At 56.2% G+C, this 56,487-nt stretch carries 59 protein-coding genes (1 of these 59 only partly in view); 52 read left to right on the top strand and 7 right to left on the bottom strand.

All coding sequences use genetic code 11. The annotated features are described in order from the left end of the window. The 5 genes in view from SMC3_RS02025 to SMC3_RS02010 are tightly spaced (at most 4 nt apart) and all read left to right on the top strand, a layout consistent with a single transcriptional unit that may run on beyond the window. Positions 1–482, top strand: the 3' portion of a protein-coding gene (locus SMC3_RS02025) for a potassium channel family protein (protein WP_165846508.1). The gene continues 175 nt to the left of window position 1, outside the view; the window shows 482 of its 657 coding nt (coding positions 176–657); its start codon lies beyond the left edge, outside the window; the stop codon is at positions 480–482. 4 nt (positions 483–486) lie between these two features. Next, complete coding sequence (locus SMC3_RS02020; RefSeq protein WP_165846507.1) at positions 487–1,182, top strand: potassium channel family protein; 696 nt, start codon at positions 487–489, stop codon at positions 1,180–1,182. Then, a complete protein-coding gene (locus tag SMC3_RS09340) occupies positions 1,152–1,289 on the top strand; it encodes a hypothetical protein (protein WP_165846506.1) in 138 nt (45 codons plus the stop codon). Before SMC3_RS02020 ends, SMC3_RS09340 begins: the two co-directional genes overlap by 31 nt. Positions 1,290–1,292: 3 nt before the next feature. After that, positions 1,293–2,816 carry a TrkH family potassium uptake protein gene (locus SMC3_RS02015; protein WP_119087026.1) on the top strand — a complete coding sequence of 508 codons (1,524 nt, stop codon included), beginning with the start codon at positions 1,293–1,295 and terminating at the stop codon, positions 2,814–2,816. After that, positions 2,813–3,331, top strand: coding sequence for a hypothetical protein (locus SMC3_RS02010; RefSeq protein ID WP_119087025.1), 519 nt, complete (start codon positions 2,813–2,815; stop codon positions 3,329–3,331). Before SMC3_RS02015 ends, SMC3_RS02010 begins: the two co-directional genes overlap by 4 nt. Positions 3,332–3,410: 79 nt before the next feature. Here the strand turns inward: SMC3_RS02010 and SMC3_RS02005 are convergent, their stop codons facing one another. Then, positions 3,411–5,003: an amidohydrolase gene (locus tag SMC3_RS02005; protein ID WP_119089762.1), complete on the bottom strand. Its 1,593-nt coding sequence runs from the start codon at positions 5,001–5,003 to the stop codon at positions 3,411–3,413. 113 nt (positions 5,004–5,116) lie between these two features. Beyond that, positions 5,117–5,770, bottom strand: coding sequence for an HAD family hydrolase (locus tag SMC3_RS02000; protein ID WP_165848922.1), 654 nt, complete (start codon positions 5,768–5,770; stop codon positions 5,117–5,119). 163 nt (positions 5,771–5,933) lie between these two features. On the opposite strand from SMC3_RS02000, the gene SMC3_RS01995 reads away from it, so the two are divergent. From SMC3_RS01995 to SMC3_RS01985, 3 genes are read left to right on the top strand one after another with little or no spacing between them, the layout of a single operon-like run. After that, positions 5,934–7,034 carry a GNAT family N-acetyltransferase gene (locus SMC3_RS01995; protein ID WP_165846505.1) on the top strand — a complete coding sequence of 367 codons (1,101 nt, stop codon included), beginning with the start codon at positions 5,934–5,936 and terminating at the stop codon, positions 7,032–7,034. Between the two features lies 1 nt (position 7,035). Then, positions 7,036–8,676 carry a putative manganese-dependent inorganic diphosphatase gene (locus SMC3_RS01990; RefSeq protein ID WP_119087021.1) on the top strand — a complete coding sequence of 547 codons (1,641 nt, stop codon included), beginning with the start codon at positions 7,036–7,038 and terminating at the stop codon, positions 8,674–8,676. A 51-nt stretch (positions 8,677–8,727) separates the two neighbouring features. After that, entirely contained in the window at positions 8,728–10,284 is a 1,557-nt protein-coding gene (locus tag SMC3_RS01985) for an FGGY-family carbohydrate kinase (RefSeq protein ID WP_119089761.1), read from the top strand. Positions 10,285–10,334: 50 nt separating this feature from the next. Here SMC3_RS01985 and guaA read toward each other — a convergent pair whose 3' ends face one another. From guaA to SMC3_RS01970, 3 genes are all read right to left on the bottom strand, one after another. Continuing rightward, positions 10,335–11,870 carry a glutamine-hydrolyzing GMP synthase gene (gene guaA, locus SMC3_RS01980; protein WP_243623345.1) on the bottom strand — a complete coding sequence of 512 codons (1,536 nt, stop codon included), beginning with the start codon at positions 11,868–11,870 and terminating at the stop codon, positions 10,335–10,337. Between the two features lie 5 nt (positions 11,871–11,875). Further along, positions 11,876–13,327 carry an IMP dehydrogenase gene (gene guaB, locus SMC3_RS01975; protein WP_119087018.1) on the bottom strand — a complete coding sequence of 484 codons (1,452 nt, stop codon included), beginning with the start codon at positions 13,325–13,327 and terminating at the stop codon, positions 11,876–11,878. A 123-nt stretch (positions 13,328–13,450) separates the two neighbouring features. Next, positions 13,451–13,894 carry a hypothetical protein gene (locus SMC3_RS01970; protein ID WP_119087017.1) on the bottom strand — a complete coding sequence of 148 codons (444 nt, stop codon included), beginning with the start codon at positions 13,892–13,894 and terminating at the stop codon, positions 13,451–13,453. A gap of 202 nt (positions 13,895–14,096) precedes the next feature. Between SMC3_RS01970 and SMC3_RS01965 the strand changes: the two genes are divergently transcribed. The 30 genes from SMC3_RS01965 to SMC3_RS01825 all read left to right on the top strand — a co-directional run bounded on the left by SMC3_RS01965 (position 14,097) and on the right by SMC3_RS01825 (position 42,809). After that, positions 14,097–14,693, top strand: a complete 597-nt coding sequence (locus SMC3_RS01965; protein ID WP_119087016.1) for a hypothetical protein — start codon at positions 14,097–14,099, stop codon at positions 14,691–14,693. After that, on the top strand, positions 14,693–16,813 hold the full coding sequence (locus tag SMC3_RS01960; protein WP_119087015.1) for an ATP-dependent helicase: 2,121 nt from the start codon (positions 14,693–14,695) through the stop codon (positions 16,811–16,813). The genes SMC3_RS01965 and SMC3_RS01960 overlap by 1 nt, the downstream gene beginning before the upstream one ends. A gap of 117 nt (positions 16,814–16,930) precedes the next feature. Continuing rightward, positions 16,931–17,359: an NfeD family protein gene (locus SMC3_RS01955; protein ID WP_119087014.1), complete on the top strand. Its 429-nt coding sequence runs from the start codon at positions 16,931–16,933 to the stop codon at positions 17,357–17,359. Between the two features lie 9 nt (positions 17,360–17,368). Then, positions 17,369–18,331 carry an SPFH domain-containing protein gene (locus SMC3_RS01950; protein ID WP_207799625.1) on the top strand — a complete coding sequence of 321 codons (963 nt, stop codon included), beginning with the start codon at positions 17,369–17,371 and terminating at the stop codon, positions 18,329–18,331. A 180-nt stretch (positions 18,332–18,511) separates the two neighbouring features. After that, positions 18,512–20,221, top strand: a complete 1,710-nt coding sequence (locus tag SMC3_RS01945) for a peptide ABC transporter substrate-binding protein (protein WP_119089759.1) — start codon at positions 18,512–18,514, stop codon at positions 20,219–20,221. Between the two features lie 110 nt (positions 20,222–20,331). Then, positions 20,332–21,264: an ABC transporter permease gene (locus tag SMC3_RS01940; protein ID WP_119089758.1), complete on the top strand. Its 933-nt coding sequence runs from the start codon at positions 20,332–20,334 to the stop codon at positions 21,262–21,264. Then, positions 21,264–22,226 (top strand): ABC transporter permease, encoded by a 963-nt coding sequence (locus SMC3_RS01935; RefSeq protein ID WP_119087091.1) that lies wholly within the window; start codon positions 21,264–21,266, stop codon positions 22,224–22,226. The genes SMC3_RS01940 and SMC3_RS01935 overlap by 1 nt, the downstream gene beginning before the upstream one ends. A 10-nt stretch (positions 22,227–22,236) precedes the next feature. After that, positions 22,237–23,307: an ABC transporter ATP-binding protein gene (locus tag SMC3_RS01930; protein WP_119087092.1), complete on the top strand. Its 1,071-nt coding sequence runs from the start codon at positions 22,237–22,239 to the stop codon at positions 23,305–23,307. A gap of 2 nt (positions 23,308–23,309) precedes the next feature. After that, the gene (locus SMC3_RS01925) at positions 23,310–24,284 is read left to right on the top strand and encodes an ABC transporter ATP-binding protein (RefSeq protein ID WP_119087093.1); all 975 of its coding nucleotides are present in this window, start codon (positions 23,310–23,312) and stop codon (positions 24,282–24,284) included. A 186-nt stretch (positions 24,285–24,470) separates the two neighbouring features. Next, the gene (locus SMC3_RS01920) at positions 24,471–25,736 is read left to right on the top strand and encodes an FAD-dependent oxidoreductase (RefSeq protein WP_165846504.1); all 1,266 of its coding nucleotides are present in this window, start codon (positions 24,471–24,473) and stop codon (positions 25,734–25,736) included. Then, positions 25,736–26,977: an NAD-dependent dihydropyrimidine dehydrogenase subunit PreA gene (gene preA, locus SMC3_RS01915; RefSeq protein ID WP_119087095.1), complete on the top strand. Its 1,242-nt coding sequence runs from the start codon at positions 25,736–25,738 to the stop codon at positions 26,975–26,977. Before SMC3_RS01920 ends, preA begins: the two co-directional genes overlap by 1 nt. Positions 26,978–27,123: 146 nt before the next feature. After that, a complete protein-coding gene (locus tag SMC3_RS01910; RefSeq protein WP_119087096.1) occupies positions 27,124–28,671 on the top strand; it encodes an acyl-CoA carboxylase subunit beta in 1,548 nt (515 codons plus the stop codon). 11 nt (positions 28,672–28,682) lie between these two features. Further along, the gene (locus SMC3_RS01905) at positions 28,683–28,952 is read left to right on the top strand and encodes a hypothetical protein (protein ID WP_119087097.1); all 270 of its coding nucleotides are present in this window, start codon (positions 28,683–28,685) and stop codon (positions 28,950–28,952) included. A gap of 14 nt (positions 28,953–28,966) precedes the next feature. Continuing rightward, positions 28,967–29,368 carry a biotin/lipoyl-containing protein gene (locus SMC3_RS01900; protein WP_119087098.1) on the top strand — a complete coding sequence of 134 codons (402 nt, stop codon included), beginning with the start codon at positions 28,967–28,969 and terminating at the stop codon, positions 29,366–29,368. Between the two features lie 135 nt (positions 29,369–29,503). Further along, entirely contained in the window at positions 29,504–30,628 is a 1,125-nt protein-coding gene (locus SMC3_RS01895) for a sodium ion-translocating decarboxylase subunit beta (RefSeq protein WP_119089757.1), read from the top strand. Positions 30,629–30,637: 9 nt separating this feature from the next. Beyond that, entirely contained in the window at positions 30,638–30,772 is a 135-nt protein-coding gene (locus SMC3_RS09790) for a hypothetical protein (RefSeq protein WP_279386282.1), read from the top strand. A gap of 48 nt (positions 30,773–30,820) precedes the next feature. Next, entirely contained in the window at positions 30,821–31,645 is an 825-nt protein-coding gene (locus SMC3_RS01890; protein WP_119087099.1) for a metal ABC transporter solute-binding protein, Zn/Mn family, read from the top strand. A 288-nt stretch (positions 31,646–31,933) separates the two neighbouring features. Next, entirely contained in the window at positions 31,934–32,500 is a 567-nt protein-coding gene (locus SMC3_RS01885) for a 2-oxoacid:acceptor oxidoreductase family protein (protein ID WP_119089756.1), read from the top strand. Next, the gene (locus SMC3_RS01880) at positions 32,497–32,847 is read left to right on the top strand and encodes a 4Fe-4S binding protein (protein ID WP_119087101.1); all 351 of its coding nucleotides are present in this window, start codon (positions 32,497–32,499) and stop codon (positions 32,845–32,847) included. The genes SMC3_RS01885 and SMC3_RS01880 overlap by 4 nt, the downstream gene beginning before the upstream one ends. Positions 32,848–32,861: 14 nt before the next feature. Then, on the top strand, positions 32,862–34,031 hold the full coding sequence (gene porA / locus SMC3_RS01875) for a pyruvate ferredoxin oxidoreductase (protein ID WP_119087102.1): 1,170 nt from the start codon (positions 32,862–32,864) through the stop codon (positions 34,029–34,031). Between the two features lie 5 nt (positions 34,032–34,036). Next, entirely contained in the window at positions 34,037–34,981 is a 945-nt protein-coding gene (locus SMC3_RS01870) for a thiamine pyrophosphate-dependent enzyme (protein ID WP_119087103.1), read from the top strand. 79 nt (positions 34,982–35,060) lie between these two features. Next, positions 35,061–35,999 (top strand): ferritin family protein, encoded by a 939-nt coding sequence (locus SMC3_RS01865; protein ID WP_119087104.1) that lies wholly within the window; start codon positions 35,061–35,063, stop codon positions 35,997–35,999. A gap of 112 nt (positions 36,000–36,111) precedes the next feature. Then, a complete protein-coding gene (locus SMC3_RS01860; protein WP_119089755.1) occupies positions 36,112–37,293 on the top strand; it encodes a cysteine desulfurase family protein in 1,182 nt (393 codons plus the stop codon). A gap of 9 nt (positions 37,294–37,302) precedes the next feature. Continuing rightward, on the top strand, positions 37,303–37,935 hold the full coding sequence (locus SMC3_RS01855) for an iron-sulfur cluster assembly scaffold protein (protein ID WP_119087106.1): 633 nt from the start codon (positions 37,303–37,305) through the stop codon (positions 37,933–37,935). Positions 37,936–37,980: 45 nt separating this feature from the next. Next, positions 37,981–39,009: a low-specificity L-threonine aldolase gene (gene ltaE, locus SMC3_RS01850; RefSeq protein ID WP_119087107.1), complete on the top strand. Its 1,029-nt coding sequence runs from the start codon at positions 37,981–37,983 to the stop codon at positions 39,007–39,009. A 27-nt stretch (positions 39,010–39,036) separates the two neighbouring features. Further along, a complete protein-coding gene (locus SMC3_RS01845) occupies positions 39,037–39,324 on the top strand; it encodes a glutaredoxin family protein (protein WP_207799624.1) in 288 nt (95 codons plus the stop codon). Next, entirely contained in the window at positions 39,321–39,821 is a 501-nt protein-coding gene (locus SMC3_RS01840) for a ferredoxin-thioredoxin reductase catalytic domain-containing protein (RefSeq protein WP_119087108.1), read from the top strand. Before SMC3_RS01845 ends, SMC3_RS01840 begins: the two co-directional genes overlap by 4 nt. Before the next feature lie 384 nt (positions 39,822–40,205). After that, the gene (locus SMC3_RS01835) at positions 40,206–41,210 is read left to right on the top strand and encodes an ABC transporter ATP-binding protein (protein ID WP_119087109.1); all 1,005 of its coding nucleotides are present in this window, start codon (positions 40,206–40,208) and stop codon (positions 41,208–41,210) included. After that, positions 41,182–41,997, top strand: coding sequence for an ABC transporter permease (locus tag SMC3_RS01830; protein WP_119087110.1), 816 nt, complete (start codon positions 41,182–41,184; stop codon positions 41,995–41,997). Before SMC3_RS01835 ends, SMC3_RS01830 begins: the two co-directional genes overlap by 29 nt. Beyond that, entirely contained in the window at positions 41,997–42,809 is an 813-nt protein-coding gene (locus SMC3_RS01825; protein ID WP_119087111.1) for an ABC transporter permease, read from the top strand. The genes SMC3_RS01830 and SMC3_RS01825 overlap by 1 nt, the downstream gene beginning before the upstream one ends. An 87-nt stretch (positions 42,810–42,896) precedes the next feature. Here the strand turns inward: SMC3_RS01825 and SMC3_RS01820 are convergent, their stop codons facing one another. Both SMC3_RS01820 and SMC3_RS01815 read right to left on the bottom strand, forming a co-directional pair. Further along, positions 42,897–43,733, bottom strand: coding sequence for a basic amino acid ABC transporter substrate-binding protein (locus tag SMC3_RS01820; protein ID WP_119089754.1), 837 nt, complete (start codon positions 43,731–43,733; stop codon positions 42,897–42,899). A gap of 191 nt (positions 43,734–43,924) precedes the next feature. Next, positions 43,925–44,458 carry a gamma carbonic anhydrase family protein gene (locus SMC3_RS01815; protein ID WP_119087113.1) on the bottom strand — a complete coding sequence of 178 codons (534 nt, stop codon included), beginning with the start codon at positions 44,456–44,458 and terminating at the stop codon, positions 43,925–43,927. Positions 44,459–44,807: 349 nt separating this feature from the next. On the opposite strand from SMC3_RS01815, the gene SMC3_RS01810 reads away from it, so the two are divergent. The 14 genes from SMC3_RS01810 (at position 44,808) to SMC3_RS01745 (ending at position 56,454) form a co-directional block, all read left to right on the top strand. Continuing rightward, on the top strand, positions 44,808–45,593 hold the full coding sequence (locus tag SMC3_RS01810; protein ID WP_119089753.1) for a basic amino acid ABC transporter substrate-binding protein: 786 nt from the start codon (positions 44,808–44,810) through the stop codon (positions 45,591–45,593). 24 nt (positions 45,594–45,617) lie between these two features. Continuing rightward, positions 45,618–46,262: an amino acid ABC transporter permease gene (locus tag SMC3_RS01805; protein ID WP_119089752.1), complete on the top strand. Its 645-nt coding sequence runs from the start codon at positions 45,618–45,620 to the stop codon at positions 46,260–46,262. Between the two features lie 34 nt (positions 46,263–46,296). Then, positions 46,297–47,025, top strand: a complete 729-nt coding sequence (locus SMC3_RS01800) for an amino acid ABC transporter ATP-binding protein (protein ID WP_119087119.1) — start codon at positions 46,297–46,299, stop codon at positions 47,023–47,025. 99 nt (positions 47,026–47,124) lie between these two features. Continuing rightward, positions 47,125–47,625, top strand: a complete 501-nt coding sequence (gene coaD, locus SMC3_RS01795) for a pantetheine-phosphate adenylyltransferase (protein WP_119087120.1) — start codon at positions 47,125–47,127, stop codon at positions 47,623–47,625. After that, a complete protein-coding gene (locus SMC3_RS01790) occupies positions 47,618–48,106 on the top strand; it encodes a hypothetical protein (RefSeq protein WP_119087116.1) in 489 nt (162 codons plus the stop codon). Before coaD ends, SMC3_RS01790 begins: the two co-directional genes overlap by 8 nt. Then, entirely contained in the window at positions 48,075–48,536 is a 462-nt protein-coding gene (locus SMC3_RS01785; RefSeq protein ID WP_119087117.1) for a YceD family protein, read from the top strand. The genes SMC3_RS01790 and SMC3_RS01785 overlap by 32 nt, the downstream gene beginning before the upstream one ends. A gap of 2 nt (positions 48,537–48,538) precedes the next feature. Further along, the gene (gene asnS / locus SMC3_RS01780) at positions 48,539–49,822 is read left to right on the top strand and encodes an asparagine--tRNA ligase (protein WP_119087118.1); all 1,284 of its coding nucleotides are present in this window, start codon (positions 48,539–48,541) and stop codon (positions 49,820–49,822) included. A gap of 10 nt (positions 49,823–49,832) precedes the next feature. Then, on the top strand, positions 49,833–50,858 hold the full coding sequence (gene holA, locus SMC3_RS01775; protein ID WP_119089751.1) for a DNA polymerase III subunit delta: 1,026 nt from the start codon (positions 49,833–49,835) through the stop codon (positions 50,856–50,858). Positions 50,859–51,252: 394 nt separating this feature from the next. Further along, positions 51,253–51,576: a formate/nitrite transporter family protein gene (locus SMC3_RS01770; protein WP_126850768.1), complete on the top strand. Its 324-nt coding sequence runs from the start codon at positions 51,253–51,255 to the stop codon at positions 51,574–51,576. A 46-nt stretch (positions 51,577–51,622) separates the two neighbouring features. After that, positions 51,623–52,117 carry an NADH-quinone oxidoreductase subunit NuoE gene (gene nuoE, locus SMC3_RS01765; RefSeq protein ID WP_119087639.1) on the top strand — a complete coding sequence of 165 codons (495 nt, stop codon included), beginning with the start codon at positions 51,623–51,625 and terminating at the stop codon, positions 52,115–52,117. A gap of 24 nt (positions 52,118–52,141) precedes the next feature. Beyond that, a complete protein-coding gene (locus SMC3_RS01760; protein ID WP_119087637.1) occupies positions 52,142–52,510 on the top strand; it encodes a (2Fe-2S) ferredoxin domain-containing protein in 369 nt (122 codons plus the stop codon). 24 nt (positions 52,511–52,534) lie between these two features. After that, complete coding sequence (locus tag SMC3_RS01755; protein ID WP_119089750.1) at positions 52,535–54,319, top strand: NADH-quinone oxidoreductase subunit NuoF; 1,785 nt, start codon at positions 52,535–52,537, stop codon at positions 54,317–54,319. 30 nt (positions 54,320–54,349) lie between these two features. Further along, on the top strand, positions 54,350–56,116 hold the full coding sequence (locus tag SMC3_RS01750) for an NADH-dependent [FeFe] hydrogenase, group A6 (RefSeq protein ID WP_243621707.1): 1,767 nt from the start codon (positions 54,350–54,352) through the stop codon (positions 56,114–56,116). 74 nt (positions 56,117–56,190) lie between these two features. Continuing rightward, positions 56,191–56,454 carry a TM1266 family iron-only hydrogenase system putative regulator gene (locus SMC3_RS01745; protein ID WP_119087634.1) on the top strand — a complete coding sequence of 88 codons (264 nt, stop codon included), beginning with the start codon at positions 56,191–56,193 and terminating at the stop codon, positions 56,452–56,454. Positions 56,455–56,487: the final 33 nt, after the last annotated feature.

The following is a 56,487-nucleotide window of genomic DNA, read 5'->3' as shown; positions in this document are numbered from 1 at the left end:
AGTCCGCAGGGATTGAGCATGCGGATGGTTTCGCTGCAGTGACTGACGGGGACAACATGAACATCATGGCCGCGCAGGTCGCCAAGACCATTTTCAAGGTTCCCATGGTGATTGCCCGTGTGTTCGATCCTGTCAAGGGGGAGACCTACAGGGCTCTCGGTCTCGAGACGGTTTGTCCAACAACGTCAGCTGCCAACATTATCTACAGCAAGTTCATGATCCGTAACGAGGAAAGTCACTTCATCCTGCCCGGTGGTGGTATTGAGCTGGTCGAAGTGCCCTTTCACCCCGGGATCCCGGCAACAACGATAGCTGAAATCGAGGCTCTGGACGACTTCAAGGTCATCTCGCTCACGCGTGATGGAACCACGACTTTTCCTAAAGGAACCGACGTTCTCGCCGATAATGATCAATTGCTGGTGGCGCTGCACGTATCGGACCTTCCAAGGGTCAGCGCGATCTTCCATCTGAATGAGAGGTAGAACCATGTATATTATTATTGCAGGCGGAGGAAAGGTCGGGTCCTATCTTGCTCATTTGCTTGTTGGTAAGGGGCATGACGTTGCTGTTATCGAGCACAATGCAGAAGCTTGTGAGGCATTGTCGGATTGGGGAAAGGCGCTTGTCATCAACGGCGACTGCTGCGACTTGGGCGCTCTCATCGACGCCGGTATCGAGAAGACCGACCGGTTTGCCGCGGTGACGGGGGATGATGCTGACAACCTGGTGGCGTGTCAGCTTGCCAAGGTGCGGTTCAATGTTCCGCTGACGACGGCTCGTATCAACGACCCCCGCAACGAGGACATCTTCCAGAAGTTCGGTGTAGACTTTGCCCTCAACTCGACAAACATCCTTGCTACGGTTATCGAAGAAGGCATCATTGTCAATGACATGATCCCCCTTGTGTCACTGGGCAAGGGTAAGGCGACTCTCGTCGAACTGAAGATCGCCGGTGAGTCTCCTGTGACAGGAAAGACCTTGAGGGAACTGACGTGGCCCACTGGGTGTGTCGTGGTGTCCATCATACATGAGGGTGAGGTGATCTTCCCGCGGGGAGCCAGCGTGTTGAATGCGGGTGACATCGTCGTCGGCCTCGTGGCTCCTGAGGCGGAAGAACAGTTCAGGCGAGTATTCGGGAAGGGACAAGTGTCATGGACGAACGAACTCGAACGAAGCGTATAACATCTCTCCGTCGTGGCCTCCTGGGGATGCTCACCGAGGTTGCGTTTGCAGGTGGCCTCATCGGGGTCGCGTTTCTCATCTCCTGGCTGTTCTTCGTGGGGCGCTAGACTATGATTCGCAGGGTCTGGAGAGAAGACTTTCGTATCATAGGATACTATACCGGTCTCGTCACCATCGGTGTCGGTCTGCTGATGGTCATTCCGACGGTGACCAGCCTTGTTTTTCGTGAATGGGCCTCCGCTCTGGATTTTGCCATTTCCGTTGCACTCACACTGCTCGTCGGATACGTCTTGGCACTCATCTCTCGTACGAAGAACATCCCGGGACTTACCCATGCGATGGTCATTGCTGCGGGATCGTGGTTGGTCGCGGTGATGCTCTCCGGCGTTCCCTACATGCTGAGCGGACACTCTAAGTCGTTCCTCGATGCATGTTTCGACACAATGAGCGGGTACACGACGACGGGCATGTTTCTCCTGCAGGACCTGGATCACATTTCCCAGGGACTGAACATGTGGCGCCATCTCCTGACGTACGTCGGCGGTCAAGGGATCGTCGTGCTGGCTCTGACGTTCCTGATTGGTTCCACGGGGGGTGCCTTCAAGATCATGGTCGGCGAAGGCAAGGAAGAGAAACTCGAGCCCAACGTCCGGCATATTGCAGTCCTCATCTGGCGCATTTCCCTTATCTATTTGGGCGTGGGCACTGTTGTCCTCGGACTCATCGCCATGGCGAATGGCATCAAGCCATATCTTGCATTCTTTCACGGCGCGTACATCTTCATGTCCGCCTGGAGTACCGGCGGCTTTGCCCCCTATAGTCAGAACATGCTGTATTACCACAGCAGTGCTATGGAAATCGCCAGCATGGTTTTTTTCATCCTGGGTTCATTCAACTTCGCCCTGCACTACGCCGTCTGGACTGGAAACCGCAGGGAGATCCTTCGCAACGTGGAGATTGTCTCGTTCACGATCACCGTGCTCACGACGTTTTCTCTCGTGTGTCTGGCACTCATGCAGCGAGGCGTGTATCCAAATGCCGTGGCATTGTTCCGGCGCGGATTCTTTCAGCTCATATCGGGCCATACGACGACTGGCCAGTCGAACATCTATGCGCGGACGTTTGTGCGCGAATGGGGCCCTCTAGGCATGCTTGCGACGACCATCGCCATGGCTATCGGCGCGAGCGCTGCTTCGACCGGTGGAGGGTTCAAGGGGCTGCGCATGGGCATCATCGTCAAGGGCATAGCAACCGATATCAGGAAGCTCCTGTCCCCCGAGCGTGCTGTCGTTACGGGTCATTATCATCATTTGCATGACAACACACTCACCGACAGCGTGGTCAAGGGCGCGGCAGTCATCGTCGTCCTGTATGTCCTCATCTACGTTGTTGGCGCCATCGTTGGCATGGCCTACGGATATCCCATGGTAGATGCGTTCTTCGAGTCCGTGTCGGCTGGCAGCAACACTGGATTATCGTGCGGAGTGACACAGGTTAGCATGCCCACGTTGCTGAAAATCGTGTACATGCTGGAAATGTGGATGGGACGTCTGGAGTTCCTGTCCGTGTTTACCCTGTTCGGGTTCATCGCCACGAGCTTCCGGAGTATGAGAGTCAGGAAGGCGGCCGTATGAAGAAACTCTGTGCTGTTCTGACAATCGTGGCGCTCGCGGTTCTGATTGTCGCCCCTGTTTCGGCAAGCGCCGTGCAGCCGCCCCTGCTGTCGACGAATGAACTTGTGGAAAACTCCTACAAGTGGGACGGGCAGACTGTATCGTTCAAGGGAGAGGTATTACAAGATCTGATGGTGCGCGAGGACGGCACGTGGATGAACCTGTCGGATGGCAACAACACCGCCATGGGCGTGTTTGTGCCAAAGGGCGTGGCCATGCCTGTTATCTCGCGTACGGAGGACTACCGTACGGTCGGAGACATCGTGCTCATCACCGGTGTCTTCCACCGTGTGTGTGCCCAGCACGAGGGAGAGACCGACATCCACGCCGTGAGCGTGACGGTTCTGACGCCTGGTTCGACCAAGGCAAACCCCATCCGCCTCGGCAGAGTCGTGTGGTTTGTTGTTCTTGCTGGGTTGCTGGGCCTGGTCATGTGGCTCTACTATCGCAAACCGGGTCGTGGAACCGAGCACTGAGTATCGCAATCGGAACGTTCGTGCAAAATAACGAGGCCCCGCGTGAGCGGGGCCTTCTGCTATGCAAGCTCTCCCGTGCTCAGGCTTTGAATGCGAGGTCGCCTGCCACGATCGTGGCGAGGACTTGAGTCGACCGGAGAGCCAGCGGTTCGTTGTCTCCCAGGATATCTCTCGACAGGACAACGATATCTGCGTCTTGCCTTTCTGCGAGATTGCCCCGCTGTCCGAAAAGGCCTACAGAGTTCTGAGGTGCTACGGTGTATGCAATAAGTGCGTCCTGCACGCTGACGCACTGCTCGCTCTGATATGGAAGTTCGCCTGCCCGTGTCCGGAATGCCGCGAACGCGATGCCCTTGAGTGCGTCCGGGTCTTCTACGGGTGCGTCGGATCCAAAGTCCAGTTCTACGCCGCTGTCGAGCAATGACCTGAAGGCATATGAACGAGGATGCGGCGTGGGGAAGACGGTCTTCAGCTTGCCGATATCGAGGTCGAGGTGCGAGGGCTGAACGGACGCTGCGATCCCAAGGTTGGCAAAGCGTTCCACGTCCTCGGCGTGCAGGAACTGGGCGTGTTCTATGCGGTGGTGGGCATGCCCCTTGGAGGCGGCGACGCCGGCTTGTTCGAACGCATCCAGTATCTCCTTGTTCGCCCTGTCGCCTATGGCGTGGACCCATACCCACAAGCCGTTCTCGTTTGCCTTGCGGAATCGATCGGCCAGCCAGTTCACGGATTCGTAGGTGTGGTAGCCATGGTTGCCGGGTGTTCCTGGCCACGGCTCTTCCATGTACGCAGTCCGGGAACCCAGTGAGCCGTCGGCGAAGGCCTTGATGCCGCCGATTCGGAGGAAGTCTGAGCCGAAACCAGACCGGAGCCCGAGCGAGACAGCCGCGTCGAGGTTGTCGAGGCCGACGGCCTGCCAAATCCGGATGCGAGGTTCGTCGCTCATGGCAGGGATCAGTGCCTGGAGTTCCGGAAAAATGTCATAATCCATGCTGCAGCATGAGGCAAATCCCATCGAGAGCAGTTTGCTGATGGCGCTGTGAAGTGCAGCGAACCGTTCGTCGAGCCGGGGGGCGGGAATGCGGGAAAAGGCCCAGTCCTGAGCGGCATCGCGGACGATGCCGGTAGGGCCGTCTGCGTCACAAGGAACGAGGTCAGAGCCAAACGGGCGGGAATTCCACAGGTCAACCGCCTTGAGAGCGGCCGTGTTGAGCCAGAGCGAGTGATAATCCTTACGGTTGAGGACTACCGGCGAATTTGGGTAGAGATCGTCCAGCTGGCGCCGATGTGGGCTGTCGGACCAGAGTTCGTCGTCCCAGCAATCGCCGCAGATCCAGGTACCGTTGTCCGGTCTCCCGGCCAACCGGATCCGTTCCAGGGCGCCGTCGAGTGAGGTCTCACCATTGAGGTTCACATGGAGGAGCGAGAAGCCGTACAGATCAAGATGCAGGTGAGAGTCCATGAATGCCGGATAGCATGTCGCTCCAGGTGTGCCGGAAAAGTCGAGGACCTGTGCACTCGTGCTGGAGGCCATTTCCCGGATGTCGGCAGTGTTTCCGATACGCTCGATGATCCCATTCCTCAAGTACAGGGCGTCGCCTGTCTGTTTCCACCATCCGTCCAGCGACGACATGACCCTGACATGGAGCAGTGCTGTGTCTTCATGCCGCATAATCGTATTCCTCCCGCCCGCGTGCGGACGCTCATCATAGCAAGAAACCCCGGAGTCCCGGGGCGGCACGTTCCAGAACTGACGGCATTATTGTAGTTCGGCAGGCGCAATCTTCAATTGGTTGAGTCTGCCAGTAGCAGAAGCCCAGGCCAGGTTTCGATAAGGTAGGTGGGATCGAGCTCAAGCAGTGCATCGCGTCCGATGTAGCCGAATGTGCAGCCGCACGAAGCCACACCGGCGTTGCGAGCTACAAGAATGTCGTTCCGGGAGTCCCCAACCATGAGCGTTCTGTCCTTGCTGGTGCCGATGTCACGTACCAGGGACACGAGATTGGACGGGTTTGGCTTGCGCAGGTCTGCGTCACTGGGACCGACGACACGGTCGAAGAACTGGAGGATCCCGAGGTGTCGCAGAATTTCCAGCGAGAGATCCTGTGGTTTGTTGGTCAATACTGACAGATGGGTTCCCCGTTCCTGGAGCGATGTGAGTGTCTCAGAGCAACCTTCATAGACGTACGAGAAGTCAGTACAGTGATCCATGTAGTAGGAGCGGAATTCGCCCACCAGCTCCCCCACGAACTCCCGTTCGTCAGTCTGGAAGGCTCGCATCATCATGTCGTCCAGTCCGTCCCCCACCCATGAGACGACTGTGGTGAGGTCGGCAACAGGACGGGCGTGCAGCTGAAGGACATGGTTGACAGCCTCGGCAATGTCGCGACGTGTGTCGACAAGCGTTCCATCAAGGTCGAACAGGTATAGGTCAAACACAGGCATTCCCCCTTGCAGTGGTGTGGCGCGCATGATTCTCATGTATACTGTACTGATACGTAGGCGCTAGTCTACCATGGTAACTGTGAACCCGCGCCATATCTGGCAGCAGCGTGACTGTTGCTCTGAGAATGACATGCCAGGACTGAGAGGAAGGACTTCTGTGGAAACGAGGCTCATCGAAGACAGCTCTGCGTTTGCTCTGCTGGAACCGTTCTGGAACCGGATAGTCGTGCAGAGTGCCGCTAATACATGTCATTCGACGTTCGAATGGCTGTTCACGTGGTGGAAGTACTTTGGTGCGGATAGGCGACTACTGCTCATTGCAGCATACGAAGACGGCGTGCCTGTTGGCCTTGCTCCGCTGTATGTTGGCAATGGGACCACGGAACCCAGGGACCTGCATTTCCTGGGACAGGGGCTGTCGGACTACGCGGACTTCATTACTCCCCGGGATCGTTCGGACGTGACTGAAGCCCTTGTCTCAGCCCTGCTGGACCTTCGTTTGTCATGGGACGGGATGGACCTCGAGGAGATCCGTGCGGAGTCCCCGAGTAGAGGCTTTCTGGATGGGGTTCGCGAGGAGGGCAGTGTCCCTGCAGTGTGGCAGACGACCGTGCAATGCCCGTACCTGCCCATCGAAGGCGGCTGGGAGGCATTTTATGCCACAATGGGCAAGGGATTTCGGCATGAGGTTCGGAACAAGCTGAACAGATGGAACAGTCGTAGCAATGGGCGTATAGAGGGATTGGAGCTGCGGTACGCCGATCGCAGAGAGGTCGACAACGCATTTGTGGACGAGGTTGTCGCATTGTCTGGTGAGCGCCAGTCGGCCGACGGCCATCGGAGCCCGTTCCTCAACCATCCAGACCAGGAGTTCCTTCGAGAAGTGCTTCCACTCATGGGCCGGCGAAACCAGCTGCGCGTAGGAGAGCTCAGGAGCGGGAACGCACTGCTCGCATTCATGCTCGGGTACCAGTGGCAGGGAGTTGTGTATACGTGGAATACTCAGTACGACCCTACGTACGCAGACTACTCGCTTGGGCGCATCGTGCTGGTATCGTTTGCAGAGCAGTCATTTCGCGAGGGATGCCACGAGCTCGATTTCATGCGAGGCGAAGAACCGTACAAGTTCCAGTGGACGACACTCTGCAGGACGAACCTGGCTCTCCGCTCGGAGCGGTCGGCCCAGACTGCCGGGGACATGCAGGCGTCTCCAGGGCCCGAAGCGGTCCAGGTCGTCCAGGGCGAAACGAGTAGCTGACATGCGACAGAGAGTCATTGTGACCGGACACAAGAATCCGGATACGGATTCCATCTGCTCTGCCCTTGGCTACGCGTTCTACAAGAATCGGACGGACCCTTCCCGCGTCTATACCGCTGTTCGTGGAGGAGACCTCAACGATGAGACCCGCTTTGTCCTGGAGCGCTTCGGGTTCCGCGTGCCGCCGCTGTTGAGATCACTGATGCCACAGGTTCAGGACATTCCCCGGAAGCGTCTTGTGACAGTTGCTCCCTCCACCCGCGTCGGGAAGGCCGCCATTCTCATGAAGGAGAACCATATCCATTCGCTCCCGGTCGTCGACGATGCACTGGTTGTACGAGGTGTCGTGGATGCCGTCGATATTGCCACCGCGTACGCCGACCAGCTTGAGCATGCCGACGTCCTTCCTTATGCGGTGGAACTCGACACCCTCGTGCGACAGCTGTCAGCCAGGATCGTCCTCCATACCAGCGAATCCGCGGAGCTGAAGGGGCAATTGCTTGTTGTCACCGGTTCGGTGGGGCGTCTTGCGCCGGGATCTGAGGATGTCACCATTATCATCTCTGACGGGATACCCTCCCAGGGCGTCCTGGCGGCGTGTTCGGCCGCTTCCACCCTGATTGTCACTGGCACCGCCGCTATGGCACAAACCGAGGCACAGTGGCCGTCCCACCTGAACCTTGTTCTCGAGACGGACATGACAGTGACACAGGCGCTGCGGGCTCTCTGGTCATCGATTCCGGTGTCTGCATTCATGGAAGGCACCGTCCCCTTGCTAAGTATGACAGATACGCTGGAGAGAGCAAAGAAGGCGGTGCTTGACTCGTCCGCCCGTTGTGCCGTGGTTCTTGATGCACTGCATCATCCGGTGAACATTGTGACCCGTTCCGACCTCATCCGGTTTTCGCGAAAAAAGGTTGTCCTCGTGGACCACAATGAGACATTGCAGGCTGTCGATGGCGTGGAGGAGGCCGATATCCTCGAGATCATCGATCATCACCGTGTTGGAGATATCTCCACCTTCCGCCCCATCTACTTCCACAACGAGCCGGTCGGGAGCACGTGCACGATTGTTGCTGAGCTGTGTACGGAGAACGGGGTGTTCATGCCGAAGTCGGTGGCCGGGCTCCTGATATCGGGCATTCTCTCGGACACGATGAACCTCAACCTCTCGACAACCACGCCAAAGGACGTCCGCGCCGTGCGGCGACTGGCGGCGACCATTGGCATCGACGCGGAAGCATATGGCCTCGAGCTGCTTCAGAACGGTTCCGTGATGTTCAAGGATCTTCCCGCGACAGAGGTTCTGATGCGGGACTTCAAGGAAGTTGACCTCTTTGACACGCGCATCGGCGTCTCTCAGGCTGTCGTGTTTTCCTTTGACCATATTCGGGAACGGGAGTCGGAATTCAAGCAGGCGATGCGGGATGTGCGGTCACGCATGGGACTCGCTATGGTGGCATTTCTGGCCACGGATCCTCTGAGCAGAAGATCATATCTGATCGTCGCCGGGCCTGTCGAGGCGTTTGAAGAAGCGTTTGACGTGCGTATGGAAAATGGCCATGCCGTCCTGGATGGAGTGCTTTCTCGCAAGAAGGACTTCATTCCGCCCGTGGCCGAGGTCTTGTCGCGGTACGCATAGTTTGCATAGTGGCTCCGGGTCCGCCGGACCCGGTTGGAAGGGAGGATTGCGATGGGAGACCGTCTCGTTTTGGCGATTGATTGTGGCACGCAAAGCGTCCGAGGTCTGCTGTTCGATGATGACGGACACCTGGTGGCTAAACACAAGGTGGAATTCGAGCCCTACTTGTCGCCGGCACCCGGATATGCTGAACACAAGGCCGAAGACTACTGGCGCGATACGTGCCTGGCAGTGCAGGGACTGCGGGAAGACGCGCCTGAACTGTGGAGTCGTATTGGAGCTGTCGCGCTGACCACGCAGCGTGACACCGTCGTTGCCGTGGACGCCGACGGCATCCCCGTGCGGCCCGCTATCACGTGGCTGGATCAGCGCATGGCTCGTTGCGACGACCCGATGCCTCTCGTGGATCGGCTGCAATTCAGAGTCACAGGTATGACACTTGCTGCAGAGATCACGCGACGTCAGGGCAAAGACAACTGGATGGTCGAGAACGAGCCCGAGGCATGGACCCGAACGAGCAAGTGGTTACTCCTTTCGGGGTATCTTTGCTATAGACTGACAGGACGCTACGTCGACTCGGTGGCCTCGCAGATAGGTCACATCCCGTTCGACTATCCCGCACGCAACTGGCCCCGCAGTGACAACAGCTGGCGGTGGCACATGTTCAGGGCACGTCGGGACCAGCTGCCCGAACTTGTGGATGCCGGTGGGCAGATGGGTACAGTGTCAGCGGACGCGGCGCATGACTCCGGCATCCCCGAGGGGACACCGATCATTGCGGCCGGTTCCGACAAAGGATGCGAGACGCTGGGCGTGGGCTGTGTCGACGAGACGAGCATCAGTCTGAGCTTTGGCACGACCGCGACTGCCCAAACGACGTCGCGCAGGTACTACGAGACGATCCCGTTCATGCCGCCGTATCCGGCCAGCGTCAAGGGCAGCTACAATCCTGAGATCGCGGTGTTTCGCGGCTACTGGATGGTGTCCTGGTTCAAGAAGGAGTTCGCGGAGCGTGAGGCCCTCGAAGCAAAGGAACGTGGCGTTCCTCCCGAAGTAGTGCTTGACGAGCATCTTGAGGACATACCCCCCGGATCTCAGGGACTCATGCTTCAACCGTACTGGGGTCCCGGCCTGAAGATGCCCGAGGCCAAAGGATCCATGATCGGGTTTGGCGACGTGCACACAAGGGCGCACATCTACCGAGCAATCATCGAGGGCATAGGCTATGCCCTGCTCGAAGGAGTCGAAAGCATTGAGCGCAAGAGCGGGCGGAAGGTGAACCGGGTCATGGTGTCAGGAGGGGGTTCGCAGAGTGACGCCATCTGCCAGATCACTGCAGACCTGTTCAACCGGCCGGTCGTGCGGAGCGAGACGTATGAGACATCGGGTCTGGGCGCTGCCATCAACGGTTTCGTTGGGATCGGCGTCTATGCTACCCATGAAGAGGCGGCAAAGCAGATGGTTCACTGGGACAGTACCTTTCTTCCACGTCCTGAAGCGGTCCGTGTTTACCACGAACTGTACACGCGCGTCTACAAGCGCATCTATCCCTCGCTACAGCCGCTGTATCGCGAAATTCAGCGGATAACCGGGTATCCCGACATCTGAAGAGGCGATATGATCGTCAAGCAGGCTGTAGTGCGATTGCTGCCCCGGCTCTACTCCCACTCGATCGTGGAGGGGGGTTTCGACGTGATATCGTAGACCACCCGGTTGACCTCAGGCAGTTCGCTGGTAATCGCGTGAGATATCTCCTCGAGTACATCCGCAGGAAGCCGTACCCAGTCGGCGGTCATGCCATCGCTGCTCTCGACAATGCGCAGGGCAACCGTATGGACATACGTCCGTTCGTCACCCTTGACGCCGACAGTTCGGATACCAGGAAGTACTGCGAATGACTGCCAGACCTTCATATACCATCCAGATGCTCTCATCACTCGTTCGACGACGGCATCCGCACGCTGCAGGATGTCGACGTTCTCTGGTGTCACCTCGCCAAGGATACGGATACCCAGGCCAGGACCCGGGAACGGTTGTCTGTCCACAAGTTCTTCTGGCAGTCCCAGAGCACGGCCGAGGTTGCGCACCTCATCCTTGAACAGCAGTCGGAGTGGTTCGATGAGCGAGAATGAGAGGTCCGCAGGAAGGCCGCCGACGTTGTGGTGGCTCTTGATGGTACTGGCGACGGAGCTTCCGGATTCGATGACGTCCGGGTATAGTGTTCCTTGGACGAGAAACGGGATGCCCTGCATGGCACGCGCCTGCTCGGCAAAGCAGTCGATGAAAGCCGCGCCTATCGCTTTGCGTTTCTTCTCGGGTTCCGTGACACCCTTCAGCGACGCAAAGAACCGTGTGGAGGCATCTATGCGCACAAGAGGTATATCGAAACGGCGATGGAACACTGATTCGACACGGTCGCCCTCCCCGGCCCTGAGCAGCCCTGTATCCACAAACACGCACGTGAGGCGATCGCCGATGGCGCGGTGCACCAGCGTCGCAGCGACCGAACTGTCGACACCGCCCGAGAGAGCGCAGAGCGCACGCTCATCGCCTATTCGCGAACGGATGTCCTGGATGGCATCATCCACGAAACCGGACATCGTCCAGTCGCCTGAGCATCCTGCCGCGTCGAAAAGGAAGTGTTGCAGGATGTCGCGACCGACGGGTGTGTGAACTACCTCGGGGTGAAACTGTATGCCGTATTGTCGCCGGTCTGGATTCTCCATGGCGGCAATAGGACATGCTGGGGTCGATGCAGTGGTCCGGAACCCCGGGGGAACCATCCCAATGCGGTCGGTATGGCTCATCCAGCAGGAGGTCTCGGTGGGAAGACCGCGAAACAGAGAGGAAATCTCGTCCAGTTTGACAATTGTCTTCCCATACTCGCCTGCTGGAGCGTGTTCAACGGACCCCCCAAGCAGCCTGGCCATCAACTGGGCTCCATAACAGATACCAAGGACTGGTACGCCGACTTCGAAAACGGCTGTATCGCAGACAGGGGCAGAGGCGGCGTAAACGCTGGCGGGACCGCCGGAGAGGATCATCGCCTTTGGGTTTCTCGCGGTCAGTGTCTCCAGTGGTGTGTCGAACGGGATGATCTCGCAAAAAACGTGAAATTCGCGAACTCGACGTGCGATGAGCTGCGTGTACTGACCGCCGAAGTCCAGGATGAGAACAAGCTCGTGCTTCGCCATGGAGTTCATTCTGCGTGGTAGTTGGGGCTCTCGTTCGTCATGTCGACGTCGTGGGGATGAGACTCGCGAAGTCCTGCCCCTGTGATTCGGACGAAGCGGGATTCACTTCGCAGAAGGTCAATTGTTGGTGTTCCGCAATAACCCATGCCAGCTCGCAGACCGCCCAGTAACTGATACAGGACGTCGTGGACCGATCCCTTCAGGGGAACGCGGCCCTCGATACCCTCAGGAACCAGCTTGAACCGGGTATCCTGAAAGTACCGGTCGCTGCTCCCCTGCTCCATCGCGCCAAGCGATCCCATGCCGCGATAGGTCTTGTACTGTCTGTTCCCTGCCGTGACAACGTCACCCGGACTTTCGACAGTGGCGGCGAGAAGACCGCCGAGCATGACCGTGTTGCCTCCGGCTGCAAGAGCTTTTGTTATGTCGCCAGAGTATCGGATGCCTCCGTCGGCGACAATGGGAACGTCATGACGCTGGGCCTCCTGGGCGCACTCGTAGATGGCGGTTATCTGGGGCATACCAACTCCTGCTATGACACGCGTCGTACAGATCGAGCCCGGACCTATGCCGACCTTCACTGCATCAGCTCCAGCGATGACCAGGTCGCGAACAGCTTCCGGTGTCGCCACGTTGCCCGCCAGTATGGGGACGCCGGGGAATGTCTGTTTGAGAAGCGCTACGGCTCTGACGATGCCAAGGGAATGACCGTGGGCACTGTCGAGCACTAGCAGATCTGTCCCTGCTTCGACAAGCGAGCGGGCTCGTGCGAGCAGGTCGGTTGCCACTCCGACTGCAGCTCCCACAAGCAGTCTGCCCTTGTTGTCTATCACGACCTCGGGAGATGCCAGCGTCCGGGTGATCTCGTCGATTGTTGCAAAACCGGCCAATTGGCCATCTGCATCGGCCAAGGCAAGTTCCCGTATGCCCCACTTTGCAAGATGTGTGGACAGGCCGGGCGCATCCAGGCCCGGCGGGATTGCGATCTTCGAGCTCGCGTGGAGGAGCTGCGAGAGAAGGGTCGATGGCTCTTCAAAGGCAAGGTCTGAGGGAGTGACGAGGCCGACCAGATGGCGCCCTTCCATGAGTGGCAGTGCGAAAACGTTGAACCGGTCCAGCAGATCGTGCGCTTCGAGAACAGTCTGCCGCGGATCGAGGTGAGCTATGGAAGAAGGTGTGTGAATGCAGATGGACTTGACCGTGGCGACTTCCGCAGCCTGGCGTTCGATGGACATGTTCTTGTGAATGAAGCCAATGCCGCCTTCCAGTGCCATTGCCACTGCCATCGTGGATTCGGTGACGGTGTCCATGGCAGCGCTGACGATCGGCATGTTCAGATGGATCGACCGCGTAAGCTGCGTCCCAAGATCGACATCGTGCGGCAGAACGTCCGATTTTCCGGGAATCAACAGAACATCATCGAAGGTCAGACCCTCTCGTGCAAACTTGTCATCCATCGTTCCTCCCAGTGGCAGACGGTCTTGCCGGCTCGGCTCCTGCAGTATGCGTATCTATCAATACAGCCTAGCGGGTGCCGGGCCGGTTGTCAACGAGGGACTGTGAGACAATCTCGGAGCCTCCTAGTGGTTTCCGGGCAGTAGATTGTGGAGCCAGCTTCCCAGATCTTGGACATTGATCGGAGGGAGTCTGGCAAACAGGGGTGTCATCAGGGGATAGATGCGGCTCTTGCTCACGAGACCAGCCGAGAGGGAAACGGGCAGAAGATGCGTCACCAATCCCAACAGAAGTCCTGCGATGGCGATCTTGATGATCGATGAGAGGATGACGGCGGGAACGGCAATCAGAACGTACAAGAGCAGATAGGTTACAATGTAATAGGCGACAGTAGCAAGGCCTTGATTCGGGAGCCTGATGAAGCTGATGTAATACGGCGTAAGCGAGGCTGTCAGGAGTGCAGACAAGCCGATTGCCAGAAGGGATATACCAATCTTTCCCTGCTTGGAAAACAGGTTCTGGGCGATAATGATCGCTGCTGATATGACGAGGATCGTGTCGAACAGCACTTGGCACCTCCGATGCGCCTGCTCGTCTTTTTAGTATGAGCCCAGCTTGCGGCGCGTCAACAAGGTGTGACGACCGGCAGTGGTGGTCACCGTTGGCTGGGGCCGGTTCCTCGGTATACTGAAATACACGCTCCGTGACAGGCACGTAGATGTCTGCCGGGTGTACCTTCTGATAGTTGCTGCACATGAAAAGGAGATAGACGTGGGATATTTCATCGATCTGCTGTTCCTGTTTGTGAGACGCCCCGCCGAGGGTATGCGCCGGATTCGTGAGCATCCGTCAGTACTCGCGGCCCTGATTGCCTTGCTGCTGACAGGCGTCATCGATGCGATGAGTTTCCGCCTCATGGATATCGTCGGCCTCCTGAAGTCCATTGGTCTCACAAGCCAGATGACAAACGCTGTTACCCAGGCACAACAAGCTCCAGGGACGTTCTGGACGTTTGTGACCGAGCCCTTCGTTCTGGTGATGTTGTCGGTCGTTGTCATTGACGCCGTGGCGCAACTTGTGTGGAAGCGCACTGCGGCTTCGCGCATGTATGTTGCTCTCAGTTTTTCCGGGCTGGTGGGAGCGGTTCTGCGTGTGATCGGGATACTCATGGTCGGTGTCGCAAGTGGTATCGTTCTCGACGTCTTTGCCTATGGAGCTATCCTGTATGTGTTCGTCATGGGAGTCCTGGCGGTCCGGTTCTTCTATGAGAAGAACACAGCGAAGGCACTGATTCTCTACCTCCTCCCGACGCTGCTCGGGCTTGGCGTCCTGGTGCTTTTGACGATGACTGTCGGCGGGGCCGCCTGATGCCTTTGGATTTCCAGGGAGACCTCAACCCACAGCAGCTCAGGGCTGTCGAGGAATGCAAGGGTCCCTGCCTCGTTCTTGCGGGAGCGGGCTCGGGCAAGACCAGAGTCATCACCTATAAGCTCGCATATCTCATCACCAAGCGTGGTATTGCCCCATCGCACATCATGGCCGTCACGTTTACCAACAAGGCAGCAGGCGAGATGCGCTCGCGCGTCGACGCGCTCATTGGCGCCGACCTCTCCCGCAAGGGACTTTGGATCGGCACGTTTCACTCACTCTGCGGCCGTATCCTGAGAGAGCAGATCGAGAAACTTGAGCTGGGCTACACGAACAGGTTCGTCATCATCGACGAAGACGACCGCACACGTCTTGTACGACAGGTCCTCAAAGAGTTGAACATGGACCCGAAGACCTACGAGCCTCAGAAGATCGTTTATCGCATTTCCGATGCGAAGTCGAATCTAGTTGGTCCCGAAGAGCTCTCTGATTATGGTTACAGCTACATCGAGAAGGCGGCGGCGACTGTTTATAAGCTCTATCAGAAGCGTCTCCAGCAAGGGAATCTGCTGGATTTCGACGATCTCATTGCGTTGGTCATCCGATTGTTCGACAAGTGTCCCGAGGTTGAGGAGTACTACAGCTCGAAGTTCGAGCATGTTCTGGTGGACGAGTACCAGGATGTGAACAAAATGCAGTACGAACTGGTCAAGCGGCTTTCGAAGATGCACGGTAACGTCACGGTTGTCGGTGACGACGATCAGAGTATTTATGCATTCCGTGGCGCTAACAGCAAGCTCATTCTTGGGTTCGCAAAGGACTATCCGGGCGCGACAGTCGTCAAGCTTGAGCAAAACTATCGGTCGACGCAGTCCATCCTCGACGCGGCGAATGCCCTGGTGGCACGCAATCGGACGCGTTTCGTGAAGAAGCTCTGGACGGACAACGGAGCAGGTACTCCTGTGCGTCTATTCGAAGCTCTGACACCGGAGGAAGAAGCTAGCTTCGTCGCCTCGAGCATCGATGCCCTGGTCCGGGGCGGTGCGGACCCTCGAGACATGGCGGTCATTTATCGGATGAACAGCCAGTCTCGTGTCATCGAGGAAGCCCTGCTTGCGTCGAATATCCCATATCAGATTGTCGGTGGATTGAAGTTCTATGAACGGCAGGAAGTGAAGGACGTTCTCGCATATCTCCGGCTTGGTTTCAACCCCAGCGACAACCTTGCGTTCGAGCGAGCAGTGAGCCGGCCTTCCCGGGGGTTCGGCGACAAGAGCCTCTCCGAACTGAAGCAGCTGGCGGTCGACCATGGCACGTCGTGGTTCACGGCATTGCCCGAATGGGTCGGACAGGCGAAGGCCGGCAAGACCAGGGACAAGCTGGAGGCATTTGTCGATCTCATCGTGCACATCGGCGCGGCGGGCGAGTCGGCGATCAGTGCGGCCAACCTCGTGTTTGCCTCATCGGGACTTCTTGAACAATACAGCGACGAAGGTGAGGAAGGCGACTTCGAACGGCAGTCGAGACGCGAAAATCTTGGGGAGTTCATGCGCACTGTCGATGAGTTCGACAGGATGAGTGAGGACTGCTCGCTGGGGGCCTATTTGTCGCAGGTGGCGCTCATACAGGACCAGGACAGCATGAAGCCAGGCACGGGAAAAGGGGTCTTGCTCATCACGGCGCACTCGGCCAAGGGTCTCGAGTTCAGCGACGTGTTCGTCATCGGTGCCGAGGAAGGAGTCTTTCCCCACCGCCGGGCATTGGACAGCAGCGCCGACATCGAAGAAGAGCGACGGCTGTTCTACGTGGCATGCACACGCGCGCGCAAGGAACTCGCAATAACGTACTGTACGCAGCGTACCAGCTACTACGGCTCGGGATTCCAGGAGCCATCGCGTTTCATCAAGGAGATGGAACTGACCAGGGAGAAGGTTGCCGGAGTATCGTCTCGCGAGCGGCCCGAACTCATCGAGGGCGACATGGTCATGCACAATATTTTCGGCACCGGGAAAGTTCTGGAGGTGTTCTATGACGGCAACGATCAGTTCACCGTCATTGATTTCAAGAAGGTTGGCATCAAGAAGCTGGCCGCGCAGTACGCCCAGCTGAAGAAACTGTAGCGGGCATTTGCGTTCGCTCACGCGAGTCGTTTGCCACCCTATTGAACTGCGCATGCATGGCACTAGAATGACAGCAGTACTACGCGACGAAGGAGTTTCCGTTACGGGGAGGTGTTCATGATTGGTTTCTGGATAACGATGGCAGTCGTCTGTGCCGTGGTAGACGCCTTCCTTCCGTACTACTTACTGGTTTGGTTTTCGGGTGGGGCCCTCGCTGCGCTCCTATTCTGCTGGGCCGGGTTCAACACGTCAGTGCAGTTCCTTATGTTCTTCCTGGTATCGTTTGCGCTCATGGCACTCGTTGGGCGCTACATCAATTCACGTTTGTTGAGGGGTGGTTCCAAGATGCGAACGAATACTGAAGAAATGCTAGGTAAGACGGCAAGCACTGTCATGGCTATCTCAGCTGGTGGTGCGGGACGCGTGGCGCTCAAAGGTACGACATGGAGAGCCATTCTTAATGACGAGGCAGCCGTGGCCGCTGTTGGTGACAAGGTTGTTGTCGTCTCGATCGAGGGTGTCACGTTGACTGTGAGAAAGGAATAGGAGGTATACATGCCATTAACGTTCAACTGGTCCATTGTCTGGTGGGTGGTTGGCATTGTCGTTGTTCTTATTTTCGCTCTGCGGTACATCATCATCGTGCGTCAGAGCACTGCTGTCATCGTCGAACGTCTCGGAAAATTCAGCCGGGAGCTGAAACCCGGCCTGCACTTCCTGATCCCGATCCTCGACAGTGTGAGAGCGGTCGTTGACTTACGGGAACAGGCATGGGACTATCCACCTCAGGCTGTCATCACAAAAGACAACGTACCTACGAGCATCGACATCGTTCTCTATTATTATCTTACTGATCCAGTGAAGTCAGTCTATGAGGTGCGCAATCTCAACGAAGCCATCCTCAAGCTGACGATGACGTCGATTCGCAACATCTCGGGCAGTCTGAATCTCGATGAGCTTCTGGTCTCGCGCGAGAATGTCAACAACGAGCTGACTCAGATTGTCGACGTCGCCACTGACCCATGGGGTGTTAAGGTCACGCGTGCGGAAATCAAGTCAGTGAACCCACCGGCCGAGATCCTCGAGGCCATGACGCGGCAGATGAAGGCGGAGCGTACCAAACGTGCCGTCATTCTCGAAGCTGAGGGACAAAAGGAAGCCGAGATCAACAAGGCAGAGGGAGAGAAGCAGGCTGCGATCCTTCGTGCCGAGGGCGATCGGCAGCAGAGGATCCTCAGTGCTGAGGGCGAGGGGCAAGCGTTGATCACTGTCGCCAATGCTCGCAAGGAAGCGACGATTGCGTATTTCCAGGGTATCCACGAGGGCGGTGCATCCCAGGATGTTCTGGCGCTGAAGTACATGGAGACGCTTGAAGCCATCAGCGCAAACCCAGCCAACAAGGTGTTCCTGCCATACGAGAGCAGTGCTCTCCTGGGGAGTCTTGGCACTATCAAGGAGCTCTTCAAGGATGTTTCTTCAGAGCCTGCTCCGCTGGTTTCAAAAGCGAAGGGCAAGTAGCTGGAATCAACTGTATACAGAAGCGCCGGTCACGACGACCGGCGCTTCTGTATGCAGTAGTGTTGACTGGGAAAGGTTTGGAGCGGTCGGTCTCACGCCCTTGTATTTTCCCCGCCATTTGATACCATTACAACGTGTCGCGCGAGCGACAAATCGTGTTGCAAAAAGGGAGGCTATTCAATGAGGAAAGCACTGTCACTTGTCTTGATAGCGGTATTCCTGGTCTCATTCTTTGGTGGAGTCTCTGTTGTACCGTCAGTAAAAGCAGCAGTTGCCCAAGAGGTAACGTACAACCTGGGGACTGAGCCCGCTACGATCGATCCAGCCGTTTCACAGGGCATTCCGGAAGCCAACGTCATGCTGCAGACCTTTGACGGGTTGACGCGCCTCGACAACAAGAATATGCCACAGCCGGCAATCGCGAAGAGCTGGACGATCTCCAAGGATCGGAAGACCTACATCTTCACACTTCGTGATGCGTTCTGGACGAACGGAACGCCTGTCACCGCGTATGACTTCGAGTATGCCTGGAAGCGTGCTCTCAGCCCGGAACTGGCTGCTGTGTACGCCTATCAGCTCTACTACATCTATGGTGGTGAAGCGTTCAATACCTCCATCAAGGTCGGCAGTAAGTACTATGTTCAGGCTGTCGATGCCAAAGGCAATCCTCTTACAAAGAAAGAGGGGGGCAAGGACGTCCCCGTTGCGGATCTGAAGAAAGAGATCGACCCCAGCAAGAACGTTGGCGTCAAGGCATTGACTGCCAAAACGCTCAAAGTTTACCTCCAGTCACCCACCGCCTACTTCCTCAACCTGACGGCGTTTCCTACCCTGATGCCGGTCTGCAAGGCCGTTGTCAGCACGAATGACAAGTGGGCCGCCGATCTGACGAACTACGTCACCAACGGACCGTTCAAGCTCACGCAATGGTCACACAACGACAAGATGACCTTTGTTAAGAACCCGACGTACTGGGACAAGAACGCTGTCAAGCTCACCAAGATCACGTACCTTATGGTCACGGATGAGTCGACGGCTCTGTCCATGTTCCAGAGCGGTCAGATGGATGTAGGGTCCACCGTACCCCTCTCTGAGTTGCCCAAGCTGGTCGCCTCAGGCGATGCACAAATCCTTCCGTACCTTGGAACTTACTACTATCAGATGAATGTCACCAAGAAGCCGTTTAACGACGTCCGCGTTCGCAAAGCCTTGAATCTGGCCATCGACCGCAAGGCCATCGTGACGTCCATCACAAAGGGTGGACAGGTTCCTGCGCTCGCGTATGTTCCCAATGGCATTGCAGACGCGGCTGCCGGCAGCGATTTCCGCACTGTTGGTGGTACATTCTACAAGGACGACGATATCGCGACTGCAAAGGCACTACTTGCTCAGGCTGGTTATCCTAATGGCAAGGGATTCCCTACCTTCACCCTGCTCTTCAACACCTCCAACGCACACCAATCCATCGCCGAGGCGATCCAGCAGATGTGGAAGAAGAACCTTGGTATCACGTGCACCCTCAAGGTCGAAGAGTGGGGCGTCTACCTGGATGACCGGAACAATCTCAACTACCAGGTTGCCCGTGCAGGCTGGATCGGTGACTACATGGACCCCAACACGTTCCTGGACATGTGGCTCACCAATGGTGGAAACAACGGCACTGGCTGGAGCAACAAGACGTATGATGCTCTCATCGCAAAGGCAAAGGCCACTGTTGACCCGAAGGCACGTATGGCGACGCTGCATGCTGCAGAGAAGATCCTCATGACAGAATACCCCATTATTCCAATCTACTTCTACACGAACCCTGTGCTCATTACCAAGCACGTCAAGAACTTCTACCAGTCGACGCTGGGATTTGTCGATTGGAAGAACGCTTATATGGGATAGCTGTCAGAAACCTCTTGACGACGGTACACACGATCTAGGCAAGAAAAGAAACGGGGCGGCTCTTCACCTTCGAGAGAAGAGCCGCCCCCAGTCTTATCTATGGAGGTCCTATGTTCAAGTTTATTCTGCAACGTGTGCTCTCGATGATTCTTGTCATCCTCATTGTTGCATCGGCTACCTTTTTCATGATGCGCCTGCTTCCATCGGGACCCTTCTCCCGCGAAAAGAAGCTGCCGGCTCAGATCATCAAGAACCTCGAGGCCCGCTACCACTTGGACGATCCGCTTTGGAAACAGTATGTGGACTACATGGGGAACCTTCTGCGGTTTAACCTCGGTCCCAGTTTCAAGTACACGGACCGTACCGTCAACAACATCATCAACGATGGATTTCCTGTGTCGGCCATCTTAGGAGTGGTGGCGGTGATTCTTGCTGTCGGCATCGGCATTCCTCTGGGCATCTGGGGTGCACTCAAACAGAATGGCTGGCAGGACAATCTCGTGATGTTTATTGCGCTCCTGGGCGTATCCGTCCCGAACTTCATCATGGCGGTATTGCTTATGTTCATTTTTGCCTTGGGACTGCACCTCGTACCTGCTGCTGGCTGGGGTTCCGTTAGACAGGTCATCCTTCCCGCCTTTACGCTGGCAGGCTATCCAATTGCTTTCATAGCACGTCTTGTGCGCTCGTCCATGCTTGAGGTCCTGCGCCAGGAGTACATCACGACGGCACGGGCAAAAGGACTCTCCGAGCGCCTTGTCATTTTCCGGCACGCACTTCGCAACATCCTCATCCCGGTCGTTACCGTGTTGGGACCGCTTATCGCGGCGGTGTTCACGGGAAGTTTTGTTGTCGAGAAGATCTTTGCGATCCCGGGTCTGGGCCGCTACTACGTCACCAGCATCAATGACCGCGACTACACGGTTATCCTTGGCGTGACCATTTTCTACAGCGCCCTGTTGGTGTTCATGAACTTCCTGGTAGACCTGACGTATGCCTGGCTCGATCCACGTATTCGCTACGTCGAAAGGAAGGTGTCGTGATGGCTGCACCGACTACATGGCAATTCAAGGAAGGCGTTACCCCTGATGCAGGTTCATTCGTACCTGCTCCCAAGAATTCTGGAGAGCTGGAACAGATTACTGGGCGGCCGACTACGTACTGGAGCGACGCCATACGCCGGATTCGCCGCAACAAGCTGGCCGTCGTAGGGTTCTGGATCATTATCGCCCTGTTCGTCATCGCCATCTTCGGACCGATGGTGTCACCATACAGCTACGAAGATCAGGACTTGGAGAATACGTTTCAGTCCCCCACATTGCAACATCCCTTCGGAACCGACCAGCTGGGACGCGATCAGATGACACGCGTCATGTACGGTTCGCGCATCTCGCTTGCCGTGGGTATTGTCTGCGCGGCTCTCAACTTTCTTATTGGTGTGACCTATGGCGGAATCTCCGCTTACTTTGGAGGGCGGGTCGACGACATCATGATGCGTATCGTCGATATCCTGTACGGTATACCTACGCTGATCATCGTTATCCTGCTGACGGTGCTGTTCAAGGATAAAGGCGTCAGTCCCCTGGTGAATGTGTTCATCGCCATCGGGCTCACCTACTGGTTACCCATGGCGCGCATTGTGCGGGGCGAGATTCTGTCGCTCAAGGAACGTGAGTTCGCGCTGGCTGCGAAGACCATCGGCGCCCCGAACAATCGTATCCTCTTCAAGCACCTGATCCCCAATGCCATGGGCCCCATTATTGTCACAGTGACGCTGGAGGTTCCATCTGCGATCTTCACCGAGGCTTTTCTCAGCTACATAGGACTGGGTGTCAGCGCGCCGGTGGCCAGCTGGGGTGTTCTTGCCTCAGATGGTACCGAAGCCATTCGTTCATTCCCCTACCTTGTGCTGTTTCCAGCACTCGCGATCTGTCTGACGATGTTTGCATTCAACTTTCTGGGCGACGGCCTGCGCGATGCGCTGGACCCACGCCTGAGGCAGTAGGGGGTGTGCAATGAATGAGAACAATGTTCTAATGCGCATCCAGGATCTTACGACCAATTTTCACACCTATGCCGGTGTTGTCCACGCGGTGGACAAGATGACTCTGACCGTTCCAAAGGACTCTGTCGTCGGCATCGTGGGCGAGTCCGGTTCCGGCAAGTCAGTGACGATGATGTCCGTCATGCGCCTCATCCCGAACCCTCCCGGTCGGATTGAGGGCGGGCATGTGTGGTTTGATGGTGCAGCGCTGGGAATGCCGGACCGGATGGAGAAAGACGGTCCCAACAAGGGGATGGTCGATCTACTGAGCCTTCCTGGCGATGCTATGATGAAAGTGCGAGGCCGTCATATTGGCATGATCTTCCAGGATCCGATGGTTTCTCTTAATCCAGTGCTGACCATTGGCTTGCAGATGACAGAGTCCATGGTGGCGCATGGTCTTGCGACAAACGAAGAGGCCTGGAAGAGGGCCGTCGAGATGCTTGCCCTGGTGGGCATCCCCAACCCTGAAGAACGCATGCGTGACTATCCCCACCAGTACTCGGGTGGCATGCGGCAGCGTGTCATGATTGCCATGGCGCTTTCGTGCAGTCCGGAGCTGGTCATTGCCGACGAACCAACAACCTCTCTGGATGTTACGGTTCAGGCGCAGATCCTGGAACTGATGAAGGAGTTGAAAGCGAAACTCAAATCCAGCATCATCATTATCAGTCATGACCTTTCCATCGTAGCCGGCATAGCCGACAAGGTGGTTGTCATGTACGCGGGACGAATACTCGAAGAAGCGGACGTCTACGATCTCTATGAAAAACCGGGGCATCCGTACACCATGGGACTCATGAAATCCGTTCCGCGCCTCGACGCTGAAAACCGGGAACGTCTGGTGCCTATCGAAGGAAGTCCTCCGGACCTGCTGGCGCCTCCTGTTGGCTGCAAATTCGCTCCACGCTGCAAGTACGCCATGAACATCTGCCGTGAGCAGGAACCGCCACTCGTCACAGTCGGAGAAGGGCACCGTGCTCGGTGTTTTCTCCATCATCCGACCGCGCCGGCAGTTCCTGGATTTGTAAAGGTGGGATAACGATGGAAACCATACTCAAGGTCGAACATCTCAAGAAGTATTTTGCGATCAATGTCGGCGGGCCGTTTGCGCGACACATGGCCAGTCTGAAGGCCGTCGACGATGTTTCGTTTGAGGTCGGTCGCGGCGAAACATTGGGACTGGTCGGTGAGACGGGTTGCGGTAAGACGACTGTCGGCAGGACCATCGTGGGTCTGTATGCACCGACGGCGGGCACCATTACCTATTGTGACGAAAACCTGTGTGCTCTGAGTCGGGAAGCTATGCGCAAGGTTCGCAGCAAACTACAGATGATCTTTCAGGACCCCTATGCGTCGCTCAATCCACGGATGACCGTAGGAAACATTATCGAAGAACCGATGGACATCTTTAATATTGGAACCATGGCCGAGCGCCGAGAGCGTGTTCAGGAATTGTTGCGCACGGTTGGACTCAATCCGGAACACACCAACCGGTTCCCGCACGAGTTTTCTGGGGGACAGCGTCAGCGCATCGGCATAGCTCGAGCTCTGGCCATGAATCCGGAGTTCATTGTTGCGGATGAACCCATTTCGGCTCTTGATGTCAGTATTCAGGCCCAGATTGTGAACATGCTCGAAGATCTGCAGCAGAACCTGGGACTCACATACCTGTTCATTGCCCATGACCTCGCAATGGTCAAGCATATCAGTGATCGTGTGCTCGTGGCGTACCTGGGCAAGATTGTCGAAGTGGATGAAAGCAACGATATTTACAAACATCCATTGCACCCGTATACGAAGGCTCTGCTGTCGGCAGTGCCCATCCCTGATCCACGGATTGAGATGCAACGCCAGCGTATTGTGCTCAAGGGAGACCTTCCCAGTCCAGTGAATCCGCCGAGTGGGTGCCACTTCCGAACGCGGTGTCCCATTGCACAACCGATCTGCGCTGAGCAGGAGCCCGAGCTGCGTGACATGGGTTCTGGTCACATGGTTTCCTGCCACTTTGTGAGTTAGGGATCTTTCTGGCAAGTCTCATGGGGCCGGCCGAAAGGCCGGCCCCTGTTTGTTCTGGATCTAACCATGTTCGGCGAGGTTGGAAAACCCGAGAATCAGCGTATAACTCAAGAGAAGTGGTTCCTGACAACCTGCAAGGCACCTGTACAGGTTGTTGACGGCAATCATGGAAAATCAGGAGGAACAATGGAAGAATTTGAGAAGACCCTGAGCCGGCAGCAAGCAGCTATCGAGGCGGAACGTTGTCTCTATTGCTACGATGCGCCATGCCAGGTGAAGTGCCCGGCTCACGTCCCGGTGCCCGAGTTTATACAGTCGATTCGCAGTGGGAACTTGCATGGTGCACGAACCATTCTGCAGAGTGCACATCCATTCATCGAGACGTGTGGCCGTATCTGCCCCGAGGAAGCGTTTTGCCAGTCCGTGTGCACGCGGTCGAAGATAGATGCCCCTCTGCGCATTCGGGAGCTGCATCGTTTCGTAACAGACTCGACTGATCCATCCGATCGTATGGAGCTGCCTGAACCAAGTCTGGGCAAGGTTGCCATCGTCGGTGGTGGTCCTGCGGGACTTGCCTGTGCCCGCGAGCTGAGGGTCCGGGGATTCTCGTGTGACGTGTTCGAGGCTCGGCAGGTGGGCGGCGTGCCCAGTCAGGAAGTATCCACACATCGGTATCCGCGTGAGGTCGAAGATCGGGAGGTCCGTTTCCTGACGTCTTCATTCGTTGCGAACGTCCGTAGTGAGCGTGTGACAGACGTGAAGCCTCTGGTTGGTGACTATGACGCGGTCTTTGTCGCGACGGGACTACCCTCTGAGAGCGACCTGAACGTCGAGGGTATTGGGTTGGTCGGTGTGTATCACGCCCGCGACCTCCTGCGCAAGATGAAATCCGGTACAATCAGCGGCGCAGGAAACCGTGTAGGGATTATCGGTGGTGGAAATGTCGCGATCGAAGTAGCCTCCATGCTCCGCGAGGAAGACCCGACACGAGATGTTACCGTGGTCTACCGTCGTGGCATCAAAGAGCTGAAGGCGTTCAAGAAGGAGATCGAAGAAGCTACGACACTCGGGGTGACCTATCAGTTCCTGGCAATTCCCGACAAGGTTGTTGGCAATGATCATGTGGAGGGGTTGGAGGTCACTCAGGCTCATCTGTGCGGAGAGGACGAATCCGGCCGATGCAGGTTTGAACCCCTGCCAGGGTCGAGCTTCATCATACCACTCGACACCGTGGTTGTGGCTATCGGGCAGCGCATCGACGAGGATGTGTTTCCTGGTCTTGTCCGCAGTGCCTCAGGATTTATCAGCGCAGCGGAGAACATGCAGACCAGCATGCCGGGCGTTTATGCCGGCGGCGACGCCGTTCATGGTGCTCAAACTGTTGTGGAGGCTGTGCGTGACGGCAAGAAAGCGGCGGAGCAGATTGCTGCGTTTGTGGCAGGAGGCAAGTGATGTATCGAGAACACGACCTTTCGTACGATTTTCTGGGCATACATCTTGAGAACCCTTTCATTCTGTCTGCGGCTCCGCCGACGGACGAGCTTGATATGGCGATTGACGGACTGAAGGCCGGGTGGGCCGGGGTCGTCCTCAAGACTACTTCTGTCGAGAGCAATCCCGTCAATCTGAAATACCCGATGATGTCGTCCTTTGGCACAGCTGCGCACAAACTGTGGGGGTTGGGCAATATCGACCTCATTTCGCAATATCACATCGACGAGGTCTGTGAGCGGGTTACAGCATTGAAGCGCATGTTCCCCACCAAGATGATTGCAGCTTCTATCATGGGGTCACAAAAAGAAGACTGGCAGTCTCTGGTGAAGCAGCTCAAGAAGGCCAGCGTCGACCTTGTCGAGTGCAGTTTCAGCTGTCCACAAGGAAGCATGGGTGAAGCCCCTGGCCGCATGCTTGCACAAAGCGTTGAGGCGACGGAAAAGGTTGCACGCTGGGTAAAAGAAGCTGCCGAAGAGACGCCCATTCTCATCAAGATTACGCCACAGGTCACAGACATCGTCGAAATTGCCAGGGCACTGAAGCGGGCCGGCGTCGACGGTGTCACGGCAAGCAACTCGGTACCCGCGTTGATTGGAGTTGATGTGGAGACACTTGAACCACGCCCCTCTCTCTTTGGCGAGGGGGCATATTCAGGCATGACAGGCATGGCGATCAAGCCCCTCACTCTCCGCACCATTGCAGAGATTGCTCGCAACGTAGACATCACTATCAGTGGAAACGGCGGCGCCTACTCGTGGAGTGACGCGGTGGAGCTGATGGCTGTTGGAGCTTCCAACGTGCAGTTCTGCACGCTCCCAATGCACCATGGGTTTGGCACGATAAGGGACCTCAAGAGCGGTCTTGCAGATTATCTGGACCGTAAGGGATGTGCATCGCCGCTGGATATTGTTGGCAAGGCGCTCAAGAACATCAAGGGGCAGGAAGAGCTGGTCGCGCCTTGCTCTCATTCGGACATCGACCTTGACAAGTGCATCGGTTGCGGCAACTGCTTCCGCGCCTGCAGCGATGGAGCTCATAGAGCGATTCTGTGGGATGCCGAGAAGAGGCAGCCCTCTGTGGATGCCGAGAAGTGTCCTGGATGCGGCCAATGCATGCAGGTCTGTCCGGTGAATGCTATCCGGATGAAGGAAGAACTGGACGGCAAGGTCCACTACTTCGAATTTAAGGGAACTCGCTAGGTCTGATTCAAGCCTCTCTGTCCCCTGTGGCGCTTACCGCAGGGGACATTTGCATGTGCCGTCGGTTGAGTGCTTTCATGAACACCGTATACTTACAAAGAGTGTTTGTCGCGTTCATTTACCAGCCGAAATCTTGAGGAGGTAGTATGAGCAATGATGAACGGTTCTCGACCTTGTGGTCGAAAAGAGAGCAGATCATCGCAGGCGGAGGTCCCGGTCGTGTCAAGAAACAGCACGAAGCCGGCAAGCTGACTGCACGCGAGCGCATCGAACTCCTGCTGGACCTGGGGTCATTCCAGGAAGAAAATGTCTTTGTGAGTCACCGGAATACTGGATTTGGTCTGGACAAGCAGGAATTGCCCGGCGATGGCGTGGTCACAGGTCACGGGTACGTCGATGGCCGCCTGGTCTTCGTCTATTCTCAGGATTTCACGGTCGCAGGGGGCTCACTCGGCGAGATGCACGCAGCCAAGATCGCTCATGTTCAGGACCTTGCCGTGAAATATGGAGCCCCTATTGTGAGTATCAGCGATTCCGGCGGAGCTCGCATCCAGGAGGGAATAGACTCGCTGAAGGGCTACGCCAGCATCTTCTACCGAAACACGATCAGTTCAGGAGTCATTCCCCAGATTTCCATGATAGCGGGTCCCTGTGCCGGTGGCGCAGTGTATTCACCGGGTATCATGGATTTTGTCGTCATGACCGAGCAAGCTCGCATGTTTATTACTGGTCCCAAGGTCATCCAGAGCGTAACGGGCGAAGAAGTCACAGACGAGGAACTTGGGGGTCTGACCGTGCATGCCGAGAAGAGCGGCAACGTTCACCTGGCGGCAGCCAATGATAAGGAGGCTATCCAGCTGATCCGCGAGCTCCTGTCCTATCTGCCTGCGAACAACAGTGAAGACGCTCCTGCGGCGCACAGCGATGACCCCATCGATCGAAGCACGGCGGAAATCGGGGACATCATCCCTGCGGAAGCGAACAAGCCGTACGACGTGCGCAAGGTCATAGGGAGTCTGGCGGATGAAGGCAAGTTCTTTGAGATAGCTGAGGGTTTCGCGAAGTCGATCTGCGTTGGCTTCGCGCACATGGGCGGACAAGTTGTCGGAGTGGTAGCCAATCAGTCCAGGTCGATGGCAGGAGTCCTGAACATCGACAGCTCAGACAAGGCCGCTCGCTTCGTTCGTTTCTGCGACGCGTTCAACATTCCACTGCTCACGCTGGTGGATGTCGGCGGATACCTTCCGGGCGTCGACCAGGAGTACGGGGGTATTATACGGCACGGAGCAAAGCTTCTCTACGCCTTCTCGGAGTGCACCGTGCCCAAGGTAACCGTTATCCTCCGCAAGGCATATGGCGGAGCATATATTGCGATGTCATCCCGGGACCTTGGCGCAGATTTCGTGTTTGCTCTTCCATCGGCCGAGATCGCTGTGATGGGGGCGGATGGCGCTGCCCAGATCATCTTCTCGAAGGAGATCCGCGAGGCTTCAGATTCGGAGGCCACGCGTCAGAAGCTCATTGCCGACTACAAGGACAAGCTCTACAATCCCTACGTGGCCGCAGAACGAGGTCTCGTTGATGACATCTTGGAGCCATCCCAGCTTAGAAGTCGCATCATTCGCTCCTTCAGAGCCGCCGCAAACAAGCGCGAGGACCGACCGACGCGCAAACACGGGAACATCCCGCTCTAGGAAGAGCTATCATGATTCGCATGGATTTGCACGGACAGGACGTGACCGACGAGGAGTTGGCTGTCGTTGCAGGAGCTGCATTGGCTGCGGCCGAAGAGAACGAGACCTCTGTTCTCATGTCCGATTTGTCGACTCTTGACGACGCTTCTGCAGCGGCAGTCCTGGGCGCGATGGCTGCTGCGGGACTGTCGTTCCAGCAGTTAGAACCGTCATTATCCCCTGCAAACGCGGCATGGAGACGACCACTGTATGAACAATCAGTCAGGCCGCGCTGGCGCTGACGGGAGGATAGACCATGAAAAAATACAGGATCACCGTTAATGGCAAGACGTTTGACGTTGACGTAGAAGAAGTAGGCGCGCAGAAATCCGGGCATTCGCCAGTATCAGCTCCGGCGGCCCCTGCTCCTGCACCCAGGGTAGTGTCGGCTCAGGCACCTGCTGCGAGCCCGGCGGCCCCAATACCCGTTGCTCCGGCAGGCGGTGCAACAGCCATGAAGTCGCCTCTGCCCGGCAAGATCCTGAAGGTCATGGCGACGCCCGGAAGCTCCTGGAAGAAGGGCGACACCCTGCTTATCATCGAGGCCATGAAGATGGAGAACGAGATTCTTGCTCCGCGTGATTGCACGGTCGAGGAAGTCGCCGTCGAGTCCAACCAGACTGTCAAGACTGGGGATCTTCTGCTCAAGCTTGCCTGAGAGGTAGTAGTCTGCTCGGTCGGAACACTCCTCGGAGGCATTGGCTCACGAGGAGTGTTCCGCATTCTTGGAGAACTCGTCTGGTTTGGTACAATGACTGCAGGAAGCACACTTCGAAAAAAAGTGGGGTAGCGTATGACAGACTTGCTGCGTGGTATTGTGGGTATGGCAGACTGGCGTGTATGGGCGATGTTCGGTGTCGGTCTGGCGCTTATTTGGCTCGCAGTGAAGAAGGAGTATGAGCCGAACCTCTTGTTGCCCATGGGATTTGGCTGCCTGCTGGCCAACATCCCGTTTTCGTCAGCGGTCGGTGGTGGCTTCTTGGACGTCTTGTTCAAGGGCGGTATCACGAATGAGCTTTTCCCCATCCTCATCTTCATCGGCGTGGGAGCAATGATCGATTTCGGTCCACTTCTGCAGGATCCCGAGATGTTGTTCTTTGGAGCAGCAGCGCAATTTGGAATCTTCTTTACGATGATGCTGGCTCTGCTGGTCGGGCGTATCCCCGGCGTTACGGGCATTCCAGGTCTCAGAGAAGCTGCTGCGATTGGAATCATCGGGGCAGCCGACGGACCGACGGCGATCTATGTCGCTACGCGGTTTGCTCCAGCATTGTTGGCCCCGATCACCGTGGCCGCCTATTCCTACATGTCGCTTGTCCCAATTATTCAACCACCGATCATTCGGGCGCTCACGACCCGCGAAGAGCGCATGATTCACATGGAGAACCCTGAACACGAGGTATCGAGGACGGTGAAAGTCATCTTTCCCATTGCTGTCACGCTTATCGCCGGTATCATAGCACCCATGTCCGTGGCTCTGATCGGCAGCCTCATGTTTGGCAACCTGCTGCGTGAGTCCGGGGTAACGGAGCGTCTCTCCAAGACTGCTCAAAATGAGCTTTCCAGCCTGGTGACCATCCTGTTGGGCATCACGATAGGGTCGTCTATGGGAGGAAAGCAATTCCTGAATCCGACGACGCTCCTCATCATCGCGATGGGTCTCATTGCCTTCGTGTTCGATACGGCGGGTGGAGTCCTCTTCGCGAAGTTGATCAACTTGTTCCGGAAACGAAAGATCAACCCGATGATCGGCGCGTGCGGCATATCGGCGTTTCCGATGTCTGCCCGCGTCATCCAGAAGATGGCGCAGCAGGAAGATGGCAGTAACTTCATCATCATGCATGCTGTTGGGGCAAACGTGGCAGGGCAGATCGCCTCCATCATTGCAGGAGGTTTGATCCTGGCCCTGGTACGATAGGAGGTAGCCATGGATACTGTTGTTGCTGAGGGTCTGCGCATCAGCGGGGTGAGCTATATCCTCATCTTTGCCGTGCTGGGAATCTTCTACGGTCTCATCAAGCTTTTGTTGAGGATGCTCCCTCCAAAGGACGATTCAGCGTAACCGGTAACACGAGTTTCCGCCAGTAGCGGACTCGTGAAGGAGGCTGGCGTGAACAAGCTTCGGATAATCCTTGCCTGCACCATGGTCGTGACGATGGCAGTGTCCGGTTGTGGCCCACGCAACGTTGTAGTGCCCACGATCATCTCGGGAACCATCAAGCCGGTTGCCCTGATCGCCCAGGCTATCGCTGGTACCGCGTTGCAGGTTCAGGTTCTTGCCGGGGACGACGGAGCACCTCTCCGGAATGCGCGAGAGCTTGTGTCCACGAGTGCTGTCGTTTTTCAGACCGGAACCTCTATTGATACATGGTCTAGCGAGATGGAGCAGGGAGGCGTGCGCTTCGTCAGTCTCTCTGCCGCCTTGGATAAGGACACGCTGGAAGGTTCATGGCTATCTTTTCGGGACGCCGCAGATATGGCTCGCCTGATGCGCGATACGCTGGATGTCCTGTACCCTGCGCTGAAGGAGCAGTTCGACTCGCGGTATGCAGTGTTCATGGACCAGTGTAGCCAGGCGGATGGTCGACTGAAACGGCTAGTCTGGAGTGCTGGTACCAGGGCATTCCTGGCAGAGGACACGACATGGTCAAGCGCAGCTGGGGACTTCGGGTTGCGGGTTGTGGTTCAGCCGGGACTGAAGGGTCTTGACCTCTCGGGGGCAGAGGCAGCCTCGAGAGTTGCTGACTGGGGGTCCGGAGAGAAGACCCAGGTCGTAGTCGTGAATGTTGCTCCTGGAGGCAGCACCGGAGTCAGTCGGCAGTCAAACGGCATCGTTGCCTGCAGCCTGGATGCTCTCGGCGCAACGGCTAAAGGTGCCTTTGTGCCTTGGCTCGAACAACAGTTGACACTGCTTGGGTCGGCGATCGGGAAGTAGGCACGCGCAGGCCGCGATACCGGAGTCCGACACCTCTCGAGAGGTCGGTGGTACTGTGTTCTGGACTGTGACGGTTTCTTGATATTCCATTGCTTTTTGCCCCCACGCATTCTATAATATTGATGCAGGAAGGGCTGGTAGGCGTCGTTTGACACAGTGTGCTTCTGGCTAGTTCTGTTTTGCATGGTTGGTTCCAGAAGTGGCTCTGTAAGCCTTGCAGGGCATTCTGCACGAACGTATGCCGTGGAACCACGAATCTGCGATCGAGCTCTGGAAAGAGGAGGAAACATGAAGGAAGTCTACGAAGTCAGAATGCATGGCAGAGCGGGCCAGGGAGCCAAGTCAGGATCCCAGTTGCTCGCCGAGGCAGCGTTCAGGGAGGGCAAGTACATTCAGTCTTTCCCCGAGTATGGGTCTGAGCGTCGAGGTGCTCCGACGGTCTCTTACACCAAAATCGCCGAGAAGGTGCTCAGGAGTCATGAGCCGATTGTCAACCCTGATGTCGTCCTGGTGCTCGATTTTGGCATCATGCGCTCCATTGCGGTTGCAGCGGGGTTGCCTGACACTGGCATCCTCATCGTTAACACCAAAGTATGCTCCGCTGAGATCAAGAAGCTGGCGCAGTTTAATGGAACCCTGTACGGTGTCGACGCTACCGGTATTTCACTGGAGTTGCTGGGCATGGACACGCCGAACGTGCCAATGCTCGGGGCACTCGTGAAGTTGACCGGCGTTGTCAAGATGGAGTCGCTGGAGATTGTCTTGCGCGAGCACTTCCTGCCAAAGATAGGCGAAGAGAAGGTACAGAAGAACATCAGCATGCTCCGAAAGGGCTATGAGGAGGTGTTCAAATGAGCGAAAGAAAGACATGGCAGGAGCTTGAACTGGGCGTGGAATTGCCGGCAGCTACATCGCTTGGCTATAAAACCGGTGGGTGGCGTGTTCTCCGTCCTGTCTGGAACGCTTCTGAATGTATTCATTGCATGATTTGTGTGAACTACTGCCCAGATATGGCTATTCCTGTCACCAAGAGCGAGGAAGGAGTCGCCGGCAAGGGCGGACGGTTATTCAAAGGAGTCGTACGATTGGAGACAAACCTCGACTACTGCAAGGGATGCGGTATCTGCGCCCATGAGTGTCCGACCAAGTGTCTCAGTATGATTCGCGAAGAAGAGGCAGAGCAGGCCTCTTGCAAGTTGTAGAGGAGGGAACAGATATGGGAGTCAGGAAAGCAATTACCGGTGCTGAGGCGGCTGCTGAGGCGATGCGGCAGATCAACCCCGACGTTGTCGTGGCTTATCCGATTACACCCCAGACACCAATCGTTGAACAGTTTGCAAAGTATGTTGCGGATGGAATTGTCGATACAGAGATGGTTCCTGTCGAGTCGGAACACTCTGCCATGTCGGCAACCGTTGGGGCAGAGGCAGCGGGAGCTCGAGCAATGTCAGCAACGTCGTCACAGGGGCTAGCACTCATGTGGGAGATCGTTGCTGCCACGCCGGGTCTGCGGTTGCCGATTGTCATGCCACTTGTCAACCGTACAATTTCAGCTCCTCTGAATATCCACTGTGATCATTCGGATGTCATGGGGGTTACGACTGTCGGCTGGATCCAGATTTTCAGTGAGAATGCCCAGGAAGTCTACGAGAACCTGCTGCTCGCCATCCGTGTCGCCGAAGACACGAGGGTGCAACTACCGGCCATGGTCAACCAGGACGGGTTCATCACCAGCCACGCTGTCGAGCCGGTCGAGATCTTCGATGATGCCGCTGTTCGAACGTTTGTGGGGGTCCGCCCTCTGGACAGGGGGCTGCTCGACTTGCAGCATGTCCGGACGATAGGCGCAATGGTTCTGCCCGACTACCTGCTTGAGGTGAAGCGGGCTCAGGAAGAAGCGATGATGCATGTCTTTGAGGTGTACGCCGAGGCAGGGAAGGAACTGTCTGCCATCACAGGGCACCAGTATCCGTTCTTCGAGACGTACAGGACCGAGGATGCAGACGCGGTCATTGTAGTCTTGAACTCGGCGGCCGGCACCGCAAAGGTCGCTGTTGACGCGATGCGCGCGCTTGGCAAGAAGGTGGGTCTGCTCAAACCGATCCTGTTCCGTCCGTTCCCGTATGCTGAGGTCCGTGACGCGTTAAAGGACGTTCCCGTCGTCGGTGTCCTCGATCGATCGATGGATTTTGGGGCTTATGCACCCGTGTATACTGAGATACGGAACGTACTGTTCGAACTGGACAGAAGGCCGACGACACAGAGCTATATCTATGGGTTGGGTGGCCGCGACATCATGGCCACCGAAATTGAATCTGTTTTCGAGGAACTGCTGTCCGGCAAACTCGATCCGGAGCATCAGCGGTACATCGGACTGAGGGGGTAGCAGACATGCCTACACTGCAGGAAATCGCTTTGAAGACTGATGGTGCTGATGCTCGAATTGTATCCGGCCATCGGATGTGTTCTGGTTGCGGCATTGGACCTCTCATCAAGACTGTTCTCGCGGCATCGGACAAGCCGGTCATCGTGCTCAATGCGACAGGGTGTCTGGAGGTGACGACGTCAGTCTATCCGTTCACCGCGTGGAACACTCCGTGGATGCATCTGACGTTCGAGAACGCTGCTGCGGTAGCAGCGGGGGTCGAGTCAGCGTACAGGTCGCTCAAGCGCCGTGGCAAGATCGACAGCGAGGTCAACATCCTTGCAGTCGGAGGTGACGGTGGCACGTATGACATCGGATTCCAGGCTCTCTCCGGGGCGCTCGAGCGCAAGCACAAGTTCATGTACCTTGTCTACGACAATGAGGGCTATATGAACACCGGAAACCAGCGCAGCGGTGCGACTCCGTTTGGAGCCAGTACAACGACGGTACCTGCCGGCAAAGTGAGCAATGGCAAGCCGCAGTGGAGAAAGAACCTCGTGGAGATTGTTGCGGCCCACCGTATTCCATATGTCGGCCAGGCAGCAGTTCACAACACGCTGGACCTGTACAAGAAGGCGCAGAAGGGTTTCAATGCTGATGGTCCGGCCGTTCTTGCGGTTCTGCAGCCTTGCACAACCAATTGGTCCTTTGATCCCGCACTTACCATGCAGTATTCCAAGTTGGCTGTCGAGACCAACTTCTGGCCACTGTACGAGATCGAGAACGGTGTCGTACATGTCAACACCAAGCCCTCCAACCGTAAACCGATTGAGGAGTTCCTCAAGGGTCAGACACGGTTCAGGCATTTGTTCAAGCCTGGGAACGAACATGTCATCGTCGAAATGCAAAAGATGATCGATGACGAGTGGGCCCGTCTGCTCAAGCTCGAGGAATCCGGCATCCAGTTCTAGATCGCCTGAGACTCGCGTTGTATTCGTCAGCCCACCGGCTACAATGGCGGTGGGCTGATTGCGTCAGAGGAGCAACTCAATGACAACGAAGACGGTGTTCTACTCTGTTATGGGACATTCTCGAATGGTAGCTGAAGGCATAGCGGCGGCACTGGATGCCCCGCTCTTTGGCCTGACCGATCGCTTCAGTACTCTACCTGCTGGATGGAAGCGTTCAGCGAGGCGGGCAGTCCGTGGCTTTGACCTGGGCGTACTGAGCACCCCCGGTGTATCGTTCGTCCGAGGGGACAGGCTTGTTCTCGTTTTTCCCTACTGGGATGGGGCCGTCGTGCCTGCGGTATCTGGATTTGTCCGCTCGGTCGATCTCGGAGGTGTCACCGTATTCCTGGTGATGACGCGTCGCTTGAGCGGTGGCGACGACCTGATCTCCCAGCTCGAGGATGACATTGTCAGACAGGGAGGAACGATTGGTGGGGTCTTCAGTCTTCGCACCCTGTGGCGGGCGCTGCAGTATCTTCGGTCGCTGGGAAGTCGTGTCGGACAACACATTGCGCGGGAAGCGCAAGGAGCACTGACAAGTCTCCAGGAGCTGCTGGAAGATGCAATCGAGAATGAGGTCGAAGTACGTACTCGCTACCTGCAGCTTGTCGAGATGACCCCCAACAGGCGCCTGAAGGCAACATTCAGCTTGCTCGCAGCCGGTGAAGCTGCCCATGCTCAGCTGTTGCAGCAGTTGCACCGTGCATATACGGGTGTTGTCTATGAGCCGCATAGGGAAGCCATCGCTTCTCTGAAGCCAGGACAGGTTCTTGACTACGGTGCTCTGCTCCAGGGACTCGGCGTTGTCGTGGAAGCCGAACGCAAGGCCTTCATGGGATACCGTGCAATTGCTGAGCGGTATCCCAGTCAGCCCGATGTTGTTCGCCAGATGCTGGTACTGTCCCGTTCTGATCTCCGGCACTACAGAGACATGAGAGGTACGTACAACATACTGAGCCACCACCACTCTGCACGTTGACGCGCATTCACCGCTTTTTCGTGTGTTGACTTTGCCCCGTTTGTGATAGGCTGAAAGAAGAAATCCTGCATTCGAGGCTGTTCTTGTCCACTGCAGGAAAAGGAGGTAGGCAATGATTTATCTTGACAACTTTCGCAGTACGATGGTCGCGCCTGAGGTCTGGGCAGCGATGCGCACTGCTGCTATTGATGAATACGCGGTACCGGCAGCATTCACGCAGTGCGGCACTGGTGCCGCGGAACTCGTAGAGAGAGCACAGAACCGGCTTGCAGCCGCCATTGGAGCGTCGCAGAATGAGGTCGTGTTCACGGGAAGTGGCACTGAAGCTATCAACATCGCCCTGTGGGGCTCGACGTGGGCGCAGGCAGTCGACAAACCGGAGATTGTGACCAGCGAGATCGAGTACCCTGCTACGCTCGCGGTGTACAAGGCACTGGAGAAGGAAGGCTACCGGGCTCACTACATCAAGGTCGATGGTGAGGGAAAGTATGATCTCGACCAGCTTTCCTCGGTCCTGAATGAGCACACGGCGATGGTCAGCCTGATGGGTGTCAACCACATGATCGGTACGATCGAACCTCTTGCCGAGGCAGGAACAATCATTGCCGAGGCGTCACAGCACGTGGGCCGCAGGATTCCATACCATGTGGATTTCGCCAGTGCACTACAGACGCAGCGACTGGATGTCGACGCGGTGAAGGCAGATCTGGTGAGTTTCTCCAGCAACAAGATCCATGGCCCCAAGGGTGTTGGCGCCCTCTACGTGCGAAAGGGCACGAAGATACGCCCTATCACTTTTGGTTCGGAGTCGTATTCTCCGCTTGTGCCGGGCACACCCAACACGATGGGCATTGCAGGATTCGACAAGGCCGTCGAGTTGCTGTACGCGACCTTCGACAAAGATGTTGAGCACATGCTTGGCCTCACGAACCGTCTTGCCACTGGCATTCGTGAGCACATTCCATATATTTTGCTCAATGGGCCGGATGGCGCCGGAAGGGCTGCGTCGCATCTGTGTTACAGTTTCCTGTTCATCGAGGGCGAGGCGATCATGATGTTCCTCGACATGGATCACATCGTGGTCGACACAGGTTCGGCCTGCGCGGCTGCGACATTGAAACCGAACTATATTCTCATGGCGATCGGGCGCAATCACGAAGAGGCGCATGGCTCGATTCGCTTCACGTTGTCTCGATACAGCACGGAGGCTGACGTCGATACTGCTCTGGCAAAGCTGGTTCCGATCGTGGAACGTTTGCGCGCTCAGAGCACGATCAGGCCGCCTGCGCAATAAGGAGGTACCATGGCAATCAAGTACACTACGAAAGTCATCGAACATTTCAAGAACCCACACAACATCGGCGTGATCGAGAATGCCGACGCCTGTGCCACTGAAGGGTCGCCCGCATGCGGAGACGAGATCACGGTTTACCTCAAGATCGACAAGGCGACCGACCGTATCGAGGATGTGAAATTCCAGTCCTACGGCTGTGCCTCCAATATAGCCACAGGTTCCATCATCACAGACTTGGCCAAGGGCAAGACGATCGATGAGGCTGAGGCGATCACGTGGAAACAGGCTGCCGACGAGCTGGGGGGTCTCCCTCCAGTCAAAATGCATTGCTCGGTTCTCGCTGTCGACGGACTCCGGTCTGCCATTCGCAAGTACAAGAAAGAAATGAAGGGCATCGACTATGATTCCACGCTTGACGTCAAGACCGTGACTGAGGAACTGAAGCATGTGTTGTGGCCGCCAGTCGGGGTCGATATCATCACGCTCAAGATGGTCAAGTACATCGGCATTGACCAGGGTGCGGTCAGGGTCGAAATCAGCGTTGGTTCTGACGACAAGTTCCTGGACCCGACGATTAACGAGATTGTCGAGCACGTCAGCAAAATTCGTGGGGTCAAGTCGGTTAACGTCGAGAATGTCTAATTATTCTATGCATCGCAGAGGACTCAATCCATCTGGAGGGGAACAATGATCGATTTTCGTTCTGATACTGTCACGAAGCCTACACAAGCCATGCGGGATGCCATGGCGACGGCTGAGGTCGGCGATGATGTCTATCGGGAGGACCCTACTGTCGTCAGACTGGAAGACCTGGGTGCGAAAATGCTGGGCAAGGAGGCTGGTCTGTTCGTGTGTTCGGGTACGATGGGAAATCAGGTCGCCATCATGACGCACACGCAGCGCGGGGACGAGCTTATTACGGAAGCCGAGAGCCACATCTTCTACTATGAGGTCGGTGACATTGCGATGCTGTCGGGCGTTCAGGCTCGGCAGATCCCAGGCAAGCGGGGCGTCATGGATCCTGATGACGTCAAGCATGCCATTCGTGACTCCAGCAATATTCACTTTCCCCGGACATCCCTTATTGCCATCGAGAACACGCATAATCGAGGTGGGGGCAAGGTATGGCCCATCGAGTATGTGCGTGAGATATCGGCAGAGGCGCGAGAGCGCGGCATTGCCGTGCACATGGATGGAGCGCGGATCTTCAATGCATCGATCGCTTCCGGTATCACACCGGATGTGTGGGCATCCTACGCCGATTCAGTCATGTTTTGTCTTTCCAAAGGCTTGTGTGCTCCTGTCGGATCATTGCTCGTGGGGTCCAGAGACTATATTGAACGGGCACGTAAGAACCGAAAGCGCCTGGGAGGCGGACTTCGTCAGGTCGGTATTCTGGCGGCTGCGGGTATTGTAGCGCTTGAGACGATGGTGGACAGACTGGCGGAGGACCATGCGAACGCAAAACTCCTCGCGAGCGAGCTCGCCGGGATCGGGTATGGAACTGACCCGTCTGAAACCGAAACCAACATGGCCATGGTCAACGTCAGCGCAAGTGGTCAGGATGCACCGTCGTTCGTAGCCGCGCTCCAGGAGAAAGGCGTTCTGTGCAATGCCGTCACGCCGACTACGGTCCGGCTGGTCACGCACCACGATGTGACGACCGATGAGTGTCACGAGACCGTCGAGATTTTCAGATCATTGTTGCACGCTTAGTCATTTATCTGCGTCAAGGAGGACACAGTGTTGGAACCCAAACATGTCGAAGGAATACACAACAAGCATAAGGTCTTCCTCTACACGCTGACGACCTGTGGCTGGTGTCGCAAGACGAAGGCACTGCTGCAGGAACTGGGCGTGGGCTATGACTACGTCGATGTCGACGACCAGGAGGGTGGAAACAAGGAACTGGCCAAGCAGGAGGTTCTGAAATGGAACCCAGCGTGCTCGTTTCCGACCATCGTCCTGGATGACAAGGATTGTGTCGTAGGTTTCCAGGAAGACAAGATTCGAGAACTCGCGGCTGAATGAGCAGAATACCGGACGAGCGTGTCGCCGAAGTCTGGGAGAGACTGGCCCTCGAAGCACGGGAGGCAGGATACTCTGTCAACCCTGACGACGCTTTTGCCAGGGATCTGGTCCGGGGCCTGCTGGAGAACGAGGCACGCTACGGATATCGCGCCTGTCCCTGCCGTCTGGCGTCAGGAGTGAGGGAACGGGATGTCGACCTCGTCTGTCCGTGTGACTACCGAGACACTGACCTCGACGAATACGGCGCCTGCTACTGCGCACTGTATGTCTCGCCCGAAATCAGTCGTGGTGAGAAGACCGCAACCTCCATTCCGGACCGGCGTCCGGTCGGCGGGCCAACTGCGCACCCGGGGGAGATGGAACAGGTGCATGTGGCCGGGCTCGCGTTTCCGGTCTGGCGATGCAGGGTTTGTGGATACCTGTGCGCAAGGCCGCAGCCTCCGCTGGTCTGTCCAGTCTGCAAGGCTGGCAAGGAGCGTTTCGAGCGTTTCATGTAGCCTGAAAATATTATTGTTGCCGAAAGCCGCCTTTTCCCGAGAAGGGACCGGGCGGCTTTCGGTGTCCCTGAGAACCGGATGGCTCGCTACTCATGCGAGATACAACCATTTGACAAAACAGATACGCTCTGGTATAGTCTCAAAATCAGGCTTTGAGGGCGCGTATAGACATTCGTGCATGTGGAGGCAGGACAATGACAGAGAACAGGATTTGCATCAACTGATGACAGGGGCGCCGTTGATTGGACAAGCTGCAGACAAGAGTTTGCCATAGTAAACGCAGGACCGTCAATTCCTCAGTCACTGACTCTCACAGAGTCCGTCAGTAATCTCCCCTGCCATACAGTTCGCTTTTCCCCACACTCGTTCTGGAGGTAGCACTGTATGCATACAGCTATTCAAGTAGAGAACCTCAGTCGTGTCTTCAACCGCAGGGGCACGGCACCTTTCCACGCGCTGCGGGGTGTCAGCTTCGACGTCTCATATGGCGAGATCTTCGGTCTTCTGGGCCCGAACGGCGCCGGCAAGACGACGACCATCAAGATCATGTCGACATTGCTGCTTCCTACGTCTGGGCGCGTTACTGTGGCCGGATTCGACGTCGAGAAGGACTATACTCATGTACGTCCGCTCATCAGCCTTATTTCCGGGGGCGAGACCTCGGGGTATGGCATTCTCACGGTTGAAGAGCAGCTCTGGATGTTCAGTCAGTTCTACGGCATGGAGACGCATGTGGCACGTGCCCGGATCGAGGAATACCTCAAGGTCGTCGGCATGTGGGACAGCAGGCGTCAGCAGATGAACCGCCTGTCCACCGGCATGCGTCAGAAGGTCAATCTGGTGCGTGGTCTCGTCACCGACCCCAAGGTTCTGTTCCTTGACGAGCCGACGCTTGGCGTCGATGTCGAGGCGAGTGTCATTATCCGCAACATCGTGCGTGATTGGGTTCGGGAGAAGCCGGAACGCTCGGTCATTCTGACAACACACTACATGGCAGAAGCCGATGAACTCTGTTCGCGCGTGGCTATCATCAACCACGGGCTCATTCTTGCGAACGCAGCTCCATCACAACTTAAGCAGGATCTGGACAGCAGGGCGCACTACGAGATTACGGTCGATCGGCTCGACGGGGACCAGCTTGACCATATCACTGCATCCATGGGGGAGGGGAACGATCTCGTGCTTGGTTCCGACAAGGTGACGCAGAGTCCAATGCTTGTCGCACATCTGATGCACGAGAGCGACATCGCCCGTCTCATCACGGCACTGGCAGGGCAGGGGGCAACCCTCGAGTACATGCGCAAACTCGAGCCCACTCTGGAAGACGCGTTTCTCAAGATGGTGGGCAAGAGGTTCGAAGATGAAGAAGAAGCTTCTCCTGTTTCTTAGGACGCTCAACGCGCGCGCCTACGTGCGCATTTTTGGACAGATGCGCGAGGCGACTTGGGTCGTGGCGAGTGTTCTGGGTGGTTTCTTCACGATGACGACTTACATTTACCTTTACCGGACGCTTGGCACCGGCTCTGAGTTCACCGGACTGGTAGTGCTGGGAGGATTCATGACTCCCTTTTTTATGAACGTTCTATGGGGTGTTGCGACGCAGTTGTACTGGGAGAAGGAAATGGGGAACCTTGAGCTGATGCTTGTGAGCCCCGCCCCACTGTCCGCCTTTCTCGTCGGTCTGTCCGTCGGCGGCGCCATGCATACGATGCTCCGTTCTCTGGCGGTGCTGTTTTTTGGCATCGCTGTGTTCAAAGTGCAGTTCACGGTTCTGCACCTGCCCCTGGCCTTGCTCGTTTTCCTTGTGACCCTGTTTTCCATGTATGGGCTGGGCATCGTGTTCTCGTCGCTGTTTCTCTACCATGGGCGCGACGCATGGCGCACTGCCGATCTCGTCATGGAACCGACGAACGTTCTCTCAGGATCCTACTTTCCCGCCCGATTCCTGGGATTGGGCCTGGTCGGGATCGCGGCACTCATCCCGACAACACTTGGACTTGACGCACTGAGACAGCTACTGGTGCCTTCGTTTACAGTGAAGGTGCTGGACTGGCGCTGGGAGTTGCTCATCCTCATCGGACTGGGTGTTGTGTTTGTATTCATCGCATCGTGGGCGCTGCGGGCTGTCGAGTACAAGGCCAGGCGCGATGCGCGCCTGACGCTCAGGTGGCAGTGATGAAGGGTTTCCTTGCTTCCATGTATATTGGCTTGCAGATCGAGAGCAACTGGACAAAGAAGTGGGTGTGGCTGCTCTATCTTGCGGCATATCCGATCGGCAGTTTTCTCGCGGTCATCATCCTGTATGGGGTCTTCGGCCAGAAGACGGGGCTGCTCCCATACGCACTCTACGGGACCATTTTCTACTACTCGCTGAGCATGGTGTTCTTCGATATGGCGTTTAGTGTCCACGATGACCGAGAACACTACCAGACGCTGAAGTACATCTTCCTGTCGAGCACCTCATACCGGACCTACTTGTGCGGCCGTGCCGCAACTCGGTATCTTATCGCACTCGCAGGAATCATCATCAATCTGTGCTGGCTTATCCCTGTACTGCGTCTGCCGTTCCACCCCAACTGGGGTTACCTCATAGCGGGCGCTATCCTCGGGTATCTTGTGGCTGCCGGCCTGGGGTTGGCCGTGGCTTCAGTGTTCCTCCTGACGATCAAACTGGATGTCGACGTCGTCGACGCACTCTTTGGGGGCTTGTTCGTACTGAGTGGGGCGCTGTTTCCTCCAACTGCTTTCCCAGCGGTGTTTGCAAAGATCGCGGAGTTCGTCCCAATGAGTCCGTTCATCGAACTCATGCGCCGGGCAATCTCGGGGAAGATCCTTACCAGTTTTCTCTCTGACATGTCGACGTTCCAGTTGTTGGGAAGAGTTGCCCTGTCGGCAGCGGTCCTGTTTGCGCTCGGGTGGGTTCTGGTCTTTTTCGGTAGTCGCCAGGCTCAGCGAAAGGGTTACATCGATGTGACTACTGCATTCTAGACCAGGAGGAAGCTTGGTAGTTCACGCCCCGCCGTACCCTGGATGAGTACGGCGGGGCGTGAACTCAGGGAAACTTCAGTCGAGATGTCAGGACTTCTGGTCTCCTGGATGGAAGTCGGGTGTTCCTCCGAACCATTTGGCGTAGATGGTGTCGTACGTGCCATCCTTGACAAGGTCTCGCAGGGCCTGGTCGACAGCGGCCTTCAGTTGCTTGTCTTCAAGGCGCATGGCTATGCCGTAGTACTGGGTGGGGAGGCCAAGGTTGTTCACCTTGAGCATACGAATGACTGTGAGCGTCGGCGAGTCCTTCGCATAGTAAGCGGAGACTGGATAGTCGTTCACTACAGCGTCGATCTTGCCATTCTCGAGGTCCAGGGTGGCAAGCTGGATGTCGGGGTAGGATTTGACCTTCACACCGGGGATCAACTTAGCATCAATCTCGCCTGTCGTGCCAATCTGAACGCCGACCGTCTTTCCCACAAGATCCTCGGGTTTGGTGATAGTGTTCTTGGCCGGGTTGTACATAATGCCCATGTCCGCCCGATAGTAGGGAATAGAGAAGCTGACCTCCTTCTCGCGGTCTGTGGTGATCGTCATGGACGAGATGACAATCTCAAACTTCTGTGTCTGGAGGGCAGGGATGATGCCGTCCCAGGCGGTGGTCACGATGTCCGCTTTCAGCCCAAGCTTCTGGGCGACGGCGTTAATGAGGTCGATGTCAAAACCTGTCGGCTTGTTTGTACTGTCGACAAACTCGAACGGAGCGAACGTTGTATCGTTGCCGACAGTCAGAATACCATCCTGCTTGACGCGCTTCAGGTCAGATAAGGTGGCTGCGGATCCACAGCCCGTGAGGACGAGAAGAGATGAAACGAGTGCAATAGTGAAGACTGCACCCCACCGTGATGTACGAGTTTTGCTCATGTCTGACTCTCCTTGTTACCAGGGTATGAAGATACGGCACGACATTCATCGGGTCGTTACCAGGGGGCTCTTCGGCTGATTGGCCGGTAGCATTGGTTGGGTGAAGTATAGGGACGAGTCAGAAAATGCAAGGAGAAATGTGCAGAGAAGATGAGGAGAATGAGGAGACCGGGGTGCCGGTCAGTCCGATGTCAGGGTCGTTTCTGTTCAGATTCTGTCCTGGCCATCACGCCTAATCTGATGTAGTCGTCGGCTCGACGATGGAGTTTCTGTATCTCCTCGTCAGCAAGTAATCGAACAACGCGTGCAGGAACACCCATTGAGAGTGACCGGGCAGGTACGACCCTGTTCTCAGGAACCAGGGCTGCTGCGGCTACCACTGCCTCGTCACCGACAGTGGCTCCCGTGAGCACGGTGGCATGCATGCCCACCATGGAGTGGTGGCCGATTGTACAGCCGTGCAAGACGGCGCTGTGGCCGACAGTGGCACCTTCGCCGACAATGAGAGGGACGTCGACATCTACATGCCCTACCACGTTGTCCTGGACGTTCGCATTTCGGTGCACGACGATGGGTGCAATGTCACCACGGAGGACTACCCCATACCAGATGCTGGCTCCCTCCTCAATGGTCACATCTCCTATCAGAACAGCCGTATCTGCGACAAATGCCGTGGAGGCTACGGTCGGAGTCGTTCCGTTGAACGTACGCAGAATCCCGGACATCAATGTCCCTCCTTGTGATGCGGTCGCTTTGCATGAGTCTCAGCAATATCCGCGATGAAGCTCAGACCAGCCAAGCCCAGGGTACTCATACCCCCAATAACCGCCAAAACTGACCAACCCACTGGTTTGCCAACGAGGTGCATGACAAAAGCTCCCATAAAGGCAGCGCAGACGACCAGGACGAGAACAATACCTGCTGCGCTCGCCAGATGAGCCGTCTCCCTTCCATGCTTTACTTTCTTTGGGGATTGCACAAAGTATAGGGTAGCACTGTTTTTCGCAGTGCAATATAGGGTGGCTCGCTCAGTGGACGGTTGCCAGAAATCTGAATCATGCAGGAGGAGAAAGGATGAAGAAGACAGCGTTTGCCCGTATTGTCGTCTTGATAGTAGTTGCTGCAGTGATTGTCACGGTGTCGACAGGGTGCAAGGCTAAGACCGGGACACTTAACTGGGGGACGGACCCGACGTATGCGCCATTCGAGTACGCCGATGCGAACAACAAGCCCACAGGGTTTGACGTCGAACTGATGGAAGCCATTGCAGTGAAGATGGGCAAGACCAGCAACCTGACTAGCGGGGCTTTTGATGGGCTTCTCCTTGCCCTGCAGGGAAAGAAGTTCGATGCAGTATGCGCCGCCATGACGATCACCGCCGACCGCGAGAAGGAGGTCCTCTTCTCCATTCCTTACTACAGGGCGGACATGGGCATCATGTACAACCCCGCCAAGAACACTATCACCAAACCCGAGGATCTTGTGGGAAAGACGGTCGGCGTTCAGACCGGTACGACAGGTGAGATTGATGCCAAGCTGATCACTGGGGTGAAGGTCAACTCCTACCCCGACATCCAGCTTGCTACCCTGGACCTCGAGAATGGCAAGATCGACGCTGTGGTGAACGACTATCCTGTGTGCACGACCTATGCCAGTGCCCATACTGAGTTGAAAGTTCTCGATACCACTTCAATGGCCGGTCAGGACCTGACACAGGTGTATGGCATCGCCGTGCGCAAAGATGACACCCAACTCAAGAGCGACATCGATGCGGCCCTCCGCAAAGCGGTTGCGGATGGAACGTACGCGAGTCTCTACCAAAAGTACTTCTTTGCCAGCCCGCCATACCTGCCCAAATAACAGTTGTGGTCGGGGTAACGGAAAATGTTTAAGTGGTCGATCATCTTCGAAAACTTGCCGTTCCTCCTGGCAGGTGCATGGACTACGCTTTCGCTCACGGTCGTCTCGATGATCTTTGCGACTGTCGCTGGGTTGCTGGTGGGATTGTTGAACATGTTTGGGGGAAGGGTCATCGGCGCCATTACGCGTGTCTACATCGAGGCCGTGCGCGGGACGCCGGCTTTGCTGCTGATTCTCATCGTGTACTATGCTCTCCCGAGGATAGGACTGAACCTGCCTCAGTTCCCCGCCGCCGCGGTTTCCCTTGCAGTGTGCTACGCTGCCTACATTGCCGAGGTATTCCGTTCCGCCGTCGAGTCGATCCCCAAGGGACAGTCTGAAGCTGCTTTCTCGCTGGGTATGAGTCAGGCGCAGACACTGCGCCACGTTATCCTCCCGCAGACGTTCCGGCGAGTTCTGCCGCCGCTTGCCAATGAGTTTGCGGCGTTGATCAAGGATACTTCCCTGGTCGCCTTCATCTCGATGGAGGATCTTCTCTTCAAGGCGAAGATTATCGGCGCCCGCACGTACAATGTCTTCTCGCCGTACATCGGTGCAGCAATCATCTACTTGATCATGACCACGCCGGTCATGCAGTGGTCCCGAAATCTCGAAAAGAAGGTAGAGTGAGATGACTGGCGACACGATGGTATCACAGGGGAAGCTGCTCGTCGTCGACGAGTTGCACAAGTCGTTCGGCTCTCTCGAAGTCATCAAGGGAGTCAGCTTCGACATGGATTTCAAGGAACGGCTTGTGTTGATGGGTCCCTCAGGTTCTGGCAAGAGTACACTGGTGAGGTGCATCAATTGGATAGAGCCCCCGTCTGCTGGCCGCATAACATTCGACGGCAAGCTCGTCGAGTCAGGCAAGTATGACATTCGCAGACTGAGAGAAGACATCGGCATGGTGTTTCAGCAGTTCAACGTGTTTCCTCACCTTACCGCTCTTCAGAACGTCGCTCTGGGGCCTATCGCTGTCAAGAAGGTGGCTCGAAAAACGGCTGAGACTGAGGCAATGGAACTTCTGGCGAAGGTCGGTCTGTCGCATCGTGCTGATCACAAGCCTGCTCAGATGAGTGGTGGTGAGCAACAACGGGTGGCCATAGCGCGTGCGCTTGCCATGCACCCGAAGCTCATGCTGTTCGATGAGCCGACGTCCTCCATTGACGTGGAGTTGATCCATGAGGTCCTCGACGTGATGGTCAAACTTGCAGACGAGGGCATGACAATGATTGTGGTCACACATGAGATTGGTTTTGCGAAGGAAGTTGCGGACCGTGTCATCTTTATGGATCAGGGACTCATCATTGAGTCCGGATCTCCTTCTGAGGTATTTGAGCATCCTCAGCAGGAGCGTACACAGAGTTTTCTGAGCAAGGTGCTCTTGGCCTGAATGTGCCAATATCATGAGGAGGGGCGCCGAAAGGCGCCCCTCTTTTTCTTTTCATCGGGCGCCTTTTGACTACACTTGAAGATGAGGTCTATGGGACATATGGATATAATCGTCTATCCGGGCACGTTTGACCCGGTCACCAGAGGACATGTCGACATCATTGAGCGTGGAGCGCGTTTGTGCGACCGGCTCGTTGTTGGCGTGGCCGGCATAGCGTATAAGGCTCCAATCTGGTCGCTCGACGAGCGCGTGGACATGGCCCGCAGCGCAACACGGCATATCTCGAATGTCGTAGTGGAAGGCTTCAATGATCTGGTTGTCCATTTCATGAAGCGCGTGGGCGCAAATATCATGCTGCGCGGGTTGCGGCCCGTGTCGGACTTTGATTATGAAGTACAGTTCGCCTGGGCGAACAAGCATCTCGACCCAAATGTAGATATCATCTATCTCATGAGCTCGCAAGAGCATTTCTTCGTTTCCTCTACACTCATCAAACAGATGTACGAAGGAGGCGGGGACATTCGTGACTTGGTGCCTGCGAGTGTTGCAGACAGGATTGTGCTCGGCCTGTCTCGGGCCAAGGGAGGAACGCATGATTGAGAAGCTTACGCTGCAGGATATCATCGACCGCATCGATCAGGTGAGGGAGCGGAGCCCGAGGTTGCTGGGGTATCGTCTCATCAAGGACGAGGAATTGGCAGATGCAGTTGCACATCTCCGTACGGCATTTCCGGAGCAAGTCCGCAATGCGTATGCCCTGCTGGAGCAGCGTGACGCCCTGATGGCTGATGCCAGGCGACAGTGCGGCCGAATGATAGAAGAGGGTCAACACTCGCACGACGACTTGGTTGCAGACAACGAAATCGTACGTTCCGCTGCCGCCGAGCGGGAGCGCATGATGACGGAGGTTGTGGCCGCGCGAAAAACCGCTGAACAGCAGGCTGACGACTACTCACTCAAGATGCTGGAACAGTTGGAGCAGATTTTGATGAAATTGGCTGAGACCGTTAAGGCGTCGGAGATGCAGTTTCACGTGGAGGAGAACAACGATGAGACTCGAACTCCAGAAACTGAACATTGAGCAAGGGAGCAGTCAATCGTTCGCGTTCGAGGAAACCTCGGTCGGAGATCTTCCTGGAGTTACGCTTCTTGAGCCAGTGACAGGACAGTTCGCCTTGAGCAATCTCGGAATCGGCTATCAGTTCTCCGGGGCGTTCAGTGCGAGGGTAAGTCAGCCCTGTGTAAGGTGTCTGGATCCGGTCGTGGAGGATGTCGAGTTCGACGTCAATGAAACATATCTTCTCAATGGGGAAGATGATCCTGATCAAGAAGACGTGTTTGCGCTTGAGTCGGACGTACTCGATGTTTCCGATGTGGTGCGCCAGCACCTGCTCATCGAAGTCACGGAGTTTCCACTGTGCAAAGAAGATTGCAAAGGGCTATGCCCCGAATGCGGGGTAAACCTGAACTCGATGGTGTGTCCGCATCAGAAATTGCTGGAGGAGAAATAACCATGTACATCGACAAGGCAGCAGACTACGTCGGGCAGGTCCAGACCATCAATGGTTGGGTCTACAACAGCCGCAGCAGCGGGAAAGTAGCATTTGTCCTCGTTCGGGACGGCAGCGGCATCATGCAGTGTGTCGTCGCCAAGAGTGACATCGACGAGTCGACATTTGAGGCGGTGCGCCACCTCACGCAGGAGAGCAGCATCAGTATCACCGGTGTGATCCATGCCGAAGAGCGGGCTCCAGGCGGTCACGAAATGCATGTTCAGAAGATCGAGGTCCATCAGACGGCTGTAGACTACCCGATTACGCCCAAGGAGCACGGCGTCGATTTCCTGATGAGTAACCGGCACCTCTGGCTTCGCTCGAAGCGCCAGTGGGCGATCATGCGCATACGCGCCACGATCGTCAAGAGTATCCGTGACTACCTTGATGACAACGGCTTCCTGCTCATGGATGCCCCCATCCTTTCCGCCAATGCCTGCGAAGGATCTTCGACCCTGTTCTCGACTGACTATTTCGGCGTACCCGCTTACTTGTCGCAGAGCGGCCAGTTGTACAACGAAGCGACGGCCATGGCTTTTGGAAGAGTCTACTGCTTTGGTCCCACGTTTCGCGCCGAGAAGTCCAAGACGCGCCGCCACCTGACCGAGTTCTGGATGGTCGAGCCCGAGATGGCGTACTGCAATTGGTCGCAGAATTGCGATGTTCAGGAGAAATTCGTCACGTACATTGTGCAGCAGGTCCTGGAGAAGCGTAAAGAGGAGCTTGCCATCATCGAGCGGGATCTTTCTCCGCTGGAAAAGATAGCTACACCGTTTCCACGCATTTCCTACGATGAGGCAGTGAAGCTCCTGCAGAAAGCCGGTTCGCCGATACAGTGGGGCGACGATTTCGGTGGGGACGAGGAAACGCTCATCTCGAACCAGTTCGAACGACCTGTTTTTGTGCACAGCTACCCGAAATCGTTCAAAGCATTCTACATGAAGACAAACCCTGCCAATCCGCAGACGGTACTGTGTGCTGACCTGCTGGCTCCAGAGGGATACGGCGAGATCATCGGAGGCGGGCAGCGCGAAGACGACTACGAGTTGCTTCTCGAACGGGTTCATGCCGAGGGGCTTGCTGAAGCAGACTATCAATGGTATCTGGATCTCCGCAAGTACGGATCGGTCCCGCACAGCGGGTTTGGTCTTGGTGTCGAGCGGACAGTAGCATGGATCTGCAAGCTGCCGCACGTGCGGGAAACAGTCCCGTTCCCTCGCTTGCTTGAGAAGATCTATCCATAGACCGGGAGCAATGGCTGCAGCCAAGGGATACACGTCAGGCTCCAACGAGATCTCAGTGACTGAGGGTCTCACAAGCCTCAGGGGTAAGAAGCCTGCGTCGCTCTATGTCTTCGCGCCCGGAGACGACTATTTCGTTCCACAGGCGAAAGAGGCAGCGCGTTCACTGGTAGCAGAAGCTTTCCGGGCCTTCGATTATGCCGAATTTGAGGGTAGCGACGACAACGTGGACGGTATCCGCGAGTTCCTCGGTAGCGAGAGTTTCGGGTCAGGGCGCAAGGTTCTCGTCATCAACGGTCTCGAAGACAAGGGGGCCAAACGTCTGGGTACTATGGCCCCCCTGTTTCTGTCTGGCAGTACCACCATTGTCATATTTGCGGACCCCGTCAAAGTTCCTTCAGAGCTGCTGAAAAAGGCGTATGTGATTACCAGCTACGCCGTGCCCCCGACTGCGGTGCGCTCTTGGGTCAAGAAGCGGTTCGACGGACGTGCAATAGAGGACCAGGCGGTCCACGAGCTCATGGAGCGGACGGCAAGCAGTTTCTTCCTTATGCGAAGCGAGATCGACAAACTTCTTGCGTATACCGGTGTAGCCGTCACGGTCGCAGATGTCCGTGAGGTCGTGCCCCGGTGCCATATTGCGGCGGCCGCTGATCTCGTCGAGGCAATCTCTCTCAGGAAGTACGACCGTGCGGCGACAGCACTCTATGACCTGTCAGCTTCCGGGGCGACGGATACAACCATTCTCTATGATGTGGAACTCGGGTTTGTACGGTTGCTGAACGCAAAGCTCGTGTCGAAGTCGAACCGGCCCAAGGCCGACCTCAGGGCCTGGTGCCTGCGCACCCAGCATCAATACCTCGACGATTATACGCTAAGTGCTCTTCTGACAGCGGCAAGTCATATCAAGCTGCGTGAACTCGAGGCGTTGCTGGAGCGTCTCGAGGAAATCGAGTATGAAACGAAAAAAGGGCTCACCAGCAGTGCGCTGGTAGCTCTTGAGCGGTTGCTTTCAGCAGTAGCTCTTACGAAGCAGTAGCCTTGGTCGCAACCTTGGCGTTATTGTCGGGACGCTGACGAAATTGCCTGTGGCTGCGGCAGCGTTCATCCGGTTCTTGTTCGGCTGGCCGCAGTTCGTAACAGCCGTAATAAGCGGAGCCCCATCCTCACTGATTGCGCGTCGTATCAAACCGATTTCCTGAACTGTTGTTCCAGGTCTACCACAGCTCCTGCCGATTTTCCCGAACGGTTGAATCCATGGCCAGCATAGTGTAGAGCAGTGTCTTGACTTCATCCTATCCTGTTATACAATTCACATGTTACCATGAAATTAGTGACGGAATCCGGGTATTCGTATCTGTGTTGGTAGGAATGTCCGTCAATACCTCATACGTGTATGGGGGAAAAAAGGAGGCACTGCGTTGGAGTGTCTTTTGCCTGCGAAAATCGCTGAACTGGCGATGACCAGCGGAGAGAGGAAGGTCGGACTCAGCTTCAGACGATTAGCTGTGCTCGCTGGAGCCGAGCTGTTTACGAGAAACAGTCTTATTGCCTTGTCCGCCTGCTGTCACCGATCTTCCTGGCGAGGAGTCCTGCGCAATTGTGTGCTAGTGTACTTCTTCAATATGGCTTGGCCAGTTCTTGTGGCACTCTTGATCTTTGGTGCTATCGACAGGCAGTTTGTCATGCGGTATGACAAAAAACTGATGTCTTTCTTCAATGTAAACACACCCGACGACCTCGTCATGGCAGTCTGATGATGCCCGTGAGTGAAAAGTCTCTACAGGAGGAACGTGTATGAGGATGAATCTGGAAGACCATCTGAAAGAGAACCCCGAGCTGAAGAAACAGTTTGATGCACTCGACGCGTACATCGGTGAGTTGGCAACTCCGGAAGGTAGCCTCATCAATGTCTTGCACTATGCCCAGGAGATCTTCGGGTATCTCCCCGATGAAGTGCTCGAGTTCGTCTCCAGCAGACTGAATGTACCGCGTTCCACGGTTTACGGTGTCGTCACCTTCTACCACTTCTTCTCGCGTGTTCCGAAGGGACGTCATACTGTCACTGTGTGCCTTGGCACGGCCTGCTATGTGCGAGGCGGGAATGCAGTCTATGAGAAGGTCATGAGGACCCTGGGCATCAAGGCCGGCGAGACCACTCAAGACGGTCGGTTCAGTCTGGATCTTGTTCGTTGTGTCGGGGCCTGTGGTCTTGCCCCAGTCGTCGTTATCGACAAGGACACGTACGGGCGTTCCACGCCCGAGAAGGTCGCCACGTTGCTCAATAAGTACGCTTAACCTCGGGAGAATCGGGAGGAAAGGATGAAATCACTAGAAGAGCTGAAACGCATCAAGGAACAGACTCTCAAGGAGATGGATCTTCGCCAGGCCAAGGAGAGAGGCAAGGTCATCGTTGCAATGGGAACATGCGGCATTGCAGCTGGGGCGAAGGACGCCCTCATGGCCATCATCGAAGAGCTCGAGAAGGCGGATATCCATGACGTCAAGGTTGTTCAGTCTGGTTGCATGGGACTCTGCGACAAGGAGCCAACAGTCGAAGTAGCCATGAAGGACCAGCCTGCAGTTATTTACGGCGACGTCAACGATGCGAACGCGCGCAGGATTGTCCGCGAGCACGTCCAGGGTGGCAATGTCGTGGCTGATCTGGTCATCAAGCGGGAGAACATCTAGCCCAAGGGGAGAAGGGAAAACGCAATGATACGAAATCAGCTGTTGGTCTGTGCAGGCGGCGCCTGCATCACGAGTGGCGAAAAGAGCGTCAAAGACGTTCTGGTCGATGAACTGAAGAAAAATGGTATCGAGGATGAGGTACAAGTCATCGAGACCGGGTGCATGGGAGCATGTGACCTGGGCCCGATCGTTGTCGTGTATCCCGAGGGGACGTTCTATCAGAAGGTCACGGTCGAGAACGCGGGCCTCATCGTAAATGAGCACCTTGTAAAGGGTCGTACTGTCAGCGAGTTGCTGTACAGTGAGCCGACCAGCGAGAAAAAGGCTCAGACCAGCGGTGATATTCCCTTCTACACGCGTCAGGTGAAGCGTGTCCTCCGCAACTGTGGTGTCATCGATCCTCTTTCTATCGAGGAGTACATCGCTCGGGACGGATACTTCGCCCTTGGCAAGGCACTTGAGATGACGCCCGACGATATTATCGGCGTTGTTCTCGACTCCGGCTTGCGTGGACGTGGTGGAGCTGGATTCCCGACCGGTCTCAAGTGGAAGGCTACGCGTGCAGCGCAGGGCTCACCCAAATATGTGGTCTGCAATGGGGACGAGGGTGACCCAGGCGCTTTCATGGATCGCAGCGTGCTCGAAGGAGACCCACACTCCATCATCGAGGCGATGGCGATCGCAGGATATGCAATCGGCGCAGAGCAGGGCTATATGTACGTCCGTGCGGAGTATCCGCTTGCCATCGAGCGATTTGAGTATGCGATCGGCAAGGCGCGCGAATACGGGTTCCTTGGACGGAATATCTTGGGCACATCGTTCAGCTTCGACATTGAGATCCGTATCGGAGCCGGGGCGTTCGTTTGTGGCGAGGAGACCGCTCTCCTGCGCTCCATTGAGGGCAAGCGTGGAACGCCGAGCATCAAGCCTCCGTTCCCTGCCCAGTCCGGGTTGTGGAACAAGCCAACACTGATCAATAACGTCGAGACGTATGCCAACATACCTCAGATCATCACAAATGGGGCGGAATGGTTCCGGAGTGTAGGTACTGCCAAGAGTCCGGGTACAAAGGTCTTTGCCTTGGCAGGCATGGTACAGAACACTGGTCTCGTCGAAGTGCCGATGGGTACGACACTGCGCGAGCTTGTTTTTGACATTGGCGGAGGCATCCCGGGCGGAAAGAAGTTCAAAGCTGCCCAGACTGGAGGTCCGTCGGGAGGAGTCATCACCCCGGATTATCTGGATATGCCGATCGACTATGACACCCTCAAGGAGATCGGGACCATCATGGGCTCGGGCGGACTCATCGTTCTCGATGAGACCAGCTGCATGGTTGATGTCGCCAAGTTCTACCTTGGGTTCACGGTCGATGAGTCGTGCGGGAAGTGCACGCCGTGTCGCGAAGGGACTCGACAGATGTTTCACATGATGGAACAGATTTGCGATGGCAAGGGCAAGGATGGCGATATCGAGAAGCTGACCAAGCTGGGCAAGTGCATCATAGATACGTCGCTGTGCGGGCTTGGACAGACGGCTCCCAATCCGGTCCTTTCTACGATCAGGTTTTATGAAGATGAGTACCGTGCCCACATATACGACAAGAAGTGTCCGGCGCATGTGTGCAAGCATCTGCTGACATACTCCGTCACGGCTGACAAGTGCGTTGGGTGCACGGCATGTGCACGACAGTGCTCCGTACACGCTATCACCGGCGAGGTCAAGAAAGTTCACGTAATCGACCAGAGCAAGTGCATCAAGTGTGGCTCCTGCTATGAAATCTGTCGTTTTGGTGCGATCCGCAAAGAGTAATTGACCCGGAGGGACTTCATGGAGACGAGAATGCTAAACCTGAAAATCAATGGACGGGACTACCAGGTGCCGGAAGGGACGACAATCCTGAAGGCTGCCAGGGACTATGCAAAGATCGATGTGCCGACTCTCTGCTACCTTGAGGGAATCAGCGAAGAAGGTGCATGCGCCATCTGTGTCGTTGAGGTGAAGGGTGCCCGCAACCTTCAGCGCGCGTGTGTAGTGAAGGTCAATGAGGGCATGGAGGTCTGGACCAATACTGCGCGCGTCCGTGAGGCCCGAAAGCTCAATGTCGAGTTGCTGCTGGCCAATCATCCGAAGGATTGCTTCACGTGTGAGAGGAGTCAGAACTGCGATCTCCGTGAGCTGGCGTCCGAGCTGGGTGTGCGGGAAGTGGAGTTTCCGCGAACCAGCACAGAGTGGCTGCCGATTGACAACACTTCACTGTCACTGGTACGCGACCCCAACAAGTGCGTGCTCTGCAGGCGATGCGTAAATGTGTGTGCCAAGGTGCAGTCTGTCTATGCCATCGATATCATGGGACGTGGTTCAAACAGCACAGTCTCAACATTCCTGGACGAAGGCTTGGGGAACGTCGAGTGTGTGAACTGTGGACAGTGTCTGCTTGTTTGCCCGACTGGTGCCATCACCGAGCGCAGCGAGATTCCAGACGTATGGAAGGCGCTGGGAGATCCGGACAAGGTCGTGGTTGTCGAGACAGCTCCGGCGGTACGTGTTGCCATCGGTGAGGAGTTTGGTATGCCTGATGGGACACAAGCGACTGGCAAGATGACCGCCGCGCTCCGGGGTCTTGGCTTTGACAAGGTTTTTGACACTGACTTCTCGGCGGACCTGACCATTATGGAGGAAGGATTCGAGCTTATCGGGCGTATCAAGAACGGAGGCACGCTACCGCTGATCACTTCTTGCTCACCGGGCTGGGTCAAATTCGTAGAGACGTTCTTCCCAAAGGTGCTGGACCACGTTTCTACCTGCAAGTCGCCTCAACAGATGTTTGGTACGGTGACGAAAACGTATTGGGCCGAGAAGATGGGGATCGATCCGAGGAAGATCGTCGTCGTGTCCGTGATGCCATGCACTGCCAAGAAATTCGAGAAGGAACGGCCTGAGATGAAGACGGCTTTCCATTACTGGCAGGAGAAGATGGGACTGAAGGACGAGGAGGCGTTCAAAGACGTCGATTGTGTCCTGACGACTCGCGAGGCGGCGAAGATGATCCGCGAAGCGGGCATCGATTTTGCAAACCTCCCGGATGAAGATTTTGACAAACCGCTGGGTGAATCCTCGGGTGCGGGCGTTATCTTCGGGGCCACGGGTGGCGTTATGGAAGCTGCATTGCGGACTGCCTATGAAGTCCTCACGAAGAAGTCGCTGGCGAAGCTTGACTTCGAGGATGTGCGTGGACTTGAGGGTATCAAGAGTGCTGATATCGACATCGACGGGACGATTCTGAAGGTCGCCGTGGCTAACGGACTAGGAAACGCGCGTGTACTTATGGAACAGGTTCAGAAGGGTGAGTCTCCCTATCACTTCATCGAGATCATGTGCTGTCCTGGTGGTTGCCTCGGTGGCGGTGGGCAACCTATTTCGAAGAATCCGGATATTAAGAAGAGGCGTGCGGAGGCCATCTACCGGGAGGATGCAGGTAAGCCGATCCGTAAGTCGCATGAGAACCCGGAGATCACCACGATCTACAAGGACTTCCTGGGTGAGCCCAATAGCGAGAAGGCACACCATCTGTTGCATACCGAGTACTGCGATCGTAGCTGCAAGTAGAACGGTAAGACATGGAGGCGTCCGCCACGAACGGACGCCTCCAGCGCTCCAGAGGAGCGAGGGGAGGTACGTCAATGGATAGCACGAAGCATGTTGGAGTTATTGCCATCATCATCAGCAAGCGTGAAACGACGGCCCCGAAGGTGAACCAGATACTCACCAACCATGGAGATCTTATCATCGGGCGCCTGGGATTGCCCTATGGGGACCACGGCCTGAATGTGATTTCACTCATCGTCGACGGCGAGAAGGAGCAGCTGCAGGGTCTGGCTGCGGAATTGACCGCCATACCGGACACCATTGTTGAATCGACGATGAGCCCGGTCTGCCTCTCCTAGACCGGAGATGGTGGAGACAAAGTAGGACCAACC

Origin of the sequence: Candidatus Cryosericum hinesii, assembly GCF_003570985.1 — a bacterium.
Classification (GTDB): domain Bacteria; phylum Caldisericota; class Caldisericia; order Cryosericales; family Cryosericaceae; genus Cryosericum; species Cryosericum hinesii.
The sequence above is the reverse complement of the archived record's forward strand: the minus strand, read 5'-3'. Positions and strand labels throughout refer to the sequence as shown.

Bases quoted from the DNA above. Each gene is read 5' to 3' on its own strand.
- SMC3_RS02020 (WP_165846507.1), top strand. From the start codon at position 487: ATGTATATTATTATTGCAGGCGGAGGAAAGGTCGGGTCCTATCTTGCT.
- SMC3_RS09340 (WP_165846506.1), top strand. From the start codon at position 1,152: ATGGACGAACGAACTCGAACGAAGCGTATAACATCTCTCCGTCGTGGC.
- SMC3_RS02015 (WP_119087026.1), top strand. From the start codon at position 1,293: ATGATTCGCAGGGTCTGGAGAGAAGACTTTCGTATCATAGGATACTAT.
- SMC3_RS02010 (WP_119087025.1), top strand. From the start codon at position 2,813: ATGAAGAAACTCTGTGCTGTTCTGACAATCGTGGCGCTCGCGGTTCTG.
- SMC3_RS02005 (WP_119089762.1), bottom strand. From the start codon at position 5,003: ATGCGGCATGAAGACACAGCACTGCTCCATGTCAGGGTCATGTCGTCG.
- SMC3_RS01990 (WP_119087021.1), top strand. From the start codon at position 7,036: ATGCGACAGAGAGTCATTGTGACCGGACACAAGAATCCGGATACGGAT.
- SMC3_RS01985 (WP_119089761.1), top strand. From the start codon at position 8,728: ATGGGAGACCGTCTCGTTTTGGCGATTGATTGTGGCACGCAAAGCGTC.
- guaA (WP_243623345.1), bottom strand. From the start codon at position 11,870: ATGGCGAAGCACGAGCTTGTTCTCATCCTGGACTTCGGCGGTCAGTAC.
- guaB (WP_119087018.1), bottom strand. From the start codon at position 13,327: ATGGATGACAAGTTTGCACGAGAGGGTCTGACCTTCGATGATGTTCTG.
- SMC3_RS01960 (WP_119087015.1), top strand. From the start codon at position 14,693: ATGCCTTTGGATTTCCAGGGAGACCTCAACCCACAGCAGCTCAGGGCT.
- SMC3_RS01955 (WP_119087014.1), top strand. From the start codon at position 16,931: ATGATTGGTTTCTGGATAACGATGGCAGTCGTCTGTGCCGTGGTAGAC.
- SMC3_RS01950 (WP_207799625.1), top strand. From the start codon at position 17,369: ATGCCATTAACGTTCAACTGGTCCATTGTCTGGTGGGTGGTTGGCATT.
- SMC3_RS01945 (WP_119089759.1), top strand. From the start codon at position 18,512: ATGAGGAAAGCACTGTCACTTGTCTTGATAGCGGTATTCCTGGTCTCA.
- SMC3_RS01940 (WP_119089758.1), top strand. From the start codon at position 20,332: ATGTTCAAGTTTATTCTGCAACGTGTGCTCTCGATGATTCTTGTCATC.
- SMC3_RS01935 (WP_119087091.1), top strand. From the start codon at position 21,264: ATGGCTGCACCGACTACATGGCAATTCAAGGAAGGCGTTACCCCTGAT.
- SMC3_RS01930 (WP_119087092.1), top strand. From the start codon at position 22,237: ATGAATGAGAACAATGTTCTAATGCGCATCCAGGATCTTACGACCAAT.
- SMC3_RS01925 (WP_119087093.1), top strand. From the start codon at position 23,310: ATGGAAACCATACTCAAGGTCGAACATCTCAAGAAGTATTTTGCGATC.
- SMC3_RS01920 (WP_165846504.1), top strand. From the start codon at position 24,471: ATGGAAGAATTTGAGAAGACCCTGAGCCGGCAGCAAGCAGCTATCGAG.
- preA (WP_119087095.1), top strand. From the start codon at position 25,736: ATGTATCGAGAACACGACCTTTCGTACGATTTTCTGGGCATACATCTT.
- SMC3_RS01910 (WP_119087096.1), top strand. From the start codon at position 27,124: ATGAGCAATGATGAACGGTTCTCGACCTTGTGGTCGAAAAGAGAGCAG.
- SMC3_RS01905 (WP_119087097.1), top strand. From the start codon at position 28,683: ATGATTCGCATGGATTTGCACGGACAGGACGTGACCGACGAGGAGTTG.
- SMC3_RS01900 (WP_119087098.1), top strand. From the start codon at position 28,967: ATGAAAAAATACAGGATCACCGTTAATGGCAAGACGTTTGACGTTGAC.
- SMC3_RS01895 (WP_119089757.1), top strand. From the start codon at position 29,504: ATGACAGACTTGCTGCGTGGTATTGTGGGTATGGCAGACTGGCGTGTA.
- SMC3_RS09790 (WP_279386282.1), top strand. From the start codon at position 30,638: ATGGATACTGTTGTTGCTGAGGGTCTGCGCATCAGCGGGGTGAGCTAT.
- SMC3_RS01885 (WP_119089756.1), top strand. From the start codon at position 31,934: ATGAAGGAAGTCTACGAAGTCAGAATGCATGGCAGAGCGGGCCAGGGA.
- SMC3_RS01880 (WP_119087101.1), top strand. From the start codon at position 32,497: ATGAGCGAAAGAAAGACATGGCAGGAGCTTGAACTGGGCGTGGAATTG.
- porA (WP_119087102.1), top strand. From the start codon at position 32,862: ATGGGAGTCAGGAAAGCAATTACCGGTGCTGAGGCGGCTGCTGAGGCG.
- SMC3_RS01870 (WP_119087103.1), top strand. From the start codon at position 34,037: ATGCCTACACTGCAGGAAATCGCTTTGAAGACTGATGGTGCTGATGCT.
- SMC3_RS01865 (WP_119087104.1), top strand. From the start codon at position 35,061: ATGACAACGAAGACGGTGTTCTACTCTGTTATGGGACATTCTCGAATG.
- SMC3_RS01860 (WP_119089755.1), top strand. From the start codon at position 36,112: ATGATTTATCTTGACAACTTTCGCAGTACGATGGTCGCGCCTGAGGTC.
- SMC3_RS01855 (WP_119087106.1), top strand. From the start codon at position 37,303: ATGGCAATCAAGTACACTACGAAAGTCATCGAACATTTCAAGAACCCA.
- ltaE (WP_119087107.1), top strand. From the start codon at position 37,981: ATGATCGATTTTCGTTCTGATACTGTCACGAAGCCTACACAAGCCATG.
- SMC3_RS01840 (WP_119087108.1), top strand. From the start codon at position 39,321: ATGAGCAGAATACCGGACGAGCGTGTCGCCGAAGTCTGGGAGAGACTG.
- SMC3_RS01835 (WP_119087109.1), top strand. From the start codon at position 40,206: ATGCATACAGCTATTCAAGTAGAGAACCTCAGTCGTGTCTTCAACCGC.
- SMC3_RS01830 (WP_119087110.1), top strand. From the start codon at position 41,182: ATGAAGAAGAAGCTTCTCCTGTTTCTTAGGACGCTCAACGCGCGCGCC.
- SMC3_RS01825 (WP_119087111.1), top strand. From the start codon at position 41,997: ATGAAGGGTTTCCTTGCTTCCATGTATATTGGCTTGCAGATCGAGAGC.
- SMC3_RS01820 (WP_119089754.1), bottom strand. From the start codon at position 43,733: ATGAGCAAAACTCGTACATCACGGTGGGGTGCAGTCTTCACTATTGCA.
- SMC3_RS01815 (WP_119087113.1), bottom strand. From the start codon at position 44,458: ATGTCCGGGATTCTGCGTACGTTCAACGGAACGACTCCGACCGTAGCC.
- SMC3_RS01810 (WP_119089753.1), top strand. From the start codon at position 44,808: ATGAAGAAGACAGCGTTTGCCCGTATTGTCGTCTTGATAGTAGTTGCT.
- SMC3_RS01805 (WP_119089752.1), top strand. From the start codon at position 45,618: ATGTTTAAGTGGTCGATCATCTTCGAAAACTTGCCGTTCCTCCTGGCA.
- coaD (WP_119087120.1), top strand. From the start codon at position 47,125: ATGGATATAATCGTCTATCCGGGCACGTTTGACCCGGTCACCAGAGGA.
- SMC3_RS01790 (WP_119087116.1), top strand. From the start codon at position 47,618: ATGATTGAGAAGCTTACGCTGCAGGATATCATCGACCGCATCGATCAG.
- SMC3_RS01785 (WP_119087117.1), top strand. From the start codon at position 48,075: ATGAGACTCGAACTCCAGAAACTGAACATTGAGCAAGGGAGCAGTCAA.
- asnS (WP_119087118.1), top strand. From the start codon at position 48,539: ATGTACATCGACAAGGCAGCAGACTACGTCGGGCAGGTCCAGACCATC.
- holA (WP_119089751.1), top strand. From the start codon at position 49,833: ATGGCTGCAGCCAAGGGATACACGTCAGGCTCCAACGAGATCTCAGTG.
- nuoE (WP_119087639.1), top strand. From the start codon at position 51,623: ATGAATCTGGAAGACCATCTGAAAGAGAACCCCGAGCTGAAGAAACAG.
- SMC3_RS01760 (WP_119087637.1), top strand. From the start codon at position 52,142: ATGAAATCACTAGAAGAGCTGAAACGCATCAAGGAACAGACTCTCAAG.
- SMC3_RS01755 (WP_119089750.1), top strand. From the start codon at position 52,535: ATGATACGAAATCAGCTGTTGGTCTGTGCAGGCGGCGCCTGCATCACG.
- SMC3_RS01750 (WP_243621707.1), top strand. From the start codon at position 54,350: ATGCTAAACCTGAAAATCAATGGACGGGACTACCAGGTGCCGGAAGGG.
- SMC3_RS01745 (WP_119087634.1), top strand. From the start codon at position 56,191: ATGGATAGCACGAAGCATGTTGGAGTTATTGCCATCATCATCAGCAAG.